Source organism: candidate division WOR-3 bacterium (assembly GCA_011052815.1).
In the GTDB taxonomy this organism is placed as follows: domain Bacteria; phylum Hydrothermota; class Tepidihabitantia; order SM23-42; family SM23-42; genus DRIG01.
Window position 1 is genome coordinate 1 of sequence record DRIG01000048.1, and the last position, 44,918, is coordinate 44,918.

General features: G+C 42.9%; 38 protein-coding genes, 1 pseudogene and 1 riboswitch. Of the genes and pseudogenes, 17 read left to right on the plus strand and 22 right to left on the minus strand.

The window, feature by feature from the left end:
* Nucleotides 1-214: 214 nt before the first annotated feature.
* Nucleotides 215-436 carry a 4Fe-4S dicluster domain-containing protein gene (locus ENI34_04485; GenBank protein HEC78385.1) on the minus strand — a complete coding sequence of 74 codons (222 nt, stop codon included), beginning with the start codon at nucleotides 434-436 and terminating at the stop codon, nucleotides 215-217.
* 3 nt (nucleotides 437-439) lie between these two features.
* Nucleotides 440-1,636: pseudogene (locus ENI34_04490) on the minus strand (hypothetical protein).
* Between the two features lie 96 nt (nucleotides 1,637-1,732).
* Nucleotides 1,733-1,829, minus strand: a riboswitch (SAM riboswitch).
* A gap of 933 nt (nucleotides 1,830-2,762) precedes the next feature.
* Here ENI34_04490 and ENI34_04495 point away from each other — a divergent pair.
* The 8 genes from ENI34_04495 (at nucleotide 2,763) to recO (ending at nucleotide 12,386) form a co-directional block, all read left to right on the plus strand.
* Nucleotides 2,763-2,999: a hypothetical protein gene (locus ENI34_04495; protein ID HEC78386.1), complete on the plus strand. Its 237-nt coding sequence runs from the start codon at nucleotides 2,763-2,765 to the stop codon at nucleotides 2,997-2,999.
* A 117-nt stretch (nucleotides 3,000-3,116) separates the two neighbouring features.
* Nucleotides 3,117-4,217, plus strand: a complete 1,101-nt coding sequence (locus tag ENI34_04500) for a nitronate monooxygenase (GenBank protein ID HEC78387.1) — start codon at nucleotides 3,117-3,119, stop codon at nucleotides 4,215-4,217.
* Nucleotides 4,218-4,597: 380 nt separating this feature from the next.
* Entirely contained in the window at nucleotides 4,598-6,304 is a 1,707-nt protein-coding gene (locus tag ENI34_04505; GenBank protein ID HEC78388.1) for a hypothetical protein, read from the plus strand.
* Nucleotides 6,304-8,061, plus strand: coding sequence for a hypothetical protein (locus ENI34_04510; GenBank protein HEC78389.1), 1,758 nt, complete (start codon nucleotides 6,304-6,306; stop codon nucleotides 8,059-8,061). Before ENI34_04505 ends, ENI34_04510 begins: the two co-directional genes overlap by 1 nt.
* 52 nt (nucleotides 8,062-8,113) lie before the next feature.
* Entirely contained in the window at nucleotides 8,114-9,187 is a 1,074-nt protein-coding gene (gene buk, locus ENI34_04515; protein HEC78390.1) for a butyrate kinase, read from the plus strand.
* A gap of 48 nt (nucleotides 9,188-9,235) precedes the next feature.
* Nucleotides 9,236-10,993, plus strand: a complete 1,758-nt coding sequence (iorA, locus tag ENI34_04520) for an indolepyruvate ferredoxin oxidoreductase subunit alpha (GenBank protein HEC78391.1) — start codon at nucleotides 9,236-9,238, stop codon at nucleotides 10,991-10,993.
* Nucleotides 10,983-11,573 carry an indolepyruvate oxidoreductase subunit beta gene (locus ENI34_04525; GenBank protein ID HEC78392.1) on the plus strand — a complete coding sequence of 197 codons (591 nt, stop codon included), beginning with the start codon at nucleotides 10,983-10,985 and terminating at the stop codon, nucleotides 11,571-11,573. Before iorA ends, ENI34_04525 begins: the two co-directional genes overlap by 11 nt.
* Nucleotides 11,574-11,639: 66 nt before the next feature.
* Nucleotides 11,640-12,386: a DNA repair protein RecO gene (gene recO, locus ENI34_04530; protein ID HEC78393.1), complete on the plus strand. Its 747-nt coding sequence runs from the start codon at nucleotides 11,640-11,642 to the stop codon at nucleotides 12,384-12,386.
* 334 nt (nucleotides 12,387-12,720) lie between these two features.
* Here recO and ENI34_04535 read toward each other — a convergent pair whose 3' ends face one another.
* The 13 genes from ENI34_04535 to ENI34_04595 form a co-directional block, all read right to left on the minus strand.
* Nucleotides 12,721-14,178, minus strand: a complete 1,458-nt coding sequence (locus ENI34_04535; protein ID HEC78394.1) for a radical SAM protein — start codon at nucleotides 14,176-14,178, stop codon at nucleotides 12,721-12,723.
* Nucleotides 14,179-14,324: 146 nt separating this feature from the next.
* The gene (locus tag ENI34_04540; GenBank protein ID HEC78395.1) at nucleotides 14,325-14,951 is read right to left on the minus strand and encodes a TetR/AcrR family transcriptional regulator; all 627 of its coding nucleotides are present in this window, start codon (nucleotides 14,949-14,951) and stop codon (nucleotides 14,325-14,327) included.
* 646 nt (nucleotides 14,952-15,597) lie between these two features.
* Entirely contained in the window at nucleotides 15,598-16,098 is a 501-nt protein-coding gene (locus ENI34_04545; GenBank protein ID HEC78396.1) for a hypothetical protein, read from the minus strand.
* The gene (locus tag ENI34_04550; GenBank protein ID HEC78397.1) at nucleotides 16,085-16,771 is read right to left on the minus strand and encodes a hypothetical protein; all 687 of its coding nucleotides are present in this window, start codon (nucleotides 16,769-16,771) and stop codon (nucleotides 16,085-16,087) included. The genes ENI34_04545 and ENI34_04550 overlap by 14 nt, the downstream gene beginning before the upstream one ends.
* A gap of 66 nt (nucleotides 16,772-16,837) precedes the next feature.
* Nucleotides 16,838-18,445 (minus strand): AarF/ABC1/UbiB kinase family protein, encoded by a 1,608-nt coding sequence (locus tag ENI34_04555; GenBank protein ID HEC78398.1) that lies wholly within the window; start codon nucleotides 18,443-18,445, stop codon nucleotides 16,838-16,840.
* A gap of 24 nt (nucleotides 18,446-18,469) precedes the next feature.
* Entirely contained in the window at nucleotides 18,470-18,754 is a 285-nt protein-coding gene (locus ENI34_04560; GenBank protein HEC78399.1) for a hypothetical protein, read from the minus strand.
* A gap of 54 nt (nucleotides 18,755-18,808) precedes the next feature.
* Entirely contained in the window at nucleotides 18,809-20,161 is a 1,353-nt protein-coding gene (locus ENI34_04565) for a hypothetical protein (protein ID HEC78400.1), read from the minus strand.
* A gap of 24 nt (nucleotides 20,162-20,185) precedes the next feature.
* Entirely contained in the window at nucleotides 20,186-20,938 is a 753-nt protein-coding gene (locus ENI34_04570; protein ID HEC78401.1) for an outer membrane lipoprotein-sorting protein, read from the minus strand.
* Entirely contained in the window at nucleotides 20,935-23,196 is a 2,262-nt protein-coding gene (locus ENI34_04575; protein HEC78402.1) for an RND family transporter, read from the minus strand. Before ENI34_04575 ends, ENI34_04570 begins: the two co-directional genes overlap by 4 nt.
* Nucleotides 23,197-23,273: 77 nt before the next feature.
* Nucleotides 23,274-23,840, minus strand: coding sequence for a TetR/AcrR family transcriptional regulator (locus tag ENI34_04580; GenBank protein ID HEC78403.1), 567 nt, complete (start codon nucleotides 23,838-23,840; stop codon nucleotides 23,274-23,276).
* 100 nt (nucleotides 23,841-23,940) lie between these two features.
* Nucleotides 23,941-24,972, minus strand: a complete 1,032-nt coding sequence (mnmA, locus tag ENI34_04585; protein ID HEC78404.1) for a tRNA 2-thiouridine(34) synthase MnmA — start codon at nucleotides 24,970-24,972, stop codon at nucleotides 23,941-23,943.
* 42 nt (nucleotides 24,973-25,014) lie between these two features.
* The gene (gene nifS, locus ENI34_04590; GenBank protein ID HEC78405.1) at nucleotides 25,015-26,178 is read right to left on the minus strand and encodes a cysteine desulfurase NifS; all 1,164 of its coding nucleotides are present in this window, start codon (nucleotides 26,176-26,178) and stop codon (nucleotides 25,015-25,017) included.
* Nucleotides 26,179-26,228: 50 nt separating this feature from the next.
* Entirely contained in the window at nucleotides 26,229-27,713 is a 1,485-nt protein-coding gene (locus ENI34_04595) for a T9SS type A sorting domain-containing protein (protein ID HEC78406.1), read from the minus strand.
* A gap of 271 nt (nucleotides 27,714-27,984) precedes the next feature.
* On the opposite strand from ENI34_04595, the gene ENI34_04600 reads away from it, so the two are divergent.
* The 8 genes from ENI34_04600 to ENI34_04635 all read left to right on the plus strand — a co-directional run bounded on the left by ENI34_04600 (nucleotide 27,985) and on the right by ENI34_04635 (nucleotide 34,453).
* On the plus strand, nucleotides 27,985-28,935 hold the full coding sequence (locus ENI34_04600; GenBank protein HEC78407.1) for a hypothetical protein: 951 nt from the start codon (nucleotides 27,985-27,987) through the stop codon (nucleotides 28,933-28,935).
* Nucleotides 28,935-29,606 (plus strand): 16S rRNA (cytidine(1402)-2'-O)-methyltransferase, encoded by a 672-nt coding sequence (gene rsmI / locus ENI34_04605; GenBank protein ID HEC78408.1) that lies wholly within the window; start codon nucleotides 28,935-28,937, stop codon nucleotides 29,604-29,606. The genes ENI34_04600 and rsmI overlap by 1 nt, the downstream gene beginning before the upstream one ends.
* A complete protein-coding gene (locus ENI34_04610; protein ID HEC78409.1) occupies nucleotides 29,593-30,174 on the plus strand; it encodes a CDP-alcohol phosphatidyltransferase family protein in 582 nt (193 codons plus the stop codon). The genes rsmI and ENI34_04610 overlap by 14 nt, the downstream gene beginning before the upstream one ends.
* Entirely contained in the window at nucleotides 30,078-31,283 is a 1,206-nt protein-coding gene (hflX, locus tag ENI34_04615) for a GTPase HflX (GenBank protein ID HEC78410.1), read from the plus strand. The genes ENI34_04610 and hflX overlap by 97 nt, the downstream gene beginning before the upstream one ends.
* A gap of 29 nt (nucleotides 31,284-31,312) precedes the next feature.
* Nucleotides 31,313-32,260 carry an AAA family ATPase gene (locus ENI34_04620; protein ID HEC78411.1) on the plus strand — a complete coding sequence of 316 codons (948 nt, stop codon included), beginning with the start codon at nucleotides 31,313-31,315 and terminating at the stop codon, nucleotides 32,258-32,260.
* Nucleotides 32,260-32,718, plus strand: a complete 459-nt coding sequence (locus ENI34_04625; protein HEC78412.1) for a hypothetical protein — start codon at nucleotides 32,260-32,262, stop codon at nucleotides 32,716-32,718. Before ENI34_04620 ends, ENI34_04625 begins: the two co-directional genes overlap by 1 nt.
* Complete coding sequence (locus ENI34_04630) at nucleotides 32,696-33,850, plus strand: SpoIID/LytB domain-containing protein (protein HEC78413.1); 1,155 nt, start codon at nucleotides 32,696-32,698, stop codon at nucleotides 33,848-33,850. Before ENI34_04625 ends, ENI34_04630 begins: the two co-directional genes overlap by 23 nt.
* An 84-nt stretch (nucleotides 33,851-33,934) precedes the next feature.
* Nucleotides 33,935-34,453 carry a hypothetical protein gene (locus ENI34_04635; GenBank protein ID HEC78414.1) on the plus strand — a complete coding sequence of 173 codons (519 nt, stop codon included), beginning with the start codon at nucleotides 33,935-33,937 and terminating at the stop codon, nucleotides 34,451-34,453.
* 74 nt (nucleotides 34,454-34,527) lie between these two features.
* On the opposite strand, the gene ENI34_04640 is transcribed toward ENI34_04635, so the two are convergent.
* The 3 genes from ENI34_04640 to ENI34_04650 all read right to left on the minus strand — a co-directional run bounded on the left by ENI34_04640 (nucleotide 34,528) and on the right by ENI34_04650 (nucleotide 39,175).
* Complete coding sequence (locus ENI34_04640) at nucleotides 34,528-35,859, minus strand: acetyl ornithine aminotransferase family protein (protein ID HEC78415.1); 1,332 nt, start codon at nucleotides 35,857-35,859, stop codon at nucleotides 34,528-34,530.
* A gap of 30 nt (nucleotides 35,860-35,889) precedes the next feature.
* Nucleotides 35,890-37,377, minus strand: a complete 1,488-nt coding sequence (locus ENI34_04645) for an aldehyde dehydrogenase family protein (protein HEC78416.1) — start codon at nucleotides 37,375-37,377, stop codon at nucleotides 35,890-35,892.
* A gap of 376 nt (nucleotides 37,378-37,753) precedes the next feature.
* A complete protein-coding gene (locus ENI34_04650) occupies nucleotides 37,754-39,175 on the minus strand; it encodes a flippase (protein ID HEC78417.1) in 1,422 nt (473 codons plus the stop codon).
* A gap of 154 nt (nucleotides 39,176-39,329) precedes the next feature.
* Between ENI34_04650 and ENI34_04655 the strand changes: the two genes are divergently transcribed.
* A complete protein-coding gene (locus ENI34_04655) occupies nucleotides 39,330-40,853 on the plus strand; it encodes an aromatic amino acid lyase (GenBank protein ID HEC78418.1) in 1,524 nt (507 codons plus the stop codon).
* Between the two features lie 39 nt (nucleotides 40,854-40,892).
* Here ENI34_04655 and ENI34_04660 read toward each other — a convergent pair whose 3' ends face one another.
* The 4 genes from ENI34_04660 to ENI34_04675 all read right to left on the minus strand — a co-directional run.
* Complete coding sequence (locus ENI34_04660; protein HEC78419.1) at nucleotides 40,893-42,764, minus strand: ComEC family competence protein; 1,872 nt, start codon at nucleotides 42,762-42,764, stop codon at nucleotides 40,893-40,895.
* 42 nt (nucleotides 42,765-42,806) lie between these two features.
* The gene (locus tag ENI34_04665) at nucleotides 42,807-43,178 is read right to left on the minus strand and encodes a hypothetical protein (protein ID HEC78420.1); all 372 of its coding nucleotides are present in this window, start codon (nucleotides 43,176-43,178) and stop codon (nucleotides 42,807-42,809) included.
* Between the two features lie 17 nt (nucleotides 43,179-43,195).
* Entirely contained in the window at nucleotides 43,196-43,753 is a 558-nt protein-coding gene (gene efp, locus ENI34_04670) for an elongation factor P (GenBank protein HEC78421.1), read from the minus strand.
* On the minus strand, nucleotides 43,750-44,918 hold a 1,169-nt coding region (locus ENI34_04675; protein HEC78422.1), incomplete at its 5' end, for a cysteine--tRNA ligase. The genes efp and ENI34_04675, both read right to left, overlap by 4 nt.

Below are 44,918 nucleotides of genomic sequence, written 5' to 3' on the forward strand. Positions count from 1 at the left end.
AAAGAATCAGCGAATCTTCTGTTTTTATAAATATATTCTTCAATCTCACAGCGGGTCCGTCTGAGCCTTTCAAAAGCTTTATCATACAGTAAAGACTCTGCTTTTATATACAGATCACTCTCCTCTATTGTCACATTGAATGCAACAAGGTCTCTTGAGATACAGATATCCCGATATCTTCGCGGTTGGAATAAATAAAGCGGCTTCGCAAAAATCATCCGTTTACTTCCTGCAGAAAAGAACTCTCGATCGCTTTATACGGACAGACTGTCACACATTCTCCGCATTCGATGCAGCGTGACGGCTCAAAGTCAACGCACATGGTCGCCTTCACAATGAAAAAAGCCCGGGTGGGGCATATCAGTGAACATAAACCACAGTGGGTGCACTCTTCATCGTGCCGTATTATTTTCGGCTTTGATAATCCGAGCTTCATAATCTACTTATATCTCCCTCTAAACGGTCTGAACCTGACGCCGTTTTCGTACTGGGGCAGAGTCACAACCGGTTCAGTAAGAAAGAACCTTCCCGCCTCAATCCATTCCTTCAGGATCCGGCAGATCTCCACTGCCTTTGGATAACTTGAAATCGGATAGGTCGGCACCTTACGATCTTTGATGGTAATCACCCCGCTTTTCAGTGAATGATAATCAACCTCTGATATCACTCTATCGATTGCTTCAGGATAATCATAGGAATAATCGGCCACCGGTGCAAGAATATCTCTGTCAGTGACGCAGGTATGCTTCAGAATCTCCTGATCAAGTATGGGGATGGGAATACCGATTCCCACGGTAAGGCTGACTCCCTAGCCGACGATTGAAGTACCCCTCAACCATTCAGGCTTCATCTGTTTAAGGTCCCCGATCACAGCGATGGTGCCGGCACCGGATTTTGGAATCCCCTTTTCATTTCGGGATACCGCGGGATCATGCTGGGTTCCATGCCATGCCACATAACCGACACCACCCGCTAAAAATATTCTCGTACCGAGTCCGATCGTTCGATAATAAGGATCATTGAGCAGGGGTGAAACCTGACCGGCTGAACAATAATTTGCATTACCCAGATCCGGGTTCAAAGGACCCATATAGGTATATATCGTTTCCCTGCCGGTATTCACCGCCACATTGTAGTTCTGATAGCAGTTGCGGGGGTTAAAGAGAAAAGCGTCGTTAATTTCATCAATCGTGAAGCTACCCAACAGTTCCTTCCTGGGATATTCATCAGTTCCGTATGAAGACGCCTTGAGTTCAATCCTCTTGCCGGCGACAAGATCCTCAATCAAATGACCACCGTCGTATTTAAAGGAGCGTGGAGATCGGGTGTTCACCAGGATATCATCAGAAATCCGGGTCGCTCCGATATAGAGATCGACCGCAGCGAGGCCGCAACATGCCTCCACGCCGTTCAACCATGCCTTAGTGATTTTGATCTTCGGTTTGGTGTGACCCAAATTCAAAAAAACACCGGATGAGCACATCGGACCGAATGTACCGGTTGTCACCACGTCTATCTTTTTCGCAGCGTTTTTCAATCCTTGTTCTTTTACAACATCGATGATCTCTTCGGCGGTACAGACGATCGCCTTACCTTCTTTTATCTTTTTGTTGATCTCTTCAATGGTCTTTGCCATATTCACCTCCTGTTTTTATAATCTACGAAAAGCCGGAGGTGATGAGTGAATTAAAACAAAAAACTTTCCCGAATTATGGGAAAGTTCTTTAGAGAACACTCATCTCTCCCTTTTCGGGCGGGAATTGGCACCCGCCCTGAGCGGGTTGCCGAGGCGTCATCGGGCCCGTTCCCTCGACCTTTCTTGATGAGACTCAACTTTTCAAAGAACAGATTATTTATTATACAGAAAAAATTCAATCCGTCAACCCCCAAATCCACTGACTCCTCTCCATTCTTTGTAAACAAACCAGAATCCAGTATTCAGTCATTCCTTCATTCCATTCAGGACGACGTCTGAATCCGCCGCTCCCAACGACCCCAACGTTTCCCCGTTTCTCCCTTTCCCCCGCTCCCCGTTTTCCCATTTCTCTCCTTCTCCGTTTCTCCCATTCCCCGTTTCCCCGTTTCTCCCTTTCCCCTCCGCCCTTAGCCCTCCGCCCTTCGCCCTTTTCCTCCCCCTTGATGGGGGAGGATTAAGGTGGGGGTGATCTTTCTTCCAGCACCGCTCCTAACGCTCCAAACGATCTCAACGCTTCTAACGTTTCCCCGTTTCTCCCTTTAGAAAAGAAGGAAGGATAGGAGAATAGAGATTCTTCGTCCACCCGCCAAAAAAAACGTCGGGCAGACTCAGAATGACGGAGAAAAGGAGGGTTTTTAATCAAAAAGAAAAAAGTGGAGCGGAATCAAATTCAGTCAAACTTGACTTTTTGATTATATTTACTATAATTACAATAAAAAATAGAAAAATGATGATTGAAGATGGAGAAGTTCGACCAGAGGGAGGTATATACGAACTATGTTCGGATATATCGAAAAATTGGAGGGATATGCGAAATGAGTTCGGATATAAACAAGTTATACGCCATTGGATGAAAAGGGAAATAGGATTATGCTTAGCGATTTTATATTAATTGCAGGGATTTCTGAATATCATTATCTGGAAGTGCTAAAAGAAAGGAGGAGATATGAAACCTCGTAGCCTAATTACATTCATTTTCGGAATAACCTTAGTTGTAATTGGTGTAATTTTGATCATAAAAATCGGATGCCCAATTCCAGTGATTGTTGGAGGTGCACTTTGTTATTTGGGTTGGAGTGGTGGTCGCACCGCTACTATCCTCTTTGGTCATACCTGTGTCGTACTTGGCTGTTACTTGATTACTTGGGGAATGTATCTATTGCCACACTGGAAACCGACTCCAACATACATCTTCGGGCGACCACTTTTTTGGGGATTTTTTTCGCTTATGGGTGGTATATGTGCAATTTACCACGGGTTCTGCAAGTGTATCGGTGGACAAAGAGATGCGAAAAATAAATAAAAGTGAACCAACGGCGTATAACACGGTGTTTGTGGCTCACTTCGTTCGCCCAAATGCTTCGCACTTCACAAACACCGAAACCGTTAGCCGAAACAATTTAATGGAGGTAGGTAATTTATGAATTCAAGGGAAATGCCAAAATTAAAGATAGGCGAACTTGAGGCTAAAATACCAATTGTTCAAGGCGGAATGAGTGTTGGTATCTCTTTGTCAGAATTAGCTTCGGCTGTGGCGAACGAGGGTGGTATTGGAGTTATTGGTGCTGCTGGGATTGGTATGATTGAATCCGATTTCAGTACAAATTTCAAAGAAGCAAACAAAAGAGCATTGAGAAAAGAAATAAGAAAAGCAAAGGAAAAGACGAACGGCATTATTGGAGTCAATATAATGGTTGCTCTCTCAGATTTTGATGAGCTTTCGCTTGTGGCAGTAGAAGAAGGTGCAGATCTGGTTTTTCTTGGTGCAGGGCTTCCACTAAAGAATCCAAAAACATTATCATTGGATAAATTGAGAAATGTTTCTACAAAGGTTATCCCTATTGTGTCTTCTGCAAGAGCTGCTAATATTATATTTCAATATTGGGCAAGGAATTATAATCATGTTCCTGATGCTGTAGTTGTTGAGGGACCTTTAGCTGGAGGGCATCTCGGTTTCAAAAAGGAGCAAATAAATGATCCTAATTATACATTAGAGAAAACACTCTCTGAGGTTATTTTAGCAATGAAAACTTTCGAGCAACAATTTAATAAAAGTATTCCAGTAATTGCCGCAGGAGGCATATATACTGGGGCAGATATTTATAAAGTTGTGCAGCTAGGAGCTCACGGAGTGCAAATGGCAACCAGATTTGTAGCCACAGATGAGTGCGATGCAGATGTAAAATTCAAAAAGGCATATATAGAGTGTAAAAAAAAAGATTTAATTTTAATTGATAGTCCTGTTGGATTGCCGGGAAGGGCAATACGAAACAAGTTTCTTAATGATGTAGCAATAGGGATGAAAAAACCTTTTAAATGTCCCTGGCAATGTCTGAAAACCTGCGATTTTAAAAATTCACCATATTGTATTGCCCTTGCATTAATCAATGCCAAAAAGGGAAACCTGGATGAAGGGTTCGCTTTTGCAGGAGCTAACGCTTATAGAGTAAACAAAATCGTCTCTGTTAAAGAATTGATTGAGACCTTATTGACAGAATATAAAGAGGCAACATTTATATAAATTGCTTCGCCTAACACGGTGTAAAAGGCTTCGCTATGCTTCGCCCAAATTGCCTTCGGCAACTTCTTTTATCCGCAAGCCGTTATATAACATTGTGCATAGGAGGTAAAATGGCTGATGATAAAGTGAATAAAAAAAACGAACCCTGTTGCAATGTTCCAGCAAGTGAAGAGACATCCATTTGCAGGGAATGCGGCAACAAAGGAAAATCTGTCAAAGATTATAGATTCTTTGATTATCTTGTTGCTTACACCCTGATGGTTGGTAAACTTAATGCCCTCTCGTAAAAAGTGTAACCGAGGTGTGTTCATACTTGCAGGGGTGCGTCTTGACACAGTGACAAAATTCATTATTATAAAAAAACTGAAAAGGAGGTTTAAATGAAAAGATTTTCAACCGGAATATTTTCACTCGGAGTTTTACTCTTCATAACCTTCTCTTTTGCCCAACAGGAGAATATCCTCAAAGCGATGAAAGAAGAACTGCATCGGTCATATAACGCCTTAAGCCGTGTAAAACCTGTTTCTCTGTATTTTCTGGAATATGAATTGTGGGATGAGTATAAAAAAGAAATCAGCGCCGTCCTCGGAGCTTTATATAATGACAGCGAAGAACGACATATCTACGCCGACATCGATGTCCGGGTGGGCTCGCCCAGACTCGACAATACGCATGAAATACGGGGGGGCACGGAACTGGACTTCCTCGACTGGATTCCATCGATTGTTGAAGTACCCGTGGACCATAACCCGCAAGCCCTCAAAGCGATTCTCTGGGCGGAAACAGACCGCCGTTTTAAAAAGGCTCTGGAAAAATACACCAAGGTTCTCGCCGAAAAACAGGTTAAGGTCGTAGAAAGCGACACCTCACCGGACTTTTCCAATGCATCGGCCCAGAAGTATTACGCCGACGACGTCGATATAACCCTGGATTTCAATCCCTGGAAAGAGAAGATCCGCCGCTTCTCTGAAATCTTTAAAAATTTTCCCTGGATCTACAATTCTTATGTATCACTAAGCACAACGCTCCTTACAAAATATCTGGTGAACACCGACGGGACAGAGATCAAGGAAAACCGCCTCGCCTATCGCATCAGGATTTATGCTGCAACAATGGCTGACGACGGTATGGAGCTTTATCTCGTAAAAACCTTCTATGCCACGGATCCGGAAAGATTACCTGATGATGCAACAGTATCCACGGCGATCGATTCATTGATTGGGCGCCTTGATGCACTGAGAAAGGCGCCTCTTGTCGAACCTTATACCGGACCGGCGATCCTCGTCAACGAGGCGAGCGGCGTATTCTTCCACGAAATATTCGGACACCGCATTGAAGGACACAGGCAGAAGAGTGAATTCGAAGGTCAAACATTCACCAAAAAAGTCGGCAAACAAATCCTTCCCTCTTTTATCTCGGTATATGATGACCCGACGATGAACTCTTTTGAAGGAACCGATCTCAACGGGTTTTACCGTTTTGACGACGAAGGTGTTCCCGCTCATAAGGTGACCGTCGTGGAAAACGGAATACTTAAAAATTTCCTGATGAGCAGATCACCGATTGCGGGCTTTCCCGAATCAAACGGCCACGGAAGAAGATCGTACGGTCATCAGGTGGTTTCCAGACAAGGAGTGTTGTATATAAAATCGGATAAAGAAGTTCCGTTTCCTGAATTACGTCGGGCTCTGATCAATGAATGCAGGAAACAGAATAAGGAGTACGGATTGATTTTTTATGACATATCAGGTGGATTCACAAGTACGGGACGGAGTGGAACCCAGACATTCAAGGTCATTCCTCTCTATGTAAAAAGAGTTTATGTGGACGGACGGCCCGATGAAGTGGTTCGAGGAGTCGATATCGTCGGCACCCCCCTGCTTTCTTTTTCTAAAATTGAACTGACAGGAGATGACTACAAAGTATTCAACGGAACCTGCGGTGCTGAATCAGGCTGGGTCCCGGTCTCCGCCATATCGCCGTCGATCTTCGTTTCGGAAATCGAGGTCGAGAAAAAATCCAAAGGTCAGGAAAAACCACCCATCCTTCCGTCTCCGGTACAGAGTTCAAAAGAGAGGAGGCAGTAATGAAATCATTTATTATCTTTATCCTATCTTTAATCACCACCGCAGGAGCCGATGGATTTAATAGAACAGTTCTGTATAAAGCGGCGTACGATGAATTGAATCGCAGCATTAATAAACTGCGGATAAAGAACCAGGCACCGCCGTACTATATTTCCTATCGTATCGAAGAGGTCGATAAGATAGAAATTGGAGCGGAATTCGGCGGCCTTCTCTACAATAATAAGGAAAAAAGAAGAACTGCTTATGTAGATCTGCGGGTCGGGGATTATAATTTCGACAACAGCAATTTCATGTGCCAGACCCGATCTTCAAGAATCATCGGTTCTGAAGATACTGACCTCCCGATCGAAGATGATTACGACGCAATAAGGAATGCTCTCTGGCTGGTCACCGACGGCACCTACAAGAAGGCGCTTGAAGAACTCTCCCGTAAAAAAGCCACTCTCCAAAACCGACCCCGGCAGGAACAAATACCTGATTTTTCCAAAGCCCCATCCTGCCCGGTCGATGAACCGAAGATCGAACTTTCACTTGATAAAGAACTCTGGGCAGACAGAATCGTTGAGCTCTCAGACATCTTCAAAGACTTTCCGGAAATCAAAGAATCAAAGATAAAATTCTCAATCACGACAACAACCCGCTTATTTCTGGATAGTGAAGGAAATCAAAATCAAAGTGCCGCTGTTCTCACCGGGATTGAAATATCGGCAAAGGCGCAGTCCGACGACGGCGATCCGCTTGATTACTGGCGCGGCTTCTATGCACCCCGTCCTGAGGAGCTGCCTCCTTTTGATTCATTGAAAAAAACAATCCGGGCGGTGGCGGAAACCCTCTCAATGCAGACGAAATTGAAAAAAGAAGAGGATTATTCAGGACCGGTGCTCTTTCTGGGCAAAGCCGCCACCCAGCTGTTTTTCAATCTCCTGGGTAAAGGAGTATCTTCTCCAAAATCTCCTGTCTATGAAAATGAAATGCTCAGTCAGAGAAGTTCTGGAAAAGATCTTGGTCGATTAAGCAAAAGATTGGGACACAGGGTGATGTCGAAGTTCCTCTCAGCCTATGATGATCCGACCACTACAGCGTGGAAGAACAATCCCTTGATCGGACATTTTTCAGTAGACGATGAAGGGGTGTGCGCCCGGCATGTTGACCTTGTGAAAGAGGGAAAACTGATCTCTCTCTTGATGAGCCGCAGCCCCATTAAAAAAATCAGGGAATCAAACGGTCACGGTCGATTCCGCAGTGAAAGTTACGGCAGCCGGGTATGTGGTATGGTCGGTAATCTCTTCATCACCTCTAAACAGAGCAGTTCAACGGAACAATTGATCGACACCCTCCTTGCCATCTGTCGCGATTATGAAATTCCTTATGGCATAATAATCACCTATCTCGAACCGACCAAGCCCCAGACCCTGAAAGACCGATATATGCGTTATTTCCGTTCTTTGACCGGAGTCACTGAAAAACCTCTGCTTCCCGCTCCGATAACCGCGTACAGAGTGGATACGGCGACCGGAAAAATCAGTTTAATCAGGGGGCTCGACTTCTCTTCAATCACTCCCCGTGTCTTGCGTGATATCATAGGAGCGAGTGACGAAGTCTACGTCGATAATTTCATCTACTACGATGATGAAGGCAACAGTTATCCGATGTCGGTTGTGGCACCGGCTGTTTTGATTGAAGAGATGGATTTGACGACCAAGGAAACGAAACCTGAAAAGCCGCCGCTTCTTCCTCATCCTTATTTCAAGAAATAGAGAGTACGGTTATTTTAGTCCCTTCTGGCTGATGAATTAAAGGAGTATTTTTATGAAACCGATAATCCTGGTAATCAATCCCGGCGCCGGTTCGACCCGTGTCGCCCTCTTTACGGAGAAAACCCCTCTCTTTGAGGAAAACATCCGACATAACGCCGCTGAACTTTTGAAATTCGAGAAGATCATTGATCAGTACCAGTGGCGTAAGGATAAGATTCTGGAACTCCTGAAAGATAAGGAAGTGCCGCTGGATTCAATCACCGCGGTCGTGGGCAGAGGCGGACCCTTCAAGCCTTTAAAAAGCGGCACCTATCTGGTCAATGAGTCCCTGATCAACGACATAAAATCCGGTAATTATCAATCCGAACACCCTTCACTCCTGGGCGCCTTGATTGCAAAAGAGCTCGCCGATTCACTGAAGATCAATGCTTATTTCGTGGATCCGGTATCGGTCGATGAATTCTGGGAACTTTCCAGGTATTCAGGGCTGAAACAAATAAAAAGAAAAGCGTTGAGCCATGCCCTTAATGTCAGGATGGTCGCAAAAGAAACAGCAAAAAAACTCGGAAAACCGTATTCTCAATGTAATTTCGTCATTGTCCATCTCGGTACCGGCATCACCGTCGCCGCCCACTTACAAGGAAAACAGATCGACTCATCCAACGCCAATGAAGACGGTCCGTTTTCCCCCCAGAGAACCGGCGCCCTGCCGACAATGCCCCTTGCAAAACTGTGTTGTTCTGGTGAATATACCTATGACGAGATCAAAAAGAAACTGAACAGAGAAGGCGGCTTGCTTTCGTATCTGGGCACCGATGATATTCAGGAGATTGAAGAACGTATCTCAAAAGGCGATCGGGAAGCAGAAGAAGTATATCACGCTATGATCTATCAAATCGCCAAAGAGGTCGGAGCGTATGCGGTCGTCCTCAAAGGGAAAATCGATGCGATAATAATCACCGGCGGCATCGCACATTCAAAAAAGTTTGTCGGCGCCTTGAGAGAGTGGATAAATTTTCTCTGCCCTCACTTTTTCATATACCCCGGTGAAGGAGAGATGAAAGCCCTTGCGTTCGGTGTCCTGAGGGTGCTCCAGGGAGAAGAATCCGTAATGACTTACGAATAAAATCTGGCTCATTGACAACCGCTGATTTTTCTGTATAATAGATACTGAATGAAGAGACTGCTCTCAGGAAACCAGGCGGTTGCACGCGGAGCATGGGAGGCCGGTTGTAATGTTGCCGCCGCCTATCCAGGAACACCTTCAACTGAAATTTTAGAAAATATCAACAGGTATCCTGAAATATATACCGAGTGGGCGGTTAATGAAAAAGTCGCCCTTGAAGTCGTCGCCGGAGCGTGTTTCACCGGTGCCAGAGCACTTACCGCGATGAAACATGTCGGCGTGAATGTCGCTGCAGACCCGATGTTTACAATGGCTTATTCAGGTGTAACCGGCGGCCTCGTGATCGTCACGGCTGACGATCCGGGGATGTGGTCATCCCAGGATGAACAGGACAACCGCCATTATGGCAGGCACGCCAAGATACCTGTATTGGAACCGTCGGATTCAAACGAAGCGAAGCTTTTCACGATTCTGGCCTTTGATATTTCGGAAAAATTCGATACGCCGGTCCTGCTGAGGCTCACGACAAGGATCTGTCATTCCGTCACCATCGTGGAATTTGGTAAAAGAAAAGAACACAAGATAAAGGGATATGTAAAAGATATAAAAAAGAGGCTCGTACTGCCGGCCCATGCACGCATTCGGCACAGGATCGTAGAAAAGCGCCTCATACGATTGAGCCGGTACAGCGATATCTTTCCGTACAATAAGATTGAGTGGGGAAAGAAAAGTTTGGGAATCATCACATCGGGGATTTCCTATCAATACGCAAAGGAAATTTTCCCAGATGCGAGTTTTTTGAAACTTTCATTCACATATCCTGTTCCGATCAAATTAATCAGGAAATTCGCAAGGCAGGTGAAGAGGCTGGTCGTTATTGAAGAAGGCGATCCGATACTGGAGAATGAAATAAAGGTATTGGGAATAAAGGTTACAGGTAAAGACAAAATTCCTCTGTGCGGTGAACTGACCCCTAAGGTCATCAGGGACAGTCTGAAAAGACCTTATAAAAGAACAAAAAAACCGTTGCGTGCGCCGGCAAGACCACCGGTCTTATGCCCGGGATGTCCCCACCGCGGAGTTTTTTATGTCATTAATAAATTAAAATTGACCGCGACCGGTGACATCGGATGCTACACCCTGGGAGCCCTGCCGCCTTTAAACGCCATGGATACCTGTATCTGCATGGGAGCCAGTGTAACCAATGCCCATGGAATGGAAAAAGCCCTGGGTGCAGAATTCAGTCAGAAAACCGTCGCCGTGCTCGGTGACTCAACATTCTATCACTCCGGAATCACGGGTTTGGTGAACGCCGTCTATAATAAAGGAAATTTAAATCTTTTTATTCTCGACAACCACACCACGGCGATGACCGGACATCAACCGCATCCAGGAACCGGCAGACTGGCAAAAGGAGAAGCCGGAAAAAGAGTCCCTCCTGAAGACATTGTAAAGGGAGCCGGTGTCGAATTCGTCAAGATAATCAATCCGGATTCTCTGAAAGAAGTGGAGGAAGCCATAAAACAGGCCCTTGCCTTCGACGGCGTCACGGTATTGATATTCCGTAAACCGTGTGCCCTCCTCACAAAGCCAAAACCTCCTTTCAGAATCGACCCGGAATTATGCAACGGCTGTAGATTGTGTCTGCGTCTCGGATGTCCTGCAATCAGCCTGACCTTTCCGAAAGAGAAGAAAAGACCGCTTGCGGTAATCGACCAGGGACTGTGTGTGGGCTGCGGTCTATGTGTTCAAATGTGCCCGCGTAAGGCAATCGTGCTTTCAAAGGAAAAGGAGAATGGAAAATAAGAAAGTCACGAACATTGTGATCTGTGGAGTCGGGGGTCAGGGTATAATCCTCGCCTCAAATGTACTCTGTAACGCCGCTTTCAATGAAAGACTGGATGTAAAGAAGAGCGAAGTGCACGGTATGGCGCAACGCGGTGGAAGTGTCATAACCCACGTGAGGTTCGGTGAAAAAGTATACTCACCTTTGATTGAAGAAGGCAAAGTCGATTTCATCCTTGCCTTTGAAAAACTCGAGGCGTTCCGATATCTCCATTATTTAAAAGAGAAGAACGGTGTCATTATCGTCAATGACCGTGAAATTCCTCCGATGAGCGTGCTCGTCGGAGCCGATACTTATCCGGCAGACATTACAAAAAAGTTGAAAAATTACGGAGAGCTGCATCTTGTTCCGGCGGAAAAGACCGCCCGGGAACTCAAGAACAGCCGAACGGTCAACATCATCCTTCTCGGTGTGCTCTCCACTTTCCTGAATTTCAAAACACGTTCCTGGCACAGTGCCCTTAAATCGTGCATCAAAGAGAAGTTCGTTGAATTAAATATCTCCGCTTTTGACAGAGGCAGAGCACTACGCCGGGAATAACTTCTCCGTCACCCGTTCTTGACTTATTCCATATCATATTTATAATGAATCGGATAGATTCAATTTATGCCTGATATAATAAAAACAAAAGGATTCATTTTAAAAACCGCGCCGTTTAAGGAATCAAGCCTCTTCATTACACTTCTGACAAACGACTGCGGGAAGATCAAGGTACTGGCGAAAGGTGCGCGTCGACCAAAAAGCAAGTTTTGCGGCACCATGGAAATCTTCAATCTCGATGAAATCATATTTTATAAAAAAGAAACAAAAGAAGTATATACCTTGAGTGACGCCTCAGTCATCGAAGACTTTAAAACACTACGTCTCTCACCCCGAAAAGTGAATGCCGGCATGGTACTCTGTGAATTTTTCGAGAAAACACTTCCCCCGGAGGAATACAGCAGAAGTGCTTTCAGATTGCTCTTCGGCTTTTTAAAAGATCTTCAAAGAGCAAGTGTCTCCCGGATAAAACCTCTCACCATCTGTTATTTGATCAAAGCCCTTCCTGAAAGCGGTGTCCGTCCGCACCTCACCGATTGTGTAAGATGCAGCAAAAAAGTTGTTTACGATGATAAAAAGATTGATTTCAGTATCGCCGCCGGCGGGGTCGTTTGTGAAAAAGACTACGATGATACCGTAATCTTTCTAAAAAAAGAGACAATCAATCTCCTGGACGGCATTCTGAGCGGTAAGCGGATCGACATCGAGGACACTGCTTTTCTGGAACTCGAAAGGATCATCCCTGACTATCTTTCTTATCATCTGAACAATCTCGTGCTCAATTCACTACGACATCTTGAACAGAACCGATAAAGTCCACTGCTCTGGAAAAACAGCCGTCCGGTCGGTCCTGGAGACTAAAAACTGTATTTCATCCGAAAACTGTCCGTCACATTACCCACGCTCAATCCCGGGGGTTCTGGATAGGGTGACCGAAAATAGTTCATAATATATACAGTATGACTTTAAGACTAAATTCAAAGTTTCCATGCTACAGATTCACTCAGATACAAAAAATCAAAAATAAATCTTTTTAGCCCACGAATCAAAAAAGAAATACACGGTATATGGCAAATAGAAACACCTAATTCTTTACATAGTCTGATAATCGCAACAAAATACCTTTTTATTGAACATTAAACAATGTTCAATGTCGACTATCTTTAATATATTCTTCACACCAGAAACTCCCGACTTTTTCTTTTAAATTGCGATCAAACTCTATCATTTCATTAGTATACCTATCAGATTTCATAATCGGGTCATTACCGTCAATCAGTCGTGCATTGTACTTATTAACTAATTTCAACGCAGTAGCATAATGGTCTCTCATTGGACAGGGCCTGAGCCAATCTGTCTCCGCATCCAATTTTGCGTTTAGACAACCGTAATTCTGCTGCCAGGTTCTTATTGCCTTAAAGAATGGATCCTCAAAGATCGCATCTATTGTCTTACCGCTCTTGTATATGTCATTGATATTCATTGTTGAATAGGGAAAAAACGCGCAGGGCGCAATATTGCCGCTCCAATCAATATAAAAATAACCGCCAGGTCTTGCTGCTGAAATACATCCATTACTAACTGTACCGTGGTTCCAAAAGTCACCTAACATGATTTTTTCTTTGCGGACAATATCCCAGGAGCGTTGCCACATCCAGAGACGCTGTTCAGGTGTTGGCATGAGTGAAGGGTTAGGCTCTCTACCAATGGGCATATAATGGAATAGCCAGCCAAAACTTGCACCCAATTTCTTAAAGAAATAATCGATAAATTCATCAGAAAGTACTTCTCGATAATTCTCCTTTGTAGCGGTAACCGAAATTCCGAATGCAATATTTTCATTTCTCAAATTATTCATTACCTTAACGATTTTCTTGAATAATCCTTTTCCTCTCCTCGCATCAGTTGCTTCTTCCATACCTTCAACAGAAATCGCTGGTAAAATATTGCAGAGTTCTGAAAGCCTTTTCAAGGTATCACCATAAATCAAGGTTCCATTAGTATAAACTAGAAATAGACAATCCTGATTTCTTTCTGCAATATCCAGAAGCGTATATTCTTCATCCCTCCATAAAAATGGTTCACCACCAGTAATAACAAAAAAATGTGCTCCCCAATTATCTTTGGCTTCTTTAATGATTCTTGAGAATGTCCTATATGACAACTTTTCCTTACCAGTTGAAGCATTGGCGTAGCAATGCAGGCATTTAAGATTACACTGTTTACCCGGAGCTATGTTAATAAAACCTGGTGGTATAAAACCATGTTTCATTTGAAACTCATACGCCTTTGATTTAGCTTCTGGATTCAGAAATACGTCTTTCATTAATATCTGGACTGTTTTCTTATGGATATTGGTTCGTAGTGCCGAGTATATTACTGCCATCATCATATCGGTTTTGTCTTTTAGAATTCTTTTGTTCATAATCTTTTTCTGAGAAAGATATACTGAACGTTCCACCACCGGAGTAAGAAATTTAAGTGTTATCTCCTTTAACGTCTTGCTTCCTGAAAAAACGATTGCAAGATCGACTAATGATGAATAAATTCTTTTAAATATTTGCTCCTTGACTATTTGTCTTTGATTCTCTAATTGTAAACTCATGATCCAACCTCCTTATTAGTATTTAAAACTATAATTGATCTTAAGATAAATTTTAATTTAATCCATAGTTCTAAAAATTTCGACACTTTTAAATTCTAAACCATAAGACCAATTTGGTCATTTGGTTCGATTCGTGGAAAAAAATTTTATCTTTTATCTATTCCACTAAACAAAATTCCTAATAAGCCACTAATACTTTGGTTAGTATTTAACATCCTGCTTTCGGCAATCAGAGGATGTTCTAATCCTTTTAAGGCAACAACAATCATACATGCAGTCAATTTTAAATCGTTTATCACAAAAGCGCCTTGATCAACGCCATTTTTCAAAATTTTCGTAACCGTATCGATTTCATGCTTAAGATATTTCTTCCTCATCTTTTCAATAAAGACAAAATGATCGAGATGTTCATCCCGGAGTGCATTGTAGAAATTCGGTAAATCCTCGAGAACCCGCATTCTTGTAATAACATAACTAAACAATTTCTTTTTGGGGTCATCCTGCAGATTAATCACTTTTTTTATTTCCTCTTTCAATACCTGACTTTCTTTTTCCACGACAGTCTGGAAAATTTCTTCTTTACTTTTGAAGTATTGGTATATTGTGCTTTTTACCTTATGCGCGGCTCTAGCTATATCATGTACAGTTGTTTTCTTATAACCAAATTTGGCAAAAATATCTTGAGCAACTTTGATAATAACAAATCGGGTATCTTTTAATGCTATATTCTTCACAGCATCCAAATTCGAACTAAATGACCTTTTTGGTTTCATCGTATTGTATTATACTCATTATCTGCAAAATGTCAAGAGGTTAATTTTTCATTTATTTTCAATGCTTCGCGGGATTCGTCCCGGCAAAGTATTGCTAAATAATAATTCGCTGTCGTTCGTGCAATTTGCGTTTAAAATATGCGGCTGAGCAGATCATATGCTTCACGGCAATACTCCTTGATTTGAGAATAATTTTCAGAATGTATTCAGAACCCTATCACATTTTCCAGTGCTCCTTTTGCCCTTTCATTCTCTTTTAATTCATAGAAACATTTCCCTATAAGAAGTTTGCACTTTGATAGAGGTTTGTATAATTTTTATCATTGTGTACATTAATTTGGAAAAAAGATTGCTATATAAATAAGCAGCGTTACAGTAATTCTTCTTTTTGAATTCCAATTTAGTTCCACTTCAGGGAAATATTCTTGACTCTGTAGAAACACAGCTTTGAAAAAATATCCTTCGGGATTTTCAGAATAAAGTCTAATAACCTCGTCAAAATATATTTAAGCACTATCAAATTCTTTTACATAAGAAAATTTAAGCCCTGTTTGAATTAAAATTTGAATCTCCGGCGGATTGAGGTTATATACAGAAGAAAATAAAAGCTAACAAATAATTCGTAGAGAATAAATCATTTATATGACTACTTCGCTGATTTTCTTTTTTCTAATACCTTTTCAATTGCCATAATTAGAAATTCGTTAAATACTATTTTCTGTTTTTCAACCAATTTGTGAAATTTTAGATTTTTGAATTTCGCTGGTTTTTTATTTAAATAAAAGGCTAACTTGCTCTGCTTCTCGACTATATCTGCAAGATAATTTATAAAATCATCTCGTTTAAAAGCATTAAGCACTTCAGGTACAATAATATTTTTTTCGATTGTGCTTTTTGTTACACTCATTCCATTACCAATTTTAAAGGCGATGGCTACTGACTCAATAACCGGACCTGAATTTTTAACTTCAATAACAACAGGATATCTGAAAGTATTACTGAATTCATAGGGTATCTCTATTTCAAGAAATCCGCTGTGAACTACCTTATCTTTAACTGTCTGAATTGTACTAAGTAACTCAGAACCTTTTCCCTGCCAATTCGGTTCTTCTGTTGTATTATTCACACTTTTGCTATCTATAATCATACTTTAATTTTTTAAAACTCTGTGCTGAGAGTATAATACCGCCACTAAACTTTTTGTCCATGCTTGAGTACTTACCTGCGAGCTTGATTTTACCAAAGGTTAACTCAGTTCCAGCGTTCCAATTAAATTCTTTATCCGCGTGGTAGTTGAGTTGCACACCATCTAAAGGCTGAATCATTGCTCCATAATAGTAATTGAGAATATCATTAATTCCCTCGTATTCAATATCACAACTTAGTGTAAGAAACTTCTTTAAAAGTTTTATGCTGATTCCTCCGAACATATGATATCTACTACCTAATGTTGTTTTATAACCGAGAGAAAGGTCTGGACTGGGTCGACAAATAAAACCGAAGATATGACTGGAGATGCCATAGTCTTTAATGTCAAATTGATAGGCATAACCCAGTGAGAATGCGCCGGGTAATTTTAAACCAACTCCTATCTCATAATATATTATACTGTCAATTTTTGTCATTCCAAATCCCAAATTGCCCATTGACGCACCTGTTATTGTTATATCAGGATGATATGTGGAAAATGACTCGGCACCACGATGGATTCCCAAACCCGCAGGATTTGAAAAGACACTTATTGAACGCATAGATAAAGAAGTAAAATTCGCCTTATAAAAGGGATTTACAGATAACACAAAAATTAATATTTGTATCATAATTCACTCCTAATCAAATCGCTGTTCAGTTGAGAACACACTTCATCTGAAGACATAAAATAATCCTTACTTCATTATTGATACCACGATTTGTGCAACAAAAATTATGAATGAAAATACAAGACCAAGAATAGATAAGATTTTAAGAAAGGGCAAATTTGTAACGAGAAAAACAAATATCGATAGTATCATTATTCCAAATCCATCTAGAAACCAATTAATTTGATTGTTAGTCTTCTTTTCTGATTTATTAATCTGCGTTATTTGGTGATTAAAGTCAAATAATCTATTCAAATTTTCAGGCAAATCCCTAAGGATTGCCAGCATATCCTTTAACCACTTCTTCCCTTTTACAAAAGATTCTTTTATTGACACCGCGTTGATATGATTTTTAATTATAAACTTTTTTAAAGATCTAATCGTATCAAAATCCGGGTTGAGTTCTTTACCGATTGATTCAATCTGAGATATAGATTTGCCAAGATAAAGAAGGTCTTGCGGTATTCTGATATGATGAGTACGGATGGTTCTATTTATATCATGAACAAAATCAGATACGGAAATCTGAGTAAGGACTCTTCTTTCAAGTTTATCCAGAATATAAAGAATATCCTCTTTTAATGACTCGAACCCAATTCCATTTTCCACAGCGCCAATCTTTGTGAGAACTCGAACTATTGTATCTGGGTCGCGATCAACAACACCAACAAGGAGGTTGGAAATTTGTTCTTTCAAACGATGGTTAATCCTTCCCACCATGCCAAAGTCAATTAGGGTGATTACATTACCTTCTTTCACAAAAATATTGCCTGGATGTGGGTCCGCATGGAAAAAGCCATCTATAAAGATTTGTTTCAGGAATATATCAGCACCATTTTCTGCAACAATTTTAGGATCAATTCCTTTTTTTTGCATTGTTTTTATATCGCTTATTTTAATACCATCAATATATTCTTGAATCAGAATTTTACGCGTAGAAATGTCCCGATATATTTGAGGAATATAAATCCGTTTATCTTCACGAAAATTTTCCCTAAATTTCTCAGCATTATTCGCCTCGTTTAGGAAATCCAATTCCCGTCGGATAGTTCGTGCGAATGTATCAATTAACTTTTCGGGTTCTCCTTGTTTTATTGCGGGAATATTCTTTTCAACCACCCTTGAAATCATCTTCAAAATTTCAATATCGGTCTCGATCATCTGCTCGATCTTTGGTCTTCTTACCTTAACAATAACCGGTATACCTTTATACTTTGCAAGATAAACCTGAGCAATGGAAGCCGAACCAACTGGTTCTTTTTTGAATTCATCAAAAAAAGTCCCGATCGGTCCAATCTCTGATTCAATAACCTTCCTTATTTCTGAAAATGGTTCTGGTTTTACTTTATCCTGAAGTTTTGCTAATTCATTGGTAAACTCTTCGGGTAAAAAATCACCCCTTGTTGATGCAATTTGACCAATTTTGATAAACGTGGGACCTAATTCTTCTAATGCAAGCCTTAATCTCTGAGCTAAAGGACGGAATACTATTCTTTTTTTACCCAGTCCGAGCCGAGCAAGTAAAAAGGCTGGATGGAGTGTTTTTATATACTCTCCAAAACCATATTTGAGCAATACTCGACTGACCTGGACATAACGGCCAAAGTGCTTAATAGGATTTGAAGTAACAAACATTCTTTTTTATTTATCGCAACGCCTTTAGCGTAATTTTGCTTTTTCTAAAAGTTTCTCAATCTTTTTATTCAATTCATCAAGTTGACTTTTAGTGGCAAGATTTGCCTTCTCTATTATCCTTACTGCTAAATCTTCTGCTTTCTCAGAAGCAACATCCAGTTTCTTCCAATGCCTTTTCAGAAATTCACTTTTACTCTTTGCTGCCTCACCTTCTTTTATCAAATTCTTATACACCTTCAGCAATTTCTTTTTACCTAATGAAGCAATCCCCAATCCTGCCAAAAGCCCATTTTTTATTCTTTCTGCCATTTTTCACCTCCTTATTTAAAACATGAAAAAGGTAACTTTGTGTATTCAGCTACCTTAAAAACTATAATTGACCTTGAGATAAACTTCGTCACTTTCTTTTACCCTACCAAATGTTGTGTTATCTGTTCCGTCTATTAACATTATCCCGATTTTGATTTCAGTATTATCTATAGGATAATATCCAATTTCAGGTGAAAATATATAGGCATAATTGTTTTTAAAATCGCTGAAGTCTTCGATTTCTGCACCTCCACCGGTAGTGATTTTTAGTTCCTCATTAAAAAATTTCTTCTCGATACTAAAGATAAAGTAGTCCGCTAAATTACCTTCTCCTCTTTCATGAACAAAACCGTGCAAATACTGTCCGTTTATGTATATCCCATTCTTGAAAGTATAATCTGCACCAATTACATATTTCACATAAGGATCGTCAGCTAAGGCAATTGAGTCTTGAATACCCATTCCTAAGGCAGAGAGGTCAATAACCATTTCAATCTCCTTCGGGAAGAAGACCGCGGCCTCAGCCCATATTCCAATATCTATAATTGAACCTGCCATATCCATACCCAGAATATGCATTCTTGGAAAAACGAGTTCGCTATGTATATCAACCTCTCCTGGAACCGAAGTAGGCGTGAAGACAATCTTATTAGCCAAAGGTAGATAATCCCGGCCATAGACATAACTGAAAGAAAAGTCAAAGCCAAAAATCTTGTTTGCAGCTTTGATCCCGACGGTTGAACTCTCTTCAGGGTTGTACGCTGGCATAGTAATCGAATCAGTCAGATTTCTCAAGGTTAATCCATCAGGAAGCCCCATAGGCGGTGATAAAACAGCAGACCAATCTCCTCGTGGCAATACTGCAGGTGTAAATATTGGAACATAAACGCCGGTAAAAGTGAAATCACCCAAGTAATAGGAACCTTTTATTCCATCAGCCCCCAGATGTCTACCGAAATCCCAGATGTCTTCAAGATCAGGCGGATTCAGGTTATCTGTCGGATTAAATTTATCTGCAGTGCCCCAGGCAATGCGCTGTTTTCCTATACGAAGATCAAAGTTATCAGAAATAAAGCCGTAAAGGTCAAGATACGCTTCTCTAAAAGCCAAATTCCAGGGCGAAATTTTATCTTTATTTAATAAATCAGAACTACTTTGCACTATAGGAAAACCCCATGACCTGAGCCAAACTTCACTGTACAGTTTTACCTTTTCAAAAAGCTTTAGTTTAAGTTCCAAGTTAAGCCGACATTCCTGCCAGGAAAATTCATAATCTCTGTTCAACCCGAGACGATTGTCGACATGCAGATACCCGTTCCACTCAACACCGTATCCCTGTCCGTAAGACAATACGGCTGAAATCAATAATAAGCATAAAACAACAACGGCACTCTGTTTTTTGTCCATCTTTACCTCCTTATTATGAAAAAATCAACGCATTAAATATCTTTCCGTAAAGAGATCATCCTTCAACTCCGTGTCGAATTCCACCTCTTCCAGGATCATTCTGGTTTTGTGCTTCGCTTTCAGATCATACATCTCGGATTCTTCGGCGACCCAATATCCTTTGATCTGTTTTATCTTGGTCCGTGTCATAATCTTTCTTAAACTGCCTTTTTTGTCGTAATATTCGATTCTCGTCACGAAGAAATTGTCAGGATCAACCCAGATCTTCAATTTCGAATATTTGGTTTCTGTCCCCTCTTTCGGCAAAAGCTGCAGAACAAATGACTCTCCGTTGTTCTCTACCAATTCAGGATTCCATTTCTCGGTATACCGCCCCGCCTCCATATCCTCATAGGTGAAATCAGTCCCGGCGAATTTATTATTTCTCACATGAGAAGCAATCCGCCTTACCTTTTCATAGGCGGGAAGATATAAGTACATAACTCCGTCCGGCAGAGACAAAAAGGCGATTCCCTTCTGGTCTGCCGGAGAAAGAAATTTCGCCAGACGTTTTTCGCTTCCTTTTTGATAGATGCGGATGGAACGCGTTTTTTCATTCCCGTCTTTATCAATAAGGAGCAACTTCATCAAAAGCTTCTGATCCTTAGGGCTGAATAATGTATCATCAACTTTCTTGAGAATTTCCACGGCGGAAGGCGTTTCAACATCCGCCCGGATGTAATTAAAGGGATTTATCAAAAAAATCCATAGAAATCCCAGTATCAATCTTCTTTTCATCTTTCTCTCCTTTCTTTGATGAAATGAATCCGGCTCAGGACGATCACCGCAGGGATAATAACAACGGCGCCGAATCCTGAACCGAGCATTGTAACGGCGATGAGCACTCCGAATCTCTGCAGGGGGATGAGATTTGCAAAAAGCAGAACCAGAAAACCGATTGTTACTGTTAAGACGTTTATGACGATCGCCTTCCCCGTGGTCTGCAGAGTTTTGAGCACGGCGGCGTTGACTTCTTTTTTCTTACGGAATTCGAGTCGGTAGCGTGCCAAAAAATGTATGGAATAATCAACACCTATTCCGATACAGATGCTGCCGACGAGCACCGTCGCGATATCAAGAGGGATATTGAAATATCCCATGGCGCCGAATACCACGGAAAGAGAAAATCCGATCGGAATAAGACCGATCAGTCCTCCGCTGAGAGATCGAAGTAAAAACAACAGAAGAATGAATATTGAAATAGCGGCGATGGCCAAACTTTGGAGCTGGCTCTTCCTGATGCTCTCATCAAGTTTAAGGTGCACCAGGGGCATACCGGTCTGCTCAAAAGAACAAAACGGACTGTTTTTTTCTTTGATATAACCGTCGAGTGCCTCGACCAATCTTTTGACCTTATGTATCTCAAGACCGCTGCCGAGTGTCGCTTGAATCACGGCTTCGGTATATTCAGGATCGACGAGCTGCGCCATTATCTCCTCACCCTCAAGAAGAAACCAAAGGTTGGTCACCTTCGCCCTGGTGTCGGGGATCTTTCTTCCTTCACCGATGACATAACTCATCTCCTCGATTAAATCCGCCACGGATTGAATGTTGTGTACTCCATCCTGGGCATCAAGAAATCTTTCCATCTCCTTCATCGCCTTCAACACTTCAGGAGATTGAATCTCACCTTTGACAAGGATCTGGATGGGCATCGACCCGCCGAACTTCTGTTTTATGACCTCCTCGCTCGACCGGATCGCGGTTCCTTTCTTGAAATAATCGAGCAGGTCGACTTCTCTCTGTATCCGCGGTATCCCGAACAGTGAAGCAACAACGAAAATAATCCCGAAGAGGATAAATGGCAGAGGTCTTTTTATAATCATTTCAGTCAATCTGTTTTTCCGGATAAGTAATTTCTGCTTTTCATCCTTCAAATGTCCCGCGGCGTCTGATCTTTTCAACACCGAAAGGGCAGCCGGAATAAACGTCACCGAAATAATAAAAGAAGAAAAAATACCGACACCGGCGAAAATGCCGAATTCCTTGATCATATTTAAATAAGAACCAAGGATAAAAGAAAGAAAACCGATGATTGTCGTTGATGCAGCAAGTGCAACAGGAAGAATCACGCTCTTGAGTCTTTCTTTATAATAATCTTCTGGGGTGACACCCGAAATCTGGTCCTGCTCACTGAGTTTGCTGATTACGTGGATACTGTATGCACTGCCCACAGCGAAAAGGATGATCGGAATGATGTTGGTTATAATGGTAAGGGGAATCTTGAGCAGAGACATCAAACCAATGGTCCAGACACAGCTCATCAGGACCGAAATAAGAGGAAACACCACCCCTCTTACGGTACGAAAACTTATAAAGAGAGCAAAGATTATTAAAAGGCCGACGAGCGGCAGAAGAAAGAGCAGATCTTTGACAACGATATTGTTTATATCGAGCATTAAGAACGGTAAACCGCCGAAATAGATCTTTTCTTTCAATTCCTTCTCTCTCACCACTTCTTTTATCGCCCGCGCTGTCTCAACCTCATCCGCATCGCCCTGAAGCCTGCAGACAATCAAAGTTGCCTGTGCATCATCAGAGACGAGCGACCCCCGATAGATATTTTTTGAAAGAACATATTTCTTCAATCTTTTCAACTCCTCAACAGTTGTCGGTAAATCGTACTCATCAATCAAGGGCCTTATCTCTATCCCTTCATCACCCGCCCGGATATCCAGGATATTACTCAAACTGGTGACCGATGATACGCCGTCGAGCAATAGAAGCTCCGACGTCAATTCACTGATCTGTTTGATCGTTTCCCGATTGAAAAGATCATCGGTCTCGATAACGACCATAGCCAAAAGATTTCCACCGTACTCTTCACCGACATAATTAAACAACCTGACTACTTCTTCGTCTTCAGGCAGGTAACTGGTAATATCCGGATTAATTCGGATATCTTTCAAAAAATATCCAAAGACCGCGGTGACGCAAAGAGTCACGACGATCACCCATTTGTTGTATTTGATAACAAAATCAACGATATACTTCATTATTTAAATCCTTTAGACCAATAGACCAAATTCGTTTTTTGGTCGATAACAGACAAAAAAATTTTATAACTGGATTATCATATAATTCCATAGAACAGAATTTCAAGTAAACTATCCGCTTTTTCCTCAAGCTCTTTGATATCTTCTTCAAACGCCCAGTGATACTCCAGTCCCTTCATCGCAGTCACAATGGCGAAAGCCGTAAGTTCAAGATCCTTTATTGAAAAGATACCCTGGTTGACTCCCAGACGCAATATTTTTTTTATCATATCAATCTCATATCGGTCATAATTTCTGCGTAATCTCTGGATAAATGCATACTGCTCAAGGTATTCGTCTTTGAAAGAGTTGTAAAAATTCGCCAGTCTTTTAAAGGCGACCATTCGCGTAACGACATAAGCACGCAACTTTCCCTGCGGCGTCTCCGCCTTATCCAGGGCGTCGTTTAATTCCTTCTTTAATATCTTCACCTCTTTTTCCACGACCGCCTGAAAGACTTCTTGTTTGCTCTTGAAATAATGGTAGAGTGAGCTCTTCGCCTTATGGGCAGCATGTGCAATATCGTCCATGGTCGTCTTTTTGAATCCGTAGCGGGCAAAGATCGACCTGGCGGCGTCAATAATCTTCTCTTTTACATTCTTCATCGAACTCTCCACCGCAATCTTTTAGACTTTTCGACCAATTTCGTCCAATGTTCCATATTGGCATTATAAGGGAAAAATCCACTTTGTCAAGGGGTAACTTTCAACTAATGACCTTCTCGATAATTCCGCCGCCGAGGACAAAGCCGTCCTGATAAAAGACCGCTGATTGTCCAGGCGCCGGTGCCCATTGGCGTCGGTTAAAGAATACCTGCACCCGTTTCTTTTCCAGGGGTTCAATCACCGCTCCGGCAGCTCTCGAGACATAGCGTACTTTGACGTTCACCTGCAATCTTTTCTTCAAACGGTCGAATGGAATAAAATTTAAATCACTGACAATCAACTCAGAACTGTATGCCTCTTTCTTCGTTCCGATAACAAGGATATTCTTCTTTGCATCGATTCCCACGACAAAATACGGATATGGACCACTGACACCGATACCCCGACGCTGGCCATAGGTGTAGAAGATCGTACCCCGATGATAACCGAGCAGGTCACCTTGCTTGTTGAGAATAGGACCGCGCTTTTCCGATAACACTTTTTTCAGATAAACACCGTATTTCTGCCCCGGAATAAAACAGATATCATGACTCTTCTTGCTCTGCTGTGACGGCAGCCCGAGATCGCCGGCGATCTTTCTCACCTTTTTCTTAGTGTAAAAGGCAAGGGGCAAAACAGTCTCTGACAACTGTCTTTGCTTGAGCCGATACAGAAAATATGACTGTTCATTTCTACCTCTCCCTTTTTTCAAAAGATAACGTCCGTCTTCTTTCACTATCCGTGCATAGTGGCCTGTCGCAATCTTTGTAAACCCGATTCTCTTCGCCTCTTTCAGAAAGAGATTAAATTTGATGTATTCATTACAGAGTACACAGGGATTGGGTGTCCTGCCGTTCTTATACTCTTTTATGAAATTGTTTATGATCTTTCTTTGAAATTCGACCGTGAAATCAAACACATAAAAAGGGATGTTGAGATGTTGAGCGACTGCCCGCGCCCTGCCTACGGTCTCACAGGGAATTCCCTCAAAAACCATGATCGCACCACCGACTTCATATCCCCGTCTCTTTAGGAGAGCCGCCGCGACCGACGAATCAACTCCTCCACTTAAAGCGACAAGCACTCTTTCCATAAACGCGAAGTCGGGCGTTAAGTCAGACCGAATACCACCGGTCTATTTGTTCTTACCCATCGGAGAAATCTTCCGAAGCTCTTTAACAATTCGGGGAAGTTCCTCAGCGACATAATCGATCTCTTGTTCAGTCGTGAACCGCCCCACAGTCAATCGCAGAGAACCATGGGCGTCTTCTGGAGAGATGCCGATCGCCAGCAGAACATGGGACGGCTCCAATGAACCTGAAGAGCATGCCGAACCCGTAGCGACCTCGATACCCACTGCATCGAGCTTCAAGAGCATTGATTCTCCTTCCACATATTTTATTATGAGGTGGCAGTTATTGGGCAACCGCTTTTCCGGATGGCCGTTCAACTTTACATCATCTATTCTGTTTAAGATTAAATTCAATAATCTATCGCGCAGAGAAGTGTATTCCTTCACCCTCTCTTCGCGTTCCGTGGTTGCAAGCTGTGCAGCTGTGGCAAGTCCCACAATTCCGGGAAGATTATGCGTGGAAGCGCGCTTCTTATATTCCTGACCTCCCCCGTGTATCAAAGGCGTTATTCTTGTTCCTTTTCGAATATATATCGCTCCCACCCCCTTGGGACCGTAGAATTTGTGGGCGGAGATTGAAAGTAAATCCACCCCCAGCTGTTCCACATCGATCTCCACGGAACCATATGATTGAACCGCATCAGTATGCAGATAAACACCTTTACTCCTGCATACGGCGCTGATCTCTTTAATGGGCTCGATGGTTCCGATTTCATTGTTCGCATGCATGATTGAAACAAGAATGGTTTTATCTGTAATCGCTTTTTTCACATCGTCGGGGTCGACCATCCCATATTTATCAACCGGCAAAAAGGTAATATCAAATCCAAGTTTCTCAAGAAAATGGCAGGGCTCAAGAACGGCATGGTGCTCGATCTTCGAGGTGATGATATGATTACCTTGATCTCTGAGTGCGAAGGCGACTCCTTTGACAGCAAGGTTATCGGATTCAGTTCCGCCGGAAGTGAAAATCACCTCTTCGGGTTTGGCTCCTATGGTCTTTGCCACCGTGATGCGTGCCTTTTCCACTGTCTTTCTGGCATCCTGTCCGATCGAATGGAGACTCGATGCATTGCCGAATCTTTCAGAGAAATACTCCTGCATTGCCTCTAAAACATCAGGATGCGTCGGAGTCGTTGCGGCATAATCAAGATATATTCTTTTCATGGTTTTATGCTCCTCTTTTAACTGAAAAAAATGTTAATCCTATAACATTATTATCTGATCAGAACAACCGGAACGACGATCTTTTCTTTATCAGTCTTTAATTCTACAAAATAAACGCCGTTCGGCAAAGCAATCTCATTGAAATCAGTACCATCCCAGGATAGATCAATTGACCGGTTGCCGACCGGGATAGAAAACTCTTTAACCAACCGACCTGAAGGATCAAAAACAGCCACGTCATGATTTATCCCACCCGGTGGTAGAGAACAAGAAATATTGAGTCGCGTGTGAAATGGATTGGGATAACAGTCCAGAATTCCTTTGACACCGTACTCTTCTGGTGACTCATCTATTCCCGTGGTAACCGTGAACCGGTAATAGGTGCTCTCAGGAGCACAAATAGGATCCGTATTCCAGATATCAACTCCGTTCGCCACACTGAAAGAATCCTCTGCCCAGATAAAATAACCGAGTGTGCAGGTCTGAGCCACCTGGGGAATCGTATAATAGTAAAGGCTGTCAACAACACTATCGTGTGCGACACCGATGAATTGTCCGCCGTCAATATTATAGAACAGAGAGTCTGCTCCGATACCCGTGGAATCGGTGATTATGGAACTCACGATAAAAGGGCCTGCAAAGGTGGTGTCGGGCCAGATTGTCGTATTGCTGAAATCAGGACAGCGTAAGTCCCAGCCCGGCACATACAGGTCGGTCAGTTTAAAGAAATTTTCAACGAGTACGAAGTTTTGATTTGCTCCGTTGGTGCTCTGGGCTGCGGCAACACCATTACCGCCGCCGAATCTTCCCGGTACCACCCATTCATAAATCCAGCGGATCTCCTGGGAACCGAAGTTGTCACTGAAACCCATGGAATCCTGAATTACAAGACAGGGCCAGAATTGATCGCCGCTGAAAGGTACCTTCACTTTGCCCATCGCCACAACCCGTTTGTGATGTGTCTCATTTGCAGAATACGGTAACCCGGGATAAACTTCATAGGTCCAGGTCCAGGCGGTCAGCCAACTTGCACCGTCATAAATGGGATAGACATAACAGTTGTAATCGGGCCGATAATTGCCGATAAATCTAAAACCCCCCTGTTCCATATCGATTCCTTGGACATAAAAAAAGTAAGTGGTATCTGATAAATAAGACCAGACCACCTCGCCGGAACCCATTGTGTCGAGCTCCACAATCTTCGCATCAGGAAAGGTATCCGGTGCCGGTGGAATTCCCTGGTTCGGTGCCAGAAGGTGAACGCGTGCCGTGTTGCCGCCCGGATAATCGGTCAAATCCCACCACAGTCGTGTTGTATCAAAAGGCTCCCACTGAAAGATATCCGTATTCTGATCATATCTCGCCCACTGTCCGATCACAAAAGGAACATCATCCCGCTCAATGTATACCTCGGGTTGTGCAAACAGAACCATCATTAAAGCCGTAAAAAAAATTCCACAAACGATTTTTGAATTCATATTACCTCCTTGATTAATTATAAGAAAAAATACGATATTAGTCAAGTTCTTTAACATCTGATTCCTCTCCACTTTTTTCGTTTTTATTTAAAGACTCTTCTTCTCCGTCATTCCTTCGTTACACTCAGGACAACGTCTGAGTTTACCTTCTTTCTCTGTCATTCTGAGTGAAACGAAGAATCTTTATCAGTCATTAGTCATTGAGATTCTTCAGTCGTCTGCTTGGGGCAAACTCCTTCAGAATGACAAAAGAGCGGGAGAGGGATCAGCTTTAACATCGGTCGTCAAGCACCCCTTGACATTTTTAAAATTTATGATACTATATACCATGAAATTTCCCAAAGGGAGAGTGATCTTAGAGAACACGCGTTTGGAATTCATCAATCTCGACAATGTTCTCAGTGCCTCGAAGAGAGAACGAGCGCACCGGATTTCCGGTTATATCTCCATTATCTATCCTGACGCAGTGGAACTGATCTTTCTGAAACAGGGAGAGCCGTTCAATGCCGCAAGAGTGACTCAAAAGGAACGAAAAATAATACCGATAAGTGAAGTCATCGAAAAGGCGAAAAAAGCGACGTCCGGCATCCTCTCTGAGTATGCAACCGATGAACTTCTTGTGAATCTGATCATCTCCTCGATCGTTCTCGAACCGATAAAGGCGAATGTTGATTTCACACACCTCCAGCCCAAGATATTCATAGACAAACTCAAGACTACAAAATTCTCGGGTTTTATCTGGATAAAAGCAGGGGTCGAAGAATCCTTTATCCATTTTGACACCGGCAAGGTCACTGGATGCTATGTCGCCGGCAGCAATAAAAAACTGAAAGACAATGACGTCATCACATTCCTGATGAAGCCCAATATTAAACTTTCTATATTCGATCATGTTGAAGATACCTCCATAACCCAGGCGACCCCTGCTCAGGTCGAGATGTTCTGTAAGATCTTCTCTTCATTACTGAAGAACTATGCTCACCCCATCGGTGAAACACTTGTATTAAAAACTTTTATGATTTCAAAAGCCACGGCGCAGAAAGAATTTCCGTTCATCGAGCAATTCAAGCTCGAAAAGGATTTAAAACTCAAAGGAAAATTGGTCGTCGAACCAAAACTTTTTGCCCAGGGGATGGCACGCTGGTTCGACCTTATCTATGAATCTTTCTCTACATTTCTGGGTAAAGAAAGTGAAGTGATAGCAAAAAAGGTTTTGAATGACTACCGTTTCGCATTAAAATCATTGAACTTTTTTAACTACACCAAGATAAAGCTTTAATGCCCCTTTTTATCGTGGCAACGCCGATCGGCAATCTTGACGACATCACTTTCCGGGCTGTTAAAATCCTCAGTGAAGTGGAATTTATCGCCTGTGAAGACACCCGACGAGCCAGTATTTTACTAAAAAAATACAACATTCACAAAAAACTTATTTCTTATTATGAACAGAATGAAAAAAGAAGATTGCCTGAGCTAATTAATTTATTAAAAGAAGGCAACGACATCGCCCTGATCTGTAATGCCGGTACGCCTCTGCTTTCTGACCCCGGCTATCTCCTTGTCAGAGAGTCCCTGGCGAACAACATAAGGGTAATTCCGATACCGGGTCCTTCAGCGATTATCACATCCTTGAGCGTATCAGGCTTACCGGTTCACAACTTTGTCTTTGAAGGATTTTTACCGAAAAAACCCGGCCGTCGGGCAAAAGCATTAGCTGCATTAAAGGCTGAAAAAAGGACTATTATTTTATTTGAATCACCAACTCGCGTGAAGAAATTATTGAAAGAAATATTAGAAACAATGGGTGACCGCCGTATTGCGCTGTGCCATGAATTGACAAAATACCACGAAAAAGTTCACCACGGAAAGATAAGTAATGTCCTGAAGAACATCAAAAAGCCGAAAGGCGAATACACGATTGTCCTTGAAGGAAGCAATGGGAAAGATTAAAGACCTGGGACGAAGATTTTTCGTGAAACCGATTGTAAGAACGCTCATAAAATTGAAGATCCATCCCAATGTGATCACGGCAGTCAGTCTTATCTGGGCGGTGGTTGCTTTCATCTTTTACCGACGGGGCATCTTCTGGGCCGGAGCCGTCTTTCTCTTTCTCTGCGGTATATTCGACACGTTTGACGGAGAAATCGCTCGTCAAACAAAAAAGGTGACAAAACTCGGCGGATTTTTGGATTCGACAGTGGACCGCATAAATGAATTCATAGTCTATCTCGGCTTGTTCTGTTATTACTATAACCGTGAACCGTATGTTCTCTTCTGGGTATTCCTCGCGATGTTCGGTTCCATGATGGTCAGTTATACCAGGGCACGCGGTGAAGGACTCGGAATCTCACCTCAGGTGGGTATCTTTGAACGGTTCATCCGGTTTCTGCTCTTGATCATCGGCTCGGTACTGGGAGATCAATTTATGATATATGTATTGGTGATTCTCACCTTCGGAACCGCGCAAACAATGATACAGAGAATCATCTTCACCAGAAAACAGTCTTTAAAGAATTGAGAGCGAAACAGATTTCTGTTCAGAAAGATATCACAAAAGAAAGGATTCTGCTTGTAGGAGTAGCCAAATCCCAAAAAGAACGGTGGCGCGTCATTCAATCACTCGAAGAACTCGCCAATCTCACGCTCACCGCAGGTGGGAAAATAATTGAAAGTTTTATCCAGATCAAAAAACGCTTTGACCCCGCCACTTTAATCGGCATCGGAAAAGTAAAAGAACTGGCGCACATCAGCAATAACTTCGACATCGATTTAATCATCTTCGATATTGAATTGACTGCAGCGCAGATAAGAAACATTGAAAACATCACCGGAGTCCGCATAATCGACAGAACGATGTTGATTCTTGATATCTTCGCCAAACACGCCCGCACCAAAGAAGCAAAATTACAGGTGGAATTAGCCCAGCTGGAATACCGTCTGCCGCGTCTTGTCGGAATGGGGCTCGAATATTCAAGATTGGGAGGAGGGATTGGAACACGAGGGCCCGGTGAGAAGAAGCTGGAAGTGGACCGACGGAGAATTCAACAACGTATTTCAACATTGAAAAACGCCCTGAAGAAGATTGAAAGAATCAAAAAGATCCAGCGCAAGGGGCGGAAAGGCCTGCCGAAGATCGCGGTGGTGGGTTATACCAACGCCGGAAAATCGTCCCTTGTCAACGCCCTGACCAAGGCGAAGTTGAAAATTTCCGAACATCTCTTCTCAACCCTTGACTCCAATACTTCAATCCTTTTCGTCCCCCCGAAATACAAGATGTTGATAAGCGATACTGTGGGTTTTCTGAAAAATCTTCCGCATAATCTCATCGCGTCGTTCCATGCCACACTGGCGGAAGTGCTTGAAGCCGACATTCTCATCCATGTCGTCGATTCGACGGCTGAAGATATTGATGCAAAAATCGCAACGGTCGACGACGTGCTGGAAAAACTCGGTTCTCATAGAACACCGAAGGTCGTGGTGTTGAACAAAATCGATCGATTATTTGAAGAAGAAAAAGAACGCTTCAAACAGAAATACCCGAATGCTTTCTTCGTCTCGGCAAAAGAAGGGCTGGGTCTCACCCCTTTAAAGGACTATCTGAAAAACTATTTTTTCAGGACCACTTGACCCCTGATGATTTTCTGTTATAATAAGTCGTGAACAACCGTTTTGATGAAATTATAGGACAGGACACCGCCAAAAGATTCGTCTCCACCGCCGTTAAAAAAGATAACTTATATAATTTTCTCTTTACCGGGCCCAGAGGTGTGGGCAAACGGGTTTTCGGTTTCGCACTTGCGAAGATCCTCCACTGTCCACCCGGCTCTCCTGGTTTCACCCTGATCGTTCCCATTCCTTCGAAAATAAAAAATAAAGAAGAAAAAATTCAGGAATACACAAATCGTTACCTGCCGGAAAATCCCGTAGTGGAATTTGAAGACCGTGCGGCGATACTCATTGAACAGATACGCAATCTCATCATGAAACTGATGCATATGCCTCAAAAAGGCTCCAGGCGGGTCGTTCTGATTCTTGAAGCGGATAAAATGACTGATGCCGCGGCAAACTGTTTTTTAAAAACCCTGGAGGAACCACCCCTTGATACCTTCTTTATTTTAACATCGTCGCGCCCTAATTTTTTACTGCCGACGATCCGCTCACGCTGCAGAAAGATACCTTTCGGCTATCTGAGCAACGAACAGATAAAAAACATCATCTTCGGCGAAGAAGATAATTTTCTGCTCGGCAGTCCCGGAGAAATTCTCGCTCTTCAGCTGAACGATTCCATTGACTACGCCTTCTCGATTCTGAAAAAAACACCTTTGAGTGAGAAAACAGCCGCGGCGGCGGCGAGGGAATACGAAGGAAAGAAAATTATAGACTTACTCTATCCTCTGCTTCTTTTCTATCGTCTTGTCCTCTACAGGAAATTCAATCTGTCGCTCAACACCCCCTATGAAAAGATAATCAAGAAAAAAGCAGAGAGTCTTTCCGTGAAAACCATTATAGAAACATTGCTGATGTTGAACAACAGCATCAACGCCCTGGAGCATAATCCCAATCAACTGCTCCATCTCTTTTCAATCTTTTCAAAACTGCCTTGATGGACGATTACGGCAAAAGATTCATCTGTGACGGGATGCTCGGGAAATTATGTAAATTGATGAGGATGTGCGGAATCGACACGGCGTACTCCAACAGAGGCAGGTCGATAATAATTGAGGCAAAAAGAGATAATCGGATAGTATTGACAAAAAACACCCTTTTGAAAAATAAAAATGGAGTACACTTTCTGGAATCAACCGATCCTGCGGTCCAATTGAAAAATATCCTTATATATTATTCTCTGCGGAACGAAATTAAATTGTTCAGCCGATGTATCGAATGCAACTGCAGACTGCAGGTTGTCGACAAAGAAACAGTTAAAGACAAAATTCCTTACTTTACCTATAAAAACTTCAAAGAATTCGCGCAATGCCCTCAATGCCGAAAGGTCTACTGGAAAGGAAGCCATTATAAAAATATGAAGAAAAAAGTCGATGAAATCATCGGTGGGCTTTAATTTGAACTCCCAGAAAAAATATATCAAAAAGATAGGGCTCGCCGCTTCGGTGATCATCATGACAGCCGCAGTGAACTGCTTTCCATATCTCAAAAGTATAAGAAAAAATGTTCTGGTAAGAATAGCTGTTGTATGTAGAGCGGACAGTGTCCGGATCAGCGGGTTCAAAGGAAAAAGATTCTGTAAAAACTACACTGTATTTCCAAACAGTAAACTGCCGCTCTATTTTTCCGCCGGAGACGACGCGGTCGTGGTCAATGGCAAAAGATATCGAGGTGCAGTTGAAGTCGAAGAAATAGGCGGTAAACTCTGGGTGAGGAATATCGTAAATATTGAAGATTATCTAAAAGGAGTTGTTCCCTGTGAGATAGGAAAGATCTTCAGTAAAACGATTGAAGCGGCAAAGGCACAGGCTGTGGCGGCGCGAACCTATGCCTATGCACATCTTGGACAGCATGAGGAACTGGGATTCGATCTCTACGCGACGGTCCAGGACCAGGTCTACAACGGAATTTCTTGTGAAAGCGATTTCACCACCCTTGCGGTGGAACAAACAAAAGGACAAATTCTGGTATATCACAACAGGCCCATTGAGGCGAAATATCATTCGACATGCGGCGGAAGAACCGCGGACTTCAATGATGCCTGGCCCGGTACACCTCCGCCTTATCTGCAAAGTGTAAAATGCCCATACTGCAAAAAAAGTCCCCATTATGCCTGGCAAAAAATATTCACCAGGAAAGAGTTTTTCATTCACCTGAGAAACGGGCTGAAAAAGATCAGCAGGGACATTCCGGATGACGAATTGATCAAGAAACTGCTCTTTGTGAAGAACAAGAGAAGTAAACGTGTAAAGAGAATGATTATCCTTACAGAAAAAAACAAATATACCATTCCGGGATATGAAATCCGACGGGTTTTCGGAGATGATCATGATCCCGGCGGTTTATTAAAATCAAATTTCATAGAATTGAAGAGCAGAGGAGACAGTATAATAATCGAAGGAAAGGGATTCGGTCACGGCGTGGGGATGTGCCAATTCGGTGCCCTTGAAATGGCTGAACAAGGAAAAACTTACCGGGAAATACTCTATCACTACTTTCCGGGAACGAAGATCATCAAGATAAGATAATAGCTACTCAGTATCCTTTCAAATTACCTCTTGACAAATAAAAAATATTGAATAAAATTGTTAAAATATGAAAAAGGAGGAATGATGAAGAAGTTTCTGGTACTTTTAGGAATCATAGTGCTTTTTGTTGCATGTGACTATGCAAAGGAGTCGACTGAATTATACCCCGATGTAGAAATAACCTATATGAATCCAATAGGCTGGTATACCTCAGATGGTGATACGGTAGTTGCCGCAACCATTGAACAGATAAACTTTGTCCCGGAGAACTCAGTGGACTGCTATTTAACAAAAGTAATCTGGGAATATTACGATGAAGGAAACAATATCTTCTATGGTCCAGAAGAAATGGCGCTCTATCTGAAAATCGAAGGTAAAGTCGATGAAGAAAGTTGTTCCGACACCTTCTATATCTATAATCTACAATTACCCCTGGCGCCGGTGTGGTATCATCTTGATGCTGGTCAATCAGCTGAAGCAAGATTACATTTTGTCTTTGTGGATGAATATTGGGGAAGCAGAACTGATACTGTAACCGCATGGTTCGGATTCTACATGTGGCCTGACTCAACAGGTGCAATCGTTCCTGAACAAATTCACTAAAAAAATTCATCAGAAAAAGGAAAGATAAAAATTAAAGGGCTGCTTGAAGCAGCCCTTTTTATTTTTGGAAAGGTCTAAGCGGCATGAAACATCTTCTTTAATGCCTTCTCCAGGATATCCAGACCCGTCTGCATCTCATCCTCATTAATAACCAGGGACGGAATCAACCTGACCGCTGATTCACCCGCTCCCAACAGCAGCAATCCCTGTTTGAACGCCTCATAGACAACTGCATTACGCTTATCTGTAACCGGGGTTCTGGTATCTTTATCAGCGACAAGTTCTATGCCGATCATCAGTCCTTTGCCGCGCACCTCACCGATGAAATCATATCTTTTTTCCAATTCTTTAAGCCGCTGCATTGCAAGCAAACCGATGCGGTGTGCGTTCTCAATCAAACCGTTCTCCAAAAGTTCGATCGTCTTCAACGCCGCTGCGCAGGAAACAGGGTTTCCGCCGAAAGTGGAACCGTGGGACCCGGGCTGCCAGTCCATAATCCCGGCATTCGCCACACAGGCGCCGAGTGGCAGTCCTGAGGCGATTCCTTTAGCAATACAATAAACATCCGCTTTGGTGTTGAAGTGCTCGATAGCAAACATCCGGCCTGTCCTGCCCATACCCGCCTGCACCTCGTCATCGACGAGGAGAATATCGTATTTCCTGCACAGTTTTCTTATGGCCGGGATGAATCCACCCGGCGGCACGATATATCCTCCTTCTCCCTGAATCGGTTCAAGAAAGAGGGCGGCGACTTCTTCGGCTGGTATGATTTTTTTGAAAACGACATCTTCTATATATTTTACACACTCCAGATTACAGGAAGGATACTTGGAGTGAAAAGGACACCGAAAACAATAGGCATAAGGAATATGAGTCACTTCCGGCAACAGCGGAGCAAAGAATTTTCTCTGGATTGATTTTGAACAGGTCAGGGATAAAGCGCCGAAGGTCCTGCCGTGAAAAGCACCGGTGAAAGCAACGTATCTGGGCCTTCTGGTATGATAACGGGTGAGCTTCATCGCACACTCGACCGCCTCGGCACCCGAGTTACAGAAAAAGACTTTTTTATTCTTGGCTCCGGGAACTATCTCGGCAAGTTTTTCCGCCAGGGCGGTTTGAACAGAATAATAAAAGTCAGTGCCTGACATATGGATAAACTTTTCCGCCTGTTTCTTGATGACCTCGGTTATCAACGGATTACCGTGACCTGAAGCAAGAACTCCGATGCCTGATGTGAAATCAAGAAAAAGATTACCGTCCACATCAGTAACCCAGACTCCGTCCCCACGCTCAATGACGAGCGGGTAACCCCGCGTATAAGACGGCGATACGTACCTGCTGTCTCGACGTAGCACATCTTTTGCTTTTGGACCGGGTAATTTGGTCTTTATTTTAGGTCTCTTCATATTATTTTTTCTCTCCGTCTTTCCTTCAAACTAATCCCAGGTGTCGATCTGTGCCTTCTGCAGTGTTCCTGAATAGTCGATATAGATTGATTTTATTTCAGTGAATATCTCATAAGCTGTCCAGCCGCCTTCCCGATGGCCGTTACCCGTGTTCTTCATGCCGCCGAACGGCAGATGGCACTCCGCACCTATTGTCGGCGCATTAATATACACAATTCCGGTTTCCGCGAGCTCAATCGCCTTGTGCGCCTTTCTTAAATCATTGGTATATATGCTCGATGACAGACCATAAACAGTTCCGTTGAGTATCTCCATGGCATTTTCGAAATTCTTTGCTTTGATTACCGAAAGTACAGGACCGAATATTTCTTCCTGTGCTATCCTCATTGTGGGCAGGACGTCGATGAAGATCGTCGGTTTATAAAACCAGCCTTTGGCGCACTCTCCCTCGTTATAGCTCTCACCTCCGGTAATAAGTTTTGCTCCCTCTTTCTTGCCAATTTCGACATAAGAGTGAATACTGTCACGCTGAGACTCACTGACCACCGGACCGACATCAACCTCTTCATTCAAACCGTTGCCTAGTTTCAAAGACTCTGCTTTATGTTTCAACATCTCTATGAATTTATCATAGATCGGCTCTTCAAGGATCAATCGGGACGTCGCGGTGCAGCGCTGTCCTGTAGTACCAAAAGCACCCCATAAGACACCTTCAAGGGCGAGTTCTAAATCCGCATCCTGTAATACAACCTGACCGTTCTTACCGCCCAGTTCAAGTGAACATCGCTTTAATGTCTTGCCGCATACCTCACCGATTCTCCTGCCGATCTCCGAAGATCCGGTAAAAGAAATTCCCACGATCTCTTTATGATTCAAAAGAGCCTCTCCGATTTCACCACCACCACCGTAAACCACATTGAGTACACCATCGGGAACACCTGCTTCCTGTAAAATCTCAGCAAGTTCTCCGACACACGCCGGCGTATATGTCGCAGGTTTGATCACCGCGGTATTTCCACTCAGGATGCAGGGAAAAATCTTCCAGGATGGTATCGCAATAGGGAAATTCCAGGGCGTAATCAACCCCCAAACCCCCATCGGCTCACGCTTTGTGATGCAGGATTTATCTGATAATTCCGAAGGTAATGTATACCCGAAGTATTTCCTTCCCTGAACCGAAGCGTAGAGTGCCGTATCGATTCCTTCCTGAGTGTCGCCGCGTGTCTCTTTGATCACCTTGCCCATTTCACGGGTCATAAGCTGAGAAAGTTCTTCTTTCTTTTCGATCATCTTTTCAGCAACACGCCGCATGATTTCAGAACGCTTGGGCCAGGGTACGGCACGCCATTTTTTATATGCCTTCTTCGCCGCTTCAACTGCCATATTAAGATCTTCCACATTGGATTTAGGAAATAGACCGATAACCTCATCCCAATTGGCTGGATTCCGATTCTCAAATGTCCTGCCTGAACTGGAATCGACTAATTTACCATTAATAAAATTTTTATATGTTTTCATAAAGCCTCCTTTTTATGAATTCTATAAGATATTACATAGAACGCACTCAGCCGATTTCTTCTCTTCTTCTCTCCGGTCTTGAGTACCATTATAGCTATTTTTCAGAGTAAGTCAACGACTTTCAAAACTGGGTCCTCTCCACTTTTTTATCATCCCTCCGCCCGCTCTTTTGTCATTCTGAAGGAGTCTGCCCCAAGCAGACGACTGAAGAATCTCAATGACTAATGACTGATAAAAATTCTTCGTTTCACTCAGAATGACAGAGAAAGAAGACAAACTCAGACGTTGTCCTGAGTGTAACGAAAGAATGACGGAGAAAAAGGGTCTTTAAATAAAAAAGAAAAAAGTGGAGAGGAGTCAGCTTTCAAAATGGTAATTATGTTATCTCTTTCCTCTCCTCGCCGAAAACGGCTTTCATTTTTCTGTATTCGCTGCGGGAAAAACCTTTAATCAACAACATTATAATTAGATATCCAAAAGCACCCACCGGAATCCGAAGCAGAAAGTGAATATTCTGCAACCAGTATAAAAGAGCCGCCATGAACAAAGCCGCCGTCGCCGGTTTGACCGCCGCCTTGAGGGTATTGAACGCTATCTTCTTCTTCAATTCCCGATTCATGAGGATAACACCCAACAGTTCACTCACAAAGATCGCAGCGGCTGCCCCCTGTGCTTTGAAATAAATACCGAGTACTACAATAAGAAATAAATTTATTAAAGAAGTAATGAAAATCACTTTCAGAAATTTCCTCTGTTCGTCCACCGCCACCAGGCCGTAACCGAAGATCGTATTTAGAGGAGTTACGATAAAATACAACAGAAGAAGTTGAAGAACCGGCGCGGCGTCAGCAAACTTTACACCGTATATAAAACCTATCATCTCATGAGACAAAAGAATCCCTCCCGCTGCAATCGGTATGGTGACGGCGAAGAGCAATTTTGAAATGAACATGAAACTGCTCTTCAGCTTTGTCGGTTCGCTTCTGTACTGCCTGGAGAAAATAGGAAAAAATACGAAATAAAAGACCCTTTCGATTATCAGGAACATCAATATAATCTTGAAAGCGGCGCTGAAGAGTGCAACCTCTTCTTTACAGTGAAAAATCCCGAGGATAACAGGAGGGAAATTCAGCAGGAGTTGATTGAATATCGTTGCAAGCCCGACAGGAATTGAAATTCTTAAAAGATCATACCAGCGCCGCCGGGCAAAACGGAGCCGCAATAGACCGTACCTGTTCGAAAAAACAATCAGCAGAAATCCTGTTCCCAAACCGTAACCGAGGAAATAAGAAATGGGTACTTTTGCAACATCGCCGCTTCCTTTGACCAGAAGAAAGATGAACACGAAATAAACGAGATAATGAATGAACCGCGACGCCGCGATATACTCCATATCTTGAGTGCCCTGAAAAACGAATTCCAGAAGAATAGTGAACGGAAACAGTGAAAAGAGGTAGATGAAAATTATTTTCTTCGTAAGCGGGTCTCCGGGAATTAAAATAAGTCCGACTGCAAAAACGACGAAAACAACGAAACCGATGGTCATCTTCAAACCGATGATTTCTTCTACAAGTTTTTTATTCGAGTGGTTCTTTGCTATTTCGCGGGCGCCGATCGTCGTCAAGCCGGGATTCACAAACAAGAGGGCGTATGTCAAAAAAGCCAGCCCGTAACTGATCAACCCGAATCCTCTGATCGTAAGCACCCTTGCGAGATAGACCGTTACGATGAAACCGAATCCTCGACTGACGATATCACTCAAAAACAAGGAACCGATATTTCTGGAAAGTTTCGCCATTCTACAGTTCCAGTATATCAGATAAATCAAAAAGGTCAACCCTTTAGCACAAAACAGTTGACTTTTCGGTATAGTTGATTATTATTACTTTTGTCAAAATATTTATCTGAGAATTTGTTTGGCTGTATAGGGTATTCATTAAAAAGGAGTCTTTATGGCGATTAAACTTGATGGAAGCAGTTTAACCATTGAAAAAGTTGTAAGAATTGCCCGGCATAAAGAAAAGGTCGAACTTACCCCGGAAGCAATAGAGCGGATAAAAGAATGCCGTAAGATGCTGGAGGATAAAATAGAAGCACGTGAAATTATGTACGGCGTCAACACCGGCATCGGTGAATTCTCTGAAGTGATATTGACCGAGGAACAGACCAAACAGTTCCAGAGATATCTTATATATAATCACGCGGCAGGCATAGGCGACCCCGCTCCGATCGAACATGTAAGAGGCGCCATGGCGGGCAGGATAAATGTTCTTGCCAAGGGTAAATCGGGTTGTCGACCCGAAATCGCAATGACTCTTGTCGAGATGTTGAATAAAGGTGTAACACCGGTCGTCTGTCAAAAAGGGTCAGTCGGCGCCTCGGGTGACCTCGCTCCGATGTCACAGATTGCTTTACTCCTGCTGGGTGAAGGCGAAGCATACTACAACGGCGAAAGGCTGCCCGGCAAAACGGCGATGGAACGGGCGGGAATCCCCATCCCCGGGTTGAAGGCACGGGATGGTTTAGCCGTGATCAACGGTTCGAATCTACTCACCGCAATCAGTGCCCTGCAGTTGTACGATATAAATCGCTGGTTGAAACAAGCCGAGATCGCCTGCGCCATGACCCTGGAGGCGCTGTTTGCAAATATGAAACCCTATGATGTACGCCTGCACAAAGCACGTGGATTTCCCGGCGCTGTCAGATCCGCAACGGCGATAATGAAATGCATCGAAGGCAGTGACCTGCTTTCCGGCAAAATTAAAGTAAAAGTCCAGGATGCATATTCAATGCGCTCATCTCCCCAGGTGATCGGCGCTGCACACGATGCAGTAGCCTATGCACGAAAGCAGGTGGAGATTGAATTGAACGGTGTAGGAGACAACCCTGTATTTTTCCCGGAATATAAGTTGACTCTCACCGGTGCCAATTTTCAGGGAAGCCCGATTTCATTACCGATGGATATGGTCGGTGCAGCCGTAACAATGGTCAGTGTCCTCTCTGAACGGCGCTTTAATCGTTTAAACAATCCCGCTCTAAGCGTCGGTTTACCGGCATTTCTTACAAAAGGAGCGGGAATGATGTCCGGTATGATGCTGAGCCAATACACCGCTGACACATTGATCGTCGAGCAGAGGATACTCTCAATGCCTGCATCCATTATGTCCATACCCGCAGCCGCAGACCAGGAAGATTTCGTCTCCATGGGAATGAACACCGTCCTCAAGAACGCCCAGATCCTGGATAACGCCTACGGCATACTGGGGATAGAATTCATGGGAGCAGCCCAGGCATTGGACTTCCGTGATCTAACTCCGGGCAAAGGCGTGCTGGCGGCTAAAAAAGTCATCCGTAAATATATCGAGCATCTTGATGAAGACCGACCTTTACATAATGACCACACAAAGATGAAAGAACTGGTCAAATCGTGTGAAATTCTGCAAGAGGTGGAGAATACCGTAGGCAGTCTCGGTTGAAAAATCAACGTCTCTTGAGAAAAAGTGGCTGAAAAAGATTTATAAAACCATCTGGATCCTGGCGATAAAATATTCAATGTCCGTAATCATCTGTTCGACAATTGAAGGAAAACCGGAAATTTTAAACCGCCGAATCTTCTTACCATCAGTCATTATGTAAAAGCCGTTTGTTCCATCATCACTCTCGAATTTTTTATTCAACACCACTTCGGCGTCTTTGTATCGAATAAAAATCTTTTCTGATATCTCCACTGTTGTTTCATCAAATTTTAAAAACTTATAATGCAGTTCATCCGGCATAAGGAAAAAACCTTTTTTCGCAACACCGCGGTCACCATATCCTATTAGATAATCTATTCTTCTGATATTATGCGCCTTTAAAAAAATGTTTGAAAAAGAACCGATCTTTTTCCGCTCAATCAGGATATTCTCACCGGCAGGAGTTGTGACCAGGATGTCCGAAGAAATCGTCCTGATACTCAACGGTTCGGATAAAGAAAAAAGAGAGACGAAGCACAGTATTCCGATGATCGAAAAAACAGCATATTTTCTGACTCGGATATTGAAGAGCAGATAGAATAAAATCAGAAAGACCGGCGGAACATAGAGTGTAAGGACGGCAAAAGGAAGATGGGTGAAGAAATTCGTCACACCGACCAGTGCTTTAAGCGGAATCGTCGTGAGGAACATTATGAGCCTGGCGCCGGCAGCGTAAAAAAGCCCTGTAAACAGAGCGATGAAGAGTAAAAAAATCACCACAGAAGCAAGCGGCAAAACAATAAGATTGGAAAGGACCGCGAACACTGGAAGTCGATGGAAATAATAGATGAGAAAAGGCGCGACGAAAATCTGAGCGGAAAAAGAAACAACCATCGGTAATATAATAAATTTGTATATTCTCCTGTTGTTTATCCTATTTAAAAACCGTTCATCAAATTTAGGATATAAAAAAAGAATGCCGTATACTGCCGCGAATGAAAGCTGGGTGCCGGGATCGAACAAAAGAAAAGGATTAACAAGAAGAAAAATGAGCGCGGTGATATTCACGATGTGCATCCCGTCCACATTCCTTTGATACAGTAGAGCCACTCCGAACAGCAGGAACATCATTCCGGCGCGGCAGACACTCGGACGGAATCCAGTTACGGCGATATACAACAGGAGGATCAAAGCCATTATAATGAACTTAATCCGTTGCGGAAACGGTATAAAAAAAAGAAAAACAGCAGTAAAGGCGCACACGAAGCCGACGTGCAGACCGGAGACGGCCAGAAGATGGAGAACCCCGGCCCGGCTGAACGCCTCCTTTAATTCTCTTTTCAAACGACCGCTGCCGCCGATGAGCAGACCTATTCCGAGATCACTGAATTCTTGGTCCAAAAGATTTTCAAGTGTGCCTATAATGTATTTTCGAACTGAATAAAGAACATCCCCCCAGAAAATTTTACCTTTTTTCTCTCCCACGATAGTGCCGGCGAGCAGATACGAGTGCCTTTGATACTTTGAATTCCTGATCTTCCCTTTGACGAAAATCCTCTTCCCCAAAAATGTACCGCCGCCGGGAACAAACAGCTCAGCTCTGGCTCCGCAGCCGATTCTTTTATCATCAACAATCACATTGTCCAGTTCAAGTGATAATTTTGTATACTCTTCGCGGGGTTCTTCTCCGATTACCGTTCCTTCAAAAACCAGACTGCGGTCATTCGGAGACAAGGGTATTGATGTATGAAAAGAAGTGTTTATCGCCGATAGAAAAATAATAAGGAGATATAAAAACCAGCGCCGCCACACGGAAAGGAGTGCGGCGACAATGCAAAAGATGACATTCAAAAAGAGAGAAAAAGGTATAATATGCTGAGTAATAATGCCTGCGGCGACCGCACAAAGAACCGCTATACCTGTTTTTTTTATCTTACCCCCCTTCTACAAACAACTGGTTCTACTCTTGGTTTTTTACGGGTAAATTATTTTACGGATCACCTCTTTTACTTTGTTCAATTCAATTCTCGCCACCCCCGGATTTGAACCGCTTGATTTCAAACAGGCGTAAATAAAGAAATCATCACCGATCGGGTGGATGATAAAAAAGGAATTCTGCGTAAGCCAGATAAGTTCTTTCTCCGCACCCAGGTCTAAACTTTTTCTGACCTCTCTTGATGCCAGCATAATCGAGGAAAGTTCCGCATCATACAAGCTCACATCGAAATTCGCCTCTATGATATGTTGAGCGACAGTGATACCGTCATAACCGACAAGACTCACATAAGAGCAACCAGGGATTTTTTCGGCTGTTTTTTTAATCTCCTCTTGCATATCATCAGCCATCTTACCTCCTTATTAACTTATACCCTTTCAACATATTCACCTGTTTCTGTATTAACCTTAATGAGTTCACCCACTTCAATAAAAGGCGGCACCTGACAGGTATGACCACCTTCAAGTTTCGCGGGTTTTGATTGAGCCTGGGCAGTCGCGTCTTTGATATAAGCCTGGGTCTCAATCACTTTTAAAACGACATATTTCGGCAGGACAATCCCGAAGGGCTTACCTTCATAGAATTCGACCTTGACCTTGGTGTTTGCCTGCAGAAATTTCGCCGCATCACCGACAAGTTCCTCACTTAAAGGAATCTGCTCATAGCTCTCCAGATCCATAAAATAATAATGGCCGTCAGCGAAATAGATATACTCCATCTCTATCGGCTCAATTTCGGCTTCTTCCACTCGATCGCTCGAACGGAATCTCATCTCTGTTGACAGACCGGTCTGTAGATTGCGCAGCGTACTTTGAATAATCCCCCGTTTATTACCAGGGGTGATGTGGGTGACACTCAATACGACATAAGGGACGTCTTCTATCTTTATAAGCATCCCTCTTCGGATTTGTGTCGCCTGAATCATTTCGCCTCCAATCGATATGTAGTAATCTCCATTCCTTTATCCTGAATTTGAATATGGTGTTCTGCAAGACGCTTTCTGATATAGTCAGCAAATTCATACTTCTTTTCTTTTCGGAATATATTCCTTATCTTTAAAAGTAAATTCACCACCATGGGGAAGACAAAGTCCGGCCCCTGAAATTTATCCAGACCACCCCAAAAATCATCTTTGATCTGTTCAAGAAGTTCCCTTTGATTCTCCTTCTCGATCCTGGCACAGACCTCTCTGAACAACTGCATAACCTCAGCAAACGGCTCTTCTATTTTCTCCCGATTGAATCCCAGAATGTCCAGGTAGAGCCTCACACTGGCGCCGATGTCGTGACCTCCTTCTTCGTATCCTCTTGTGATGAGATCATATATAACACCCAATGCCTTCGGTGTATTCAAATCATCATCCATCGCCTTGCTGAATTCCTCAAACATCAAAGGGGTATCAATGTCAGGCAGATCATTAAATCCCTGAATATATGTTTGAATTCTCAGATACGCCGCTTTTGCCTCTTTCAACCTCTCTTCTGAAAATTCAAGTTGATTCCGATACTGAGTCTTTAAAAGATATAATCGAATGACATTGGGATTGTATTCCTTAAGGAGATCCTCGATAAGGAAATAATGGCCGGTTGACTTCGCCATCTTTTCACCACCGAGGGTGACCCATCCGTTATGTATCCAGAACCGGGCGAATTCTTTACCTGTTGCAGCCACAGACTGGGCGATTTCATTCTCATGATGAGGAAAGATAAGGTCTTCTCCTCCCATATGGATATCAAAAGTTTCACCGAGATAGTGCATTGACATTGCAGAACATTCAATATGCCAACCCGGCCGTCCTTTACTCCAGGGGCTGAACCAGTACGGCTCGTCCGGTTTTGCCGCCTTCCACAGGGCGAAATCCAACGGGTCTTCTTTATGCTCGGTGGGTTCAATCCTCGCGCCGGCGATCAATTCGTCGATACTCTTACCTGATAATCTTCCGTATTCTGAAAACCGTCGTACGCGGAAATAGACATCTCCCCCTTTTTCATAAGCAAACCCTTTATCAATCAGCCGTTGAACAAGGCCGATGATCTCTTCGATATGCTGGGACGCCCTGGGATAGAAATCCGCACGTTTGATATTGAGCG

Excerpts from the sequence above, each read along its gene's own strand:
- efp (HEC78421.1), bottom strand. The coding sequence starts at position 43,753 with ATGATTCAGGCGACACAAATCCGAAGAGGGATGCTTATAAAGATAGAA.
- ENI34_04655 (HEC78418.1), top strand. The coding sequence starts at position 39,330 with ATGGCGATTAAACTTGATGGAAGCAGTTTAACCATTGAAAAAGTTGTA.
- ENI34_04485 (HEC78385.1), bottom strand. The coding sequence starts at position 436 with ATGAAGCTCGGATTATCAAAGCCGAAAATAATACGGCACGATGAAGAG.
- ENI34_04600 (HEC78407.1), top strand. The coding sequence starts at position 27,985 with ATGAAATTTCCCAAAGGGAGAGTGATCTTAGAGAACACGCGTTTGGAA.
- recO (HEC78393.1), top strand. The coding sequence starts at position 11,640 with ATGCCTGATATAATAAAAACAAAAGGATTCATTTTAAAAACCGCGCCG.
- ENI34_04630 (HEC78413.1), top strand. The coding sequence starts at position 32,696 with ATGAAATCATCGGTGGGCTTTAATTTGAACTCCCAGAAAAAATATATC.
- ENI34_04510 (HEC78389.1), top strand. The coding sequence starts at position 6,304 with ATGAAATCATTTATTATCTTTATCCTATCTTTAATCACCACCGCAGGA.
- iorA (HEC78391.1), top strand. The coding sequence starts at position 9,236 with ATGAAGAGACTGCTCTCAGGAAACCAGGCGGTTGCACGCGGAGCATGG.
- ENI34_04560 (HEC78399.1), bottom strand. The coding sequence starts at position 18,754 with ATGGCAGAAAGAATAAAAAATGGGCTTTTGGCAGGATTGGGGATTGCT.
- ENI34_04610 (HEC78409.1), top strand. The coding sequence starts at position 29,593 with ATGGGAAAGATTAAAGACCTGGGACGAAGATTTTTCGTGAAACCGATT.
- ENI34_04565 (HEC78400.1), bottom strand. The coding sequence starts at position 20,161 with ATGGACAAAAAACAGAGTGCCGTTGTTGTTTTATGCTTATTATTGATT.
- ENI34_04625 (HEC78412.1), top strand. The coding sequence starts at position 32,260 with ATGGACGATTACGGCAAAAGATTCATCTGTGACGGGATGCTCGGGAAA.
- ENI34_04645 (HEC78416.1), bottom strand. The coding sequence starts at position 37,377 with ATGAAAACATATAAAAATTTTATTAATGGTAAATTAGTCGATTCCAGT.
- rsmI (HEC78408.1), top strand. The coding sequence starts at position 28,935 with ATGCCCCTTTTTATCGTGGCAACGCCGATCGGCAATCTTGACGACATC.
- ENI34_04500 (HEC78387.1), top strand. The coding sequence starts at position 3,117 with ATGAATTCAAGGGAAATGCCAAAATTAAAGATAGGCGAACTTGAGGCT.
- ENI34_04545 (HEC78396.1), bottom strand. The coding sequence starts at position 16,098 with ATGATTATAGATAGCAAAAGTGTGAATAATACAACAGAAGAACCGAAT.
- ENI34_04665 (HEC78420.1), bottom strand. The coding sequence starts at position 43,178 with ATGGCTGATGATATGCAAGAGGAGATTAAAAAAACAGCCGAAAAAATC.
- ENI34_04635 (HEC78414.1), top strand. The coding sequence starts at position 33,935 with ATGAAGAAGTTTCTGGTACTTTTAGGAATCATAGTGCTTTTTGTTGCA.
- ENI34_04535 (HEC78394.1), bottom strand. The coding sequence starts at position 14,178 with ATGAGTTTACAATTAGAGAATCAAAGACAAATAGTCAAGGAGCAAATA.
- ENI34_04555 (HEC78398.1), bottom strand. The coding sequence starts at position 18,445 with ATGTTTGTTACTTCAAATCCTATTAAGCACTTTGGCCGTTATGTCCAG.
- ENI34_04525 (HEC78392.1), top strand. The coding sequence starts at position 10,983 with ATGGAAAATAAGAAAGTCACGAACATTGTGATCTGTGGAGTCGGGGGT.
- buk (HEC78390.1), top strand. The coding sequence starts at position 8,114 with ATGAAACCGATAATCCTGGTAATCAATCCCGGCGCCGGTTCGACCCGT.
- ENI34_04540 (HEC78395.1), bottom strand. The coding sequence starts at position 14,951 with ATGAAACCAAAAAGGTCATTTAGTTCGAATTTGGATGCTGTGAAGAAT.
- nifS (HEC78405.1), bottom strand. The coding sequence starts at position 26,178 with ATGAAAAGAATATATCTTGATTATGCCGCAACGACTCCGACGCATCCT.
- ENI34_04580 (HEC78403.1), bottom strand. The coding sequence starts at position 23,840 with ATGAAGAATGTAAAAGAGAAGATTATTGACGCCGCCAGGTCGATCTTT.
- ENI34_04640 (HEC78415.1), bottom strand. The coding sequence starts at position 35,859 with ATGAAGAGACCTAAAATAAAGACCAAATTACCCGGTCCAAAAGCAAAA.
- ENI34_04650 (HEC78417.1), bottom strand. The coding sequence starts at position 39,175 with ATGGCGAAACTTTCCAGAAATATCGGTTCCTTGTTTTTGAGTGATATC.
- ENI34_04575 (HEC78402.1), bottom strand. The coding sequence starts at position 23,196 with ATGAAGTATATCGTTGATTTTGTTATCAAATACAACAAATGGGTGATC.
- ENI34_04595 (HEC78406.1), bottom strand. The coding sequence starts at position 27,713 with ATGTTAAAGAACTTGACTAATATCGTATTTTTTCTTATAATTAATCAA.
- ENI34_04505 (HEC78388.1), top strand. The coding sequence starts at position 4,598 with ATGAAAAGATTTTCAACCGGAATATTTTCACTCGGAGTTTTACTCTTC.
- mnmA (HEC78404.1), bottom strand. The coding sequence starts at position 24,972 with ATGGAAAGAGTGCTTGTCGCTTTAAGTGGAGGAGTTGATTCGTCGGTC.
- ENI34_04570 (HEC78401.1), bottom strand. The coding sequence starts at position 20,938 with ATGAAAAGAAGATTGATACTGGGATTTCTATGGATTTTTTTGATAAAT.
- ENI34_04550 (HEC78397.1), bottom strand. The coding sequence starts at position 16,771 with ATGATACAAATATTAATTTTTGTGTTATCTGTAAATCCCTTTTATAAG.